Annotated in this window: 44 protein-coding genes and 1 pseudogene; 27 read left to right on the forward strand and 18 right to left on the reverse strand. The window is 73.6% G+C overall.

Annotation, left to right across the window (positions count from 1 at the left end; all coding sequences use genetic code 11):
- Positions 1-94: acyl-CoA dehydrogenase family protein (locus ACIO5E_RS38545; protein ID WP_132919430.1), on the forward strand; the 94-nt coding region annotated here is incomplete at its 5' end.
- 97 nt (positions 95-191) lie between these two features.
- Here the strand turns inward: ACIO5E_RS38545 and ACIO5E_RS38550 are convergent.
- Positions 192-2,858, reverse strand: a complete 2,667-nt coding sequence (locus tag ACIO5E_RS38550) for a PKD domain-containing protein (RefSeq protein ID WP_400677074.1) — start codon at positions 2,856-2,858, stop codon at positions 192-194.
- A gap of 247 nt (positions 2,859-3,105) precedes the next feature.
- The gene (locus ACIO5E_RS38555; RefSeq protein ID WP_400677077.1) at positions 3,106-5,811 is read right to left on the reverse strand and encodes a PKD domain-containing protein; all 2,706 of its coding nucleotides are present in this window, start codon (positions 5,809-5,811) and stop codon (positions 3,106-3,108) included.
- 351 nt (positions 5,812-6,162) lie between these two features.
- Between ACIO5E_RS38555 and ACIO5E_RS38560 the strand changes: the two genes are divergently transcribed.
- Together ACIO5E_RS38560 and ACIO5E_RS38565 are read left to right on the forward strand one after the other, a co-directional pair.
- Positions 6,163-7,029, forward strand: coding sequence for an oxidoreductase (locus ACIO5E_RS38560; RefSeq protein WP_400677079.1), 867 nt, complete (start codon positions 6,163-6,165; stop codon positions 7,027-7,029).
- Between the two features lie 158 nt (positions 7,030-7,187).
- Positions 7,188-7,655 (forward strand): GNAT family N-acetyltransferase, encoded by a 468-nt coding sequence (locus ACIO5E_RS38565; RefSeq protein WP_400677082.1) that lies wholly within the window; start codon positions 7,188-7,190, stop codon positions 7,653-7,655.
- Here ACIO5E_RS38565 and ACIO5E_RS38570 read toward each other — a convergent pair.
- Positions 7,652-8,269, reverse strand: a complete 618-nt coding sequence (locus ACIO5E_RS38570) for an NAD(P)H-dependent oxidoreductase (RefSeq protein WP_400677085.1) — start codon at positions 8,267-8,269, stop codon at positions 7,652-7,654. The genes ACIO5E_RS38565 and ACIO5E_RS38570 overlap by 4 nt on opposite strands.
- Before the next feature lie 71 nt (positions 8,270-8,340).
- Here ACIO5E_RS38570 and ACIO5E_RS38575 point away from each other — a divergent pair, with 71 nt between their 5' ends.
- From ACIO5E_RS38575 to ACIO5E_RS38585, 3 genes are all read left to right on the forward strand, one after another.
- Entirely contained in the window at positions 8,341-9,000 is a 660-nt protein-coding gene (locus ACIO5E_RS38575; protein ID WP_400677088.1) for a class I SAM-dependent DNA methyltransferase, read from the forward strand.
- A 114-nt stretch (positions 9,001-9,114) separates the two neighbouring features.
- A complete protein-coding gene (locus ACIO5E_RS38580; protein ID WP_400677091.1) occupies positions 9,115-10,689 on the forward strand; it encodes an alpha/beta hydrolase in 1,575 nt (524 codons plus the stop codon).
- A 95-nt stretch (positions 10,690-10,784) separates the two neighbouring features.
- Entirely contained in the window at positions 10,785-11,255 is a 471-nt protein-coding gene (locus ACIO5E_RS38585) for a MarR family winged helix-turn-helix transcriptional regulator (RefSeq protein ID WP_400677094.1), read from the forward strand.
- A 21-nt stretch (positions 11,256-11,276) separates the two neighbouring features.
- Here ACIO5E_RS38585 and ACIO5E_RS38590 read toward each other — a convergent pair whose 3' ends face one another.
- Positions 11,277-11,678, reverse strand: coding sequence for a MerR family transcriptional regulator (locus ACIO5E_RS38590; RefSeq protein ID WP_400677097.1), 402 nt, complete (start codon positions 11,676-11,678; stop codon positions 11,277-11,279).
- Between the two features lie 200 nt (positions 11,679-11,878).
- Here ACIO5E_RS38590 and ACIO5E_RS38595 point away from each other — a divergent pair, with 200 nt between their 5' ends.
- Entirely contained in the window at positions 11,879-12,373 is a 495-nt protein-coding gene (locus ACIO5E_RS38595; RefSeq protein ID WP_400677100.1) for a peptidylprolyl isomerase, read from the forward strand.
- Between the two features lie 99 nt (positions 12,374-12,472).
- Here the strand turns inward: ACIO5E_RS38595 and ACIO5E_RS38600 are convergent, their stop codons facing one another.
- Entirely contained in the window at positions 12,473-12,832 is a 360-nt protein-coding gene (locus ACIO5E_RS38600) for a 5-carboxymethyl-2-hydroxymuconate Delta-isomerase (RefSeq protein WP_400677103.1), read from the reverse strand.
- A 136-nt stretch (positions 12,833-12,968) separates the two neighbouring features.
- Positions 12,969-13,736 carry a hypothetical protein gene (locus ACIO5E_RS38605; protein ID WP_400677106.1) on the reverse strand — a complete coding sequence of 256 codons (768 nt, stop codon included), beginning with the start codon at positions 13,734-13,736 and terminating at the stop codon, positions 12,969-12,971.
- A 305-nt stretch (positions 13,737-14,041) separates the two neighbouring features.
- Here ACIO5E_RS38605 and ACIO5E_RS38610 point away from each other — a divergent pair, with 305 nt between their 5' ends.
- Positions 14,042-14,854 carry an arylamine N-acetyltransferase gene (locus ACIO5E_RS38610; protein ID WP_400677109.1) on the forward strand — a complete coding sequence of 271 codons (813 nt, stop codon included), beginning with the start codon at positions 14,042-14,044 and terminating at the stop codon, positions 14,852-14,854.
- Positions 14,855-14,970: 116 nt separating this feature from the next.
- Positions 14,971-15,525 carry a hypothetical protein gene (locus tag ACIO5E_RS38615; protein ID WP_400677112.1) on the forward strand — a complete coding sequence of 185 codons (555 nt, stop codon included), beginning with the start codon at positions 14,971-14,973 and terminating at the stop codon, positions 15,523-15,525.
- A 507-nt stretch (positions 15,526-16,032) separates the two neighbouring features.
- On the opposite strand, the gene ACIO5E_RS38620 is transcribed toward ACIO5E_RS38615, so the two are convergent.
- Complete coding sequence (locus tag ACIO5E_RS38620; protein WP_400677114.1) at positions 16,033-17,370, reverse strand: LCP family protein; 1,338 nt, start codon at positions 17,368-17,370, stop codon at positions 16,033-16,035.
- Positions 17,371-17,845: 475 nt separating this feature from the next.
- Here ACIO5E_RS38620 and ssuE point away from each other — a divergent pair, with 475 nt between their 5' ends.
- From ssuE to ACIO5E_RS38645, 5 genes are all read left to right on the forward strand, one after another.
- A complete protein-coding gene (ssuE, locus tag ACIO5E_RS38625) occupies positions 17,846-18,400 on the forward strand; it encodes an NADPH-dependent FMN reductase (protein ID WP_400677117.1) in 555 nt (184 codons plus the stop codon).
- 366 nt (positions 18,401-18,766) lie between these two features.
- Complete coding sequence (locus tag ACIO5E_RS38630; RefSeq protein ID WP_400677118.1) at positions 18,767-19,555, forward strand: ABC transporter ATP-binding protein; 789 nt, start codon at positions 18,767-18,769, stop codon at positions 19,553-19,555.
- A gap of 19 nt (positions 19,556-19,574) precedes the next feature.
- Positions 19,575-22,142 carry an ABC transporter permease gene (locus ACIO5E_RS38635; protein WP_400677121.1) on the forward strand — a complete coding sequence of 856 codons (2,568 nt, stop codon included), beginning with the start codon at positions 19,575-19,577 and terminating at the stop codon, positions 22,140-22,142.
- 411 nt (positions 22,143-22,553) lie between these two features.
- Positions 22,554-23,594: a glycosyltransferase family 2 protein gene (locus tag ACIO5E_RS38640; protein ID WP_400677124.1), complete on the forward strand. Its 1,041-nt coding sequence runs from the start codon at positions 22,554-22,556 to the stop codon at positions 23,592-23,594.
- Positions 23,595-23,642: 48 nt separating this feature from the next.
- A complete protein-coding gene (locus ACIO5E_RS38645) occupies positions 23,643-24,257 on the forward strand; it encodes an acyltransferase (protein ID WP_400677127.1) in 615 nt (204 codons plus the stop codon).
- 41 nt (positions 24,258-24,298) lie between these two features.
- Here ACIO5E_RS38645 and ACIO5E_RS38650 read toward each other — a convergent pair whose 3' ends face one another.
- The 3 genes from ACIO5E_RS38650 to ACIO5E_RS38660 all read right to left on the reverse strand — a co-directional run bounded on the left by ACIO5E_RS38650 (position 24,299) and on the right by ACIO5E_RS38660 (position 28,286).
- Entirely contained in the window at positions 24,299-25,966 is a 1,668-nt protein-coding gene (locus ACIO5E_RS38650; protein ID WP_400677129.1) for an LCP family protein, read from the reverse strand.
- Between the two features lie 193 nt (positions 25,967-26,159).
- The gene (locus ACIO5E_RS38655) at positions 26,160-27,353 is read right to left on the reverse strand and encodes an LCP family protein (RefSeq protein WP_400677132.1); all 1,194 of its coding nucleotides are present in this window, start codon (positions 27,351-27,353) and stop codon (positions 26,160-26,162) included.
- A 141-nt stretch (positions 27,354-27,494) separates the two neighbouring features.
- On the reverse strand, positions 27,495-28,286 hold the full coding sequence (locus ACIO5E_RS38660) for a TIGR03089 family protein (protein WP_400677135.1): 792 nt from the start codon (positions 28,284-28,286) through the stop codon (positions 27,495-27,497).
- Positions 28,287-28,390: 104 nt separating this feature from the next.
- On the opposite strand from ACIO5E_RS38660, the gene ACIO5E_RS38665 reads away from it, so the two are divergent.
- Positions 28,391-28,546 carry a hypothetical protein gene (locus ACIO5E_RS38665; protein ID WP_400677138.1) on the forward strand — a complete coding sequence of 52 codons (156 nt, stop codon included), beginning with the start codon at positions 28,391-28,393 and terminating at the stop codon, positions 28,544-28,546.
- On the opposite strand, the gene ACIO5E_RS38670 is transcribed toward ACIO5E_RS38665, so the two are convergent.
- Positions 28,543-29,034 (reverse strand): SgcJ/EcaC family oxidoreductase, encoded by a 492-nt coding sequence (locus tag ACIO5E_RS38670; protein WP_400677141.1) that lies wholly within the window; start codon positions 29,032-29,034, stop codon positions 28,543-28,545. The genes ACIO5E_RS38665 and ACIO5E_RS38670 overlap by 4 nt on opposite strands.
- Before the next feature lie 6 nt (positions 29,035-29,040).
- On the opposite strand from ACIO5E_RS38670, the gene ACIO5E_RS38675 reads away from it, so the two are divergent.
- A complete protein-coding gene (locus ACIO5E_RS38675; protein ID WP_400677144.1) occupies positions 29,041-30,006 on the forward strand; it encodes a DNA-3-methyladenine glycosylase family protein in 966 nt (321 codons plus the stop codon).
- 204 nt (positions 30,007-30,210) lie between these two features.
- Here ACIO5E_RS38675 and ACIO5E_RS38680 read toward each other — a convergent pair.
- The 3 genes and pseudogenes from ACIO5E_RS38680 to ACIO5E_RS38690 all read right to left on the reverse strand — a co-directional run.
- Positions 30,211-31,509 (reverse strand): annotated as a pseudogene (locus ACIO5E_RS38680) (coenzyme F420-0:L-glutamate ligase); the annotation flags it as partial.
- A 144-nt stretch (positions 31,510-31,653) separates the two neighbouring features.
- Positions 31,654-32,613, reverse strand: a complete 960-nt coding sequence (cofD, locus tag ACIO5E_RS38685; protein ID WP_400677147.1) for a 2-phospho-L-lactate transferase — start codon at positions 32,611-32,613, stop codon at positions 31,654-31,656.
- A 68-nt stretch (positions 32,614-32,681) separates the two neighbouring features.
- Positions 32,682-33,311 (reverse strand): cysteine dioxygenase, encoded by a 630-nt coding sequence (locus ACIO5E_RS38690; protein WP_400677150.1) that lies wholly within the window; start codon positions 33,309-33,311, stop codon positions 32,682-32,684.
- A gap of 622 nt (positions 33,312-33,933) precedes the next feature.
- Here ACIO5E_RS38690 and ACIO5E_RS38695 point away from each other — a divergent pair.
- From ACIO5E_RS38695 to ACIO5E_RS38705, 3 genes are all read left to right on the forward strand, one after another.
- Complete coding sequence (locus tag ACIO5E_RS38695; RefSeq protein WP_063349134.1) at positions 33,934-34,206, forward strand: WhiB family transcriptional regulator; 273 nt, start codon at positions 33,934-33,936, stop codon at positions 34,204-34,206.
- 217 nt (positions 34,207-34,423) lie between these two features.
- Positions 34,424-38,308, forward strand: coding sequence for a glycosyltransferase family 2 protein (locus tag ACIO5E_RS38700; protein ID WP_400677154.1), 3,885 nt, complete (start codon positions 34,424-34,426; stop codon positions 38,306-38,308).
- Between the two features lie 6 nt (positions 38,309-38,314).
- A complete protein-coding gene (locus tag ACIO5E_RS38705) occupies positions 38,315-40,006 on the forward strand; it encodes a DUF5719 family protein (RefSeq protein WP_400677157.1) in 1,692 nt (563 codons plus the stop codon).
- A 54-nt stretch (positions 40,007-40,060) separates the two neighbouring features.
- Here the strand turns inward: ACIO5E_RS38705 and ACIO5E_RS38710 are convergent, their stop codons facing one another.
- Entirely contained in the window at positions 40,061-40,513 is a 453-nt protein-coding gene (locus ACIO5E_RS38710) for a metallopeptidase family protein (protein WP_400677160.1), read from the reverse strand.
- A gap of 163 nt (positions 40,514-40,676) precedes the next feature.
- Between ACIO5E_RS38710 and ACIO5E_RS38715 the strand changes: the two genes are divergently transcribed.
- The 6 genes from ACIO5E_RS38715 to ahcY all read left to right on the forward strand — a co-directional run bounded on the left by ACIO5E_RS38715 (position 40,677) and on the right by ahcY (position 47,093).
- The gene (locus ACIO5E_RS38715) at positions 40,677-41,042 is read left to right on the forward strand and encodes a DUF3499 domain-containing protein (protein ID WP_280686050.1); all 366 of its coding nucleotides are present in this window, start codon (positions 40,677-40,679) and stop codon (positions 41,040-41,042) included.
- Positions 41,043-41,219: 177 nt separating this feature from the next.
- Positions 41,220-42,605 (forward strand): phosphomannomutase/phosphoglucomutase, encoded by a 1,386-nt coding sequence (locus tag ACIO5E_RS38720; protein WP_400677163.1) that lies wholly within the window; start codon positions 41,220-41,222, stop codon positions 42,603-42,605.
- Positions 42,606-42,710: 105 nt separating this feature from the next.
- On the forward strand, positions 42,711-42,893 hold the full coding sequence (locus ACIO5E_RS38725; RefSeq protein WP_400677166.1) for a Trm112 family protein: 183 nt from the start codon (positions 42,711-42,713) through the stop codon (positions 42,891-42,893).
- A 70-nt stretch (positions 42,894-42,963) separates the two neighbouring features.
- Positions 42,964-44,214, forward strand: a complete 1,251-nt coding sequence (locus ACIO5E_RS38730) for an SIS domain-containing protein (protein ID WP_400677169.1) — start codon at positions 42,964-42,966, stop codon at positions 44,212-44,214.
- A 118-nt stretch (positions 44,215-44,332) separates the two neighbouring features.
- Complete coding sequence (locus ACIO5E_RS38735; RefSeq protein WP_400677172.1) at positions 44,333-45,310, forward strand: cation diffusion facilitator family transporter; 978 nt, start codon at positions 44,333-44,335, stop codon at positions 45,308-45,310.
- Positions 45,311-45,644: 334 nt separating this feature from the next.
- On the forward strand, positions 45,645-47,093 hold the full coding sequence (gene ahcY, locus ACIO5E_RS38740) for an adenosylhomocysteinase (protein WP_280686055.1): 1,449 nt from the start codon (positions 45,645-45,647) through the stop codon (positions 47,091-47,093).
- 70 nt (positions 47,094-47,163) lie between these two features.
- Here ahcY and ACIO5E_RS38745 read toward each other — a convergent pair whose 3' ends face one another.
- Both ACIO5E_RS38745 and ACIO5E_RS38750 read right to left on the reverse strand, forming a co-directional pair.
- On the reverse strand, positions 47,164-48,195 hold the full coding sequence (locus tag ACIO5E_RS38745) for a hypothetical protein (RefSeq protein ID WP_400677176.1): 1,032 nt from the start codon (positions 48,193-48,195) through the stop codon (positions 47,164-47,166).
- Positions 48,192-48,704, reverse strand: a complete 513-nt coding sequence (locus tag ACIO5E_RS38750) for a SigE family RNA polymerase sigma factor (RefSeq protein WP_400677179.1) — start codon at positions 48,702-48,704, stop codon at positions 48,192-48,194. The genes ACIO5E_RS38745 and ACIO5E_RS38750 overlap by 4 nt, the downstream gene beginning before the upstream one ends.
- A 119-nt stretch (positions 48,705-48,823) precedes the next feature.
- Between ACIO5E_RS38750 and ACIO5E_RS38755 the strand changes: the two genes are divergently transcribed.
- A complete protein-coding gene (locus ACIO5E_RS38755; RefSeq protein ID WP_400677182.1) occupies positions 48,824-49,459 on the forward strand; it encodes a hypothetical protein in 636 nt (211 codons plus the stop codon).
- Positions 49,460-49,525: 66 nt separating this feature from the next.
- Here ACIO5E_RS38755 and ACIO5E_RS38760 read toward each other — a convergent pair whose 3' ends face one another.
- Positions 49,526-50,482, reverse strand: coding sequence for an RDD family protein (locus ACIO5E_RS38760; RefSeq protein ID WP_400677184.1), 957 nt, complete (start codon positions 50,480-50,482; stop codon positions 49,526-49,528).
- Positions 50,483-50,764: 282 nt separating this feature from the next.
- Between ACIO5E_RS38760 and ACIO5E_RS38765 the strand changes: the two genes are divergently transcribed.
- Positions 50,765-51,769: a stage II sporulation protein M gene (locus tag ACIO5E_RS38765; protein ID WP_400677187.1), complete on the forward strand. Its 1,005-nt coding sequence runs from the start codon at positions 50,765-50,767 to the stop codon at positions 51,767-51,769.
- Positions 51,770-52,170: the final 401 nt, after the last annotated feature.

A 52,170-nucleotide genomic window follows, 5' to 3' on the forward strand; every position in this document is an offset into this window, starting at 1 on the left:
GGTGGAGCGGATGATGCGGGACGCGAAGATCACCCAGATCTACGAGGGGACCAACCAGGTCCAGCGCATCGTCATGGCCCGCAACCTGCCGTAACCCGACCTGCCGTAACCCGACCCGCCGTCACCGCAGCGGGTCTCGACACGAGGGAGCCCCCGACCGATCGGTCGGGGGCTCCCTCGTGCGAGGGGCCTCAGGCGCCGCCGACGGCGACCTCCCGGAGGCCGGGCGGGCCGGCGACGGAGGCCCAGGGGGCCCAGGCGCCGCGGTCGTAGTCGCCGGTGGCGTTGTAGAGGGAGCCGCCGGCGAGGGCGTAGACCTGGAGCTTGTTGCCGGTGCCGGCGGCGGCGATCCGGTCGATGTTGCCGATCTGGGTGCCGGCCGGGGCGGTGATGTCGTTCCAGCCGGTCCAGCGGCCGGCGGCGTAGTCGCCGATGGCCTGGCGTACGGTGCCGTAGTCCAGGACGACGACGTGCAACTTGTCGCCGGTCGAGGCGGCGGCGATCTGGTTCGCCGGGCGGCCGGAGGGGGTGCCGAGGATGGCGGTGAGCTCGCCGGAGCTCCAGGTGCCCCGGTCGTAGTTGCCGTCGGCGATGTAGGCCCGGCCGAACGAGTCGAGCGTGGCGATGTGCAGTGAGTTGCCGGTGGCGGCGGCCGAGATCTTCGTGGTGGTGCCGAGGCCGGTGGCGGCGGAGACGTTGGCCCAGCCGGTCCAGCGGCCGGCCGCGTAGTCGGCGGTGGTCTGGTAGACCGTGCCGTTGACCAGGGCCAGGACGTGCAACGTGTTGCCGATGGTGGCACTGGCGATCTGGTCGGGGATGCCGGGCAGCGGACCGGCGGCGCCGGGCGCGGTCACCTCGGCCCACGGCGTCCATGTGCCGTTCGGCTGGACCAGCCGGTCGGTGATGTGGATCTTGCCGTAGTTGTCGACGACCAGGTTGTGCGCCTTCTGGTCGCTCGTGGTCGCGACGGCCCGGCCGATCACGGAGCCGGTCGGGAAGTCGGCGCCCTCGGCGGGAACGGGCGTGAACGGGGCCCACGCGCCGTTGCCGTAGTGGGCGCCGCCGTTGAGCAGGGTCCTGCCGTCCTGCGCCAGGACCTGGACCCGCTCACCGGGCTGGAGCACCTGGACGGCGGGGTCGTAGGCAACCTTGATCTTCGTGGTGCCCGTGCCGCTGCGGCCGGCCTCGTCCAGCACGGTGGCGGTGACGGTGTACTCGCCCGGCGCGCTGTAGTCGTGCGAGAAGTACCCGTAGTAGTGGTCCCGGGTGGCGGAGGTGCCGTCGCCGAAGTCGACCGTGATGGGGGACTTCAGCGCGTAGGGGGAGCCGCCGTTGACCTCGATGTCGGTCTTGAGCGGCCAGCCGGTCTGCCGTGCCTTGACCGTGGCGGTGACCGGACCGGGCTCGCCCGCCTTCACGCCGTAGCCGGTCCCGGTGATCCGCGCGCCGTTGGCGTCCACCATCGTGACGGACGTGCTGAAGTAGCCGACGCGAGTGTAGGTGTGCGTCACCGACGGGGTGGTGGAGGTGACTTGGGGGCTACCGTCGCCGAACTCGAAGATGTACGAGCTGATCGGCGCGCCCCAGTCGTTGGTCGCCGAGCCGGTGAGCTTGGCGGTGAAGGGGGCCGGGCCCTGCGGGGTCGGGACATCGGTACCGGTGGTGGTCAGCTGGGCGTCCTTCAGCCCGTTGAGCTCGTAGGCGCCACGGTCCCGGGCACTGTTGCCGGGGCCGTTGCCCGCGATCTTCGGGTGCTTGAGCGCGGGCTGGCCGAACAGGTCGGTGCCGACGCCGGGTGCGTCCGGGTCGGCCGAGTCGATGGCTGCGGCGGCCGCCTCGGTGAGCTGGTTGAACCGCCGGCGCTGAGGCAGGTCGATGTCCAGCACGAGGTCGTGCGTGCCCTGACCGGTGGCGGTGGCCAGCTCGGTGGGCGTCGCGTAACCGGTGCCGGCCCAGGAGTAGGCCGGGATCCCGGACCAGGGGTGGACGGTGTTGTAGTCCACGGCCGCGGTGCCGGCCGACTGGGCCGAGAGGCTGATCAGCGGGGCGTACTTCGCGTTCAGGCAGAGATTCAGGTCGCTGGCGGCGGACGCGTTGGTGGCCGTGATGATGTTGTTCTTGATCAGGGCCCGCGGGGAGTTGCCCTCCACCGAGACACCCGACCAGCAGGAGAAGGCGATGGTGTTGTTGGTGACGGCGAGGTCCGGCGCGTCGGTGGCCTTGACCGCGTCCTGCCCGGCCCGGTTGAAGTCGTTCGAGGTGATCAGCGTGTGGGCGGCACCGTCCTGGACGACAACGCCGTGGGCCTTCGGAAAGTGGCTGCGGCTCACCGTGACGTGGTCGCTCTTGCCGGCGATGAGCACGGAGTCGGAGCCGTAGTAGGTGTCGCCGAACTCGATCTGGTCGATGACGACCCGCGAGGAATCCGCGACCGAGATCCCGTTGCTGGAGTTGGCGGTTTCGAAGCCGCGCACGACGACGTCGTTGACGCCGCTCAGGGTGAACGGCCGATTGGTCGTGTAGACCGTGGGGCGGGTGCCGTAGCCCGCGGTGGTGAGCGGCGTGCCGAGGAAGGTGATCGGCCGCTCGGCGGTGCCCGAGCGGGTGATCTTCACGTTCTCGAAGTAGGTCGTGCCCGGCGCGACCTGCACGGTCTGTCCGGGCTCGACGACGTCGGCGGCGGCCTGGATGGTGCAGAACGGCCGTGCGGCCGTCCCGGTGCCGGTGTCCGCGCAGTTGGCCCCGGGGTTGTTGTTGACGTAGAGGACGCCGGCGGGTTCTGCCGTGGCGATGCCGGGGGTACCGAAGGCGGCGACGGCCGCGACGACGGTCAGCCCGAAGGCTCGGCGGGTACGCACGTTGGAGTGTCTCCTGTTAGGCGGAAGTGTCGGAGTTTCGTCCGCGCCCATCGCTTCCGATGGAGGTTCAGCGGGGCGCCGGTGAAGATCGGCCGTCAGTCTGTCGGAGAAATCGCTCTACTGTCGAACGTGTTCCCAACTGTTCGCCAAGTCGTGATGCGTCTTCGAACGAACCGGTCCCCGGAGGCGCGGCGCACGGGCCGGGAGCGATCCGGGGACCGGTGGTGGCGGTCGATCAGGCGGGGTGTCAGGCGCCGGTGACGGCGATCTCGGTGAGCGTCCGGTCCTTCTGGCCCGTGGAGACGGGGGCCCAGGGGGCCCAGCGGCCGCGGTCGTAGTCGCCGGTGGCGTTGTAGAGGGAGCCGCCGGCGAGGGCGTAGACCTGGAGCTTGTTGCCGGTGCCGGCGGCGGCGATCCGGTCGATGTTGCCGATCTGGGTGCCGGCCGGGGCGGTGATGTCGTTCCAGCCGGTCCAGCGGCCGGCGGCGTAGTCGCCGATGGCCTGGCGTACGGTGCCGTAGTCCAGGACGACGACGTGCAACTTGTCGCCGGTCGAGGCGGCGGCGATCTGGTTCGCCGGGCGGCCGGAGGGGGTGCCGAGGATGGCGGTGAGCTCGCCGGAGCTCCAGGTGCCCCGGTCGTAGTTGCCGTCGGCGATGTAGGCCCGGCCGAACGAGTCGAGCGTGGCGATGTGCAGTGAGTTGCCGGTGGCGGCGGCCGAGATCTTCGTGGTGGTGCCGAGGCCGGTGGCGGCGGAGACGTTGGCCCAGCCGGTCCAGCGGCCGGCCGCGTAGTCGGCGGTGGTCTGGTAGACCGTGCCGTTGACCAGGGCCAGGACGTGCAACGTGTTGCCGATGGTGGCACTGGCGATCTGGTCGGGGGCGCCCGGCAGCGGACCGGCGGCGCCGGGCGCGGTCACCTCGGCCCAGTCGTTCCACTTGCCGTCCGGTACCCACCAGCCGACCTTCTCCCAGTGGCCGGGCTGGATCAGCCGGTCGGCGATGTAGAGCCTGCCGTTCGCCGTGGCGAGGTTGTGCGCGACCTGGTCGCTGGTGGCGGCGATCGTCGTCGAGGTCACCGTGCCGTCCTGGAACGGGGCGTTCCCGGCGCCGACCGGGGTGAACGGGGCCCAGAGGCCGTAGCCGTAGTGCGCACCGCCGTTGAACAGGCCGTTGCTGTGCTGCGCCAGCACCTGGACCCGCTCGCCGGGTTGCAGCACGGCCACGCTCGGGTCGTACGCGACGGTGACCTGCTTGGTGGCCGTCACGTTGCGGCCGCCCTCGTCACCGACCGTCGCGGTGACGGTGTAGGTGCCGGGCTGCTGGTAGGCGTGCTGGATGCTGGTGGTGATGCCGGGCAGGTCCGTCACGGTGCCGTCGCCGAAGTCCACCGTGCGGCGGGCGATCGCCCACGGGGAGTGGTCGGAGACGTCGACCTGGTAGGTCAGCGGCCAGCCGACGTTCTTCGCGCCGAAGTCGGCGGACAGCTCGGCGGGCGGGTTCGCCCAGACCGTCCGGTCGAGCGTGTGGGCCCGCCCGCCGGCGGCGTCCACGACGACCGCCGACACGCGGTACGCGCCGGTCCTGGTGTAGGTGTGGTTCACCGTGTCGCTCGCGGAGACCACCGGGTCGCTGCCGTCCCCGAAGTCGAACTCGTAGGACTTCGACGGCGTGCCCCAGTCGTTGCTCGCCGAGGCCGAGGCCTGCACGGTGAGCGGGATCGGGCCCTGGGCCGTCGGGGTCTCGGCGCCCTTGATCCCGAGGGTGCCCCAGAGCATGCCGCTGAGCTCGTACGCGCCGCGGTCCTTGACGCTGCCGTTCGGGCCGGTGTTGGGGACCTTGGGGTCGTCGACGGCCGGCTGGCCGCTCATGTCGGTGCCGATGCCCGGGGCGGTGGGGTCGGCGGAGTCGATCGCGCCGACCGCGGCGTCGTTCAGCCGGTTGAAGGGCTCCCACGACTTCCGGCTGGAGTAGTCCAGCGTGAGGTCGACGTCGTGCACGCCCTGGCCGGTGGCCGCGGCGAAGGCCTGCGGGGTGGCGTAGCTGCTGTCGCCCCAGCGGTAGCCGCTGGTGCCGGGCCGCGGGTGGACGGTGTTGTAGTCCACGGTGGCAGTGGCGGCGGAGGCGGCGGACACCGAGATCGACGGCGCCGTGGCGGACGGTGTGCAGCGCGGGCCGTCCGACTCGGTGCCGATCGGCGCCACCGTCGTCGTGACGTTGTTCTTCACGATCGCGCGCGGCGAGGTGCCGTCGACGGCCACGGCGGAGACGCAGGGCAGCACGATGGTGTTGTTGGTGACGGCGAGGTCCGGCGTGTCGGTCGCGCTGACGGCGGAGCCGGTGGCCAGGTTGAAGTCGTTGGCGGTGACCAGGGTGTTGGTGACGCCGGCGGCCACGACCAGGCCTTCCGAGCGGTCGAACAGGTTCCGGCTCACCGTCACGTGGTCGCTTGTCCCCCCGACCTGGACGGACCTGAGGTGGAACCAGTTCTGGTCGACGCCGACCCGGGTCGAGTCGGTGACCTGGAATCCGGTGCCGCCGTCGTCCAGGAAGCCGTGGACGACCACGTCGTGCACGCCCTCCAACGTCACGGACGGCTTGCCGGAGGTCGGCCTGATCGCGGGCTGCAGGCTGTTGAAGACGGTGAGCGGCGCCCCCGTGAAGACGATCGGCTGCTCCGGCGTGCCGGACCGGGTGATCCGGACCTCCTCGCCGTACTGGCCGGGCATGACCCGCACGGTCTGGCCGGGCTGGACGACCGCGGCCGCGGCGCCGATCGTGCAGAACGGCCGGTCGGCCGTCCCGCCGCCCGAGTCGGAACAGCCCGCCCCGGGCGCATTGTTGACGAGCAGCGTGCCCGCGGAGGCCGCAGGTGCGGCCGAGGCCGGTATCGGCAGCCCGAGCACGGCACTGGCCGCCGCGACGGTCAGCCCGAAGGCATGACGCATACGCATGATGGATTTTCCTCCCCTGTGATAGCCACGATTGCTCCACCTCGGCGGAGACGACGGGTGCATGCCGTGGTGGGGCGGTGAAGCCGGGTCGAGTATGGCAGCGGGTGGTGCTGTGTCTGCGATCGGGCGCGCCCTCGGTCGGCTGGTTCCCGTACCACCGTGGCGGAGCCGTGCACGAGCGGGGTCGTCCGCCCCGCCCGGCCGTCGCGCGGCGCGTCGGTCCCGGGCGGTGGCGGTAGAGAGGCGCTATCGGGCGAGCGAGGCCCCGCCGTGGACGAACCCGCGGCCCGAGTGGCATAAATGATCGTCAACTTCAGTGCGATACACGACGATTGCGGGAGCGTACGGATCATGAGCAACACCCCCGAGCAGGCCGTCACCGGCAGGGTCTGGCTGGTCACCGGCGCCAACTCCGGCTTCGGACAGGCCATCGCGGAGGCCGCGCTGGCGGCCGGCGACACCGTGGTCGCGGCCGCCCGCCGCCCCGAGACCTTGGAGGCGCCGGCCGCCGCCCACCCGGGCCGGCTGGTCCCGGTCCGACTGGACGTCACCGACCCGGCCCGGATCTCCGCCGTGGTCGCGGACACCCTGGGCCGGTACGGGCGGATCGACGTCCTGGTGAACAACGCCGGGCGCGGCCTGATCGGCGCCGTCGAGGAGTACACCGACCGCGAGCTGCGGGACCTGATGGAGCTGCACTTCTTCGGCCCGGCCGCGCTCACCCGCGCCGTGCTGCCGCACATGCGGGCCCAGGGCTCGGGCGCCGTCGTCCAGATGAGCAGCATGGGCGGCCGGTTCTCCTTCCCCGGCGTGGGTGCCTACTCGGCCACCAAGTTCGCGCTGGAGGGGTTGTCCGAGGCGCTGGCGCAGGAGGTCGCCGGGTTCGGGATCAAGGTGCTGATCGTCGAGCCGGGCGCGTTCCGGACGGGCTTCGCGGGCGGCGGGGCGCTCGCCCAGGCCGCCCCGATCGCCGCGTACGAGCCGGTGGTCGGGCCGGTCCGCAGCGGTCTGCCGGACTCGGACGGCAAGCAGGCCGGCGACCCGGCGAAGGCCGCGGCGGCGATCCTGGCCGCCCTGGACGCCGAGCGGACGCCGCTGCGGCTGGCGCTCGGCAGCGACGCCGTCGACGCGATCCTCGGCAATCTGGACGGCGCGCGCCGGGAGACCGAGGCCTGGGAGGCGGTCGGGCGCGGCACCGACTTCCCGGCCGGGGAGTGAGCGCCGGCCCGGCGGCCTGACCGCGGGCCCGGGCGGGCCGGCCGCAGCCCGTCGGGGCCCGTCCTGGCCCGTCGGGGCCCGTCTGGGCTGGTCCTGGCCCGTCCTGGCCCCGAAAAACCGGGCGACGGCGGGCGGCCTCGCTCCGTAGGCTGCCCGCCATGTCCTCCACCCTCGGCCTGGCCCGGATCACCCCCGAGAACATCGACGCCGCCCTCGCCCTCACGGTGCGCCCCGAGCAGGCGGGCCTGGTCGCGCCGGTGGTGAAGTCGCTGGCCGAGGCGTACGCGTACGGCGACACCGCCTGGCCCCGGCTGATCACGGACGGGGAGCGGCCGGTCGGCTTCGTGATGGCCTTCTTCGACATCCGGTTCAACCCCGAGCAGCCGGACGACCGGCCCCGCTCCGGTCTCTGGCGCCTGCTCGTCGACGCCGGGCACCAGCGCGGCGGCTACGGCCGCTTCGCCGTCGAGCAGGTCTGCGCCGAGATCCGCCGCCGCGGCGGTACCCGCGCCACCGTCACCTACGTCCCCGGCCCCGACGGCCCCGCCGACTTCTACGCCGGCCTCGGCTTCCGCCCGACCGGCGAGACGAGCGGCGACCAGACCGTGGCGGAGCTGGAGCTTTAGGGCGTGTCCGGCGATTCGCGTCGGACCAGCGCGGCCGCCTGTGCGCGGGCCCGCCGGAGCCAGTCGGCGCGGGTGTCGGCGGGGGAGTCGGTCACGGTGCGGAACACCGTCCGGCGGACGTCGGTGACGCCGACGTACGGCAGCACACAGGCCGCCCAGATCCGCTCCAGCGGATCACCGAACTCGCCGTCCTCGCGCTCCTGCGGGGTGTCGGAGGTGTTGAGCACCAGGGCCCGCCCGGCCCGCAGCAGCCCGGCCGGCTCGCCGTCGGCCGTGCCCAGCTTGTAGGCGACGCCGGGGACCAGCACCCGCTGCACCCAGCCGGTGAGCACGGCGGGCGGCATGCCCCACCAGTTGGGGTGGATCAGGACGAGCGCGTCCAGGGTGGCGACCTCGGCCCGGTGGAGGGCGAGCTGCGGGTCGGCGGGTGCGTCGGCGGCGTCGACGGTGCCGGTCTCCCCGGCGGTGAGCAGCGGGGCGAAGCCCTCCGCGTAGAGGTCGTGGGCCCGTACCTCGCAGCCGCGTCCGCGCAGCTCGTCCACCACGGCCTCGTACAGCGCGTGGTTGAAGCTGCCCGGTCGCGGGTGTGCCAGGTAGACGCCGATCCGGCTCATGTTCCGTTCCCCCTCGGCTCGTTGTACGGGCGATGCTACGGACCGGCGGGGGACGAGTAGGGTGCCGGACCATGACCGAGCCGGACTTCCTCACCACGACCCGGGCGTTCTACGACGCCATCGCCGCCGACTACGCCGACCGCTACCGCGACGAACTGGCCGGCAACCCGCTGTCCCGGGCGCTGCTCGCCGCCTTCGCCGAACTGGTGCTCGCCGAGCGTGCCGACGGTCCGGTCGCCGAACTCGGCTGCGGCCCGGGCCGGGTGACGAGCCACCTGCACGGCCTGGGCCTCGACATCCGCGGCATCGACCTCTCGCCGCGGATGGTCGAGCTGGCCCGCCGGACGTACCCCGGGCTGGACTTCACCGAGGGATCGCTCTTCGATCTCCCGTTGAGTGACGGCGAGTTGACCGGCGCGGTGGCCTGGTACTCGATCATCCACACCCCGGCCGAGCGGCTGCCGGAGGTGTTCGCCGAGTTCGCGCGGGTGCTCGCCCCGGGCGGCCACCTGCTGCTCGCCTTCCAGGTCGGCGACGAGCCGCTCCGGATCGACCAGCCCTTCGGGCACCCGGTGGCGCTGGACTTCCGCCGCCAGCAGCCGCACCGGATCGAGGAGCTGGCCCGCGCGGCCGGACTGCGGATCACCACCCGGATGTCCCGCGAGCCGGAGGAGGGTGTGGAGACCCCGCAGGCGTACGTGCTGGCCCGCAAGCCGGCCCAAGGCTCCTGAGCGCTCCCGGGGTGGCGCCGACAGCAGCCTGACGGCGGGTGTGGGCGGGATGACAGCGGCCGCCACGAGGCTCGGTGGCAGCACGTCAGCCCATCGAACCGGGAGATCCTGCCCATGCCCCGACCCCGCCTCACCTCCGCGTTCCGGCTCGGCGCCGCCGCGGCCGCCGCGCTGCTGCTGGCCGGCCTCGCCCCGGCCGCCTCAGCGGCGGCCGCCCCCGCGGCGCCGGTACCCCGGCTGGACTGGCGGTCCTGCGTACCGGACTTCGACTGCGCCCGCGCCACGGTGCCGATGGACTACCGCGACCCGGCCGGGCGCACCGTCGAGCTGGCCGTCATCCGGCACCCCGCGACCGACCGGGCGCACCGGATCGGCTCGCTGTTCTTCAACCCCGGCGGCCCGGGCGTGCCCGGCACCCAGGCGCTGCCCGCCGTGTACGGGATGTTCCCGGAGCAGGTGCGCGAGCGCTTCGACATCGTCAGCTTCGACCCGCGCGGCATCGGCGCATCGACGACCCTCGACTGCTTCCCGGACGCGGCGGCCGAGCAGCAGCTGCTGGCCGGACTGCCCGCCGGCTACCCGGTCGGCGCCGCCCAGGAGTCGGCCTGGTCCGCGACGTACGCGCGCTTCGGCCGCCAGTGTGCCGACACCGACCGGACGGGGCTGCTCGCCCACCTGTCCACCGCCGACACGGCCCGCGACCTGGACCTGCTGCGCGCGGCCGTCGGCGACCGCCGGCTGAGCTACCTCGGCACCTCGTACGGCAGCTACCTGGGCACCACCTACGCCAACCTCTTCCCGGACCGGGTCCGCGCGCTGGTGCTGGACAGCGCCCCCGACCCGGTCGCCTGGTCCACCGGGCGTGGCCCGGGGCAGCGCGCCCTGCCGCCGTTCCTGCGCACCGGCGGCGACCTCGCCGCGACCCGGACCCTCGACGCCTTCCTCGACCAGTGCGGTGACGCCGGCCCCGCCGCGTGCGCCTTCGCGGCGGACGGCGGCCCGGCGGCGACCCGCGCCAAGTTCGACGAGCTGATCGACCGGCTCGGCCGGACGCCGGTGACGCTCGGCACCGCGCCGCAGACGGTCACCTTCGACCAGGCCTCCGCCGTCAGCAGCACCGTGCTGCCGATGCTCTACACGGCCGCGCCCCTCCCCGGTGTCCCCGGCTTCGGCTGGCCGGCGCTGGGCGGGCTGCTGCAGCAGCTGTGGACCGCCGCCCCGGACGCCTCGGCGCCGCTGCCGACCGGCGGCGCCCTCCGGCAGGCGCAGACCCTCGGGACGCTCTGCGCCGACACCGCCAACCCGCCCGCCTCCTCCTACCCGGCGGCGGCCGCGCTGGCCCGCGACCGCGCGGGTGCCACCGGCCCGTACTGGGTCTGGCAGACCCAGCGCTGCACGGGCTGGCCGGCCGAGGCCGCCCGGGACCGCTACACCGGCCCGTGGGACCGCCCGACCTCCGCACCGATCCTGGTCGTGGGCCTCACCGGTGACCCGGCCTGGCCGTACGAGGGCTCCCGCGCGCTGGCGGACACCCTCGCCCGCGGCCGCCTGCTGACCGTCGACGGGTACGGCCACACCGCGCTGGGCAACCCGAGCGCCTGCGCCTGGCAGTACGAGGAGCGGTACCTGGTCAGCGGCGCGCTGCCGCCGGCCGGCACGGTGTGCGAGCCGGACCACCGGCCGTTCTAGGGCGTGTTTGCAAAGTCCCGCCGGCCCCGCGCGGCCGGGGTCGTGCGTGTGCGCGGAATACGTGTACGCGCACGCACCTCGGTACGATGAACGTCATGAACCGTGCCGATCTCACCCTGGGCCCGCTGTCCGAGCAGGACCACGCCTTCTACGGCCTGGTCTGGGCCGGCACCACTCTCGCCGCCCAGGTGGACCGCGAGCTCACCCGGGTGCACGGGCTGCCGCTGTCCTGGTTCGAGGTGATGCTCTGGCTCAACGGGCAGCCGGAGCCCGTCGCCGCCTCCGACCTGGGCGCGAAGACCATGCTCAGCCGCAGCCAGGTCTCCCGCGTGGTGGACGCCCTGGCCACGCGTGGCCTGGTCGCCCGCTCGCCCTCCGCCTCCGACGCCCGGTCGGTGCGGATCGAGCTGACCGAGCCGGGCCGCGCCGCCTTCGCCGAGGCCGACGCCACCCGGCGGGCCGTCCTCGCGCCGGTCTTCACCGACCGGATCGACGAGGACGACATCGCGGCCCTGGAAGCGGTCTGGCGCAAGCTCAAGCAGCCCCGCGGTCAGGGCAAGCCCTAACGGGCCTCGGCCGGACAGGGCCTAACGGGCCTCGCGTTCGACCGGGGCGAGTTGGGCGAGCTGGGCTCGGCCGGAGGCGGTCACGATGACCTCGTCGAGGACCTCGCGCGAGCGGACCAGGTCGGTGATCATCCGGTCGATCCGGTCGCGTTCGGTGACGAGCTCCGCGACCAGGCGCGGGGTGGCGATCTCGTTCGGCCCGCCGTCGGCGTCGCGCATGCAGGGGAGGATCTCGTAGATCTTGCGGCTGTGCAGCCCGGCCGCGAACAGCTCCTGGATGAGGATGACCCGGTCCACGGCGCCGTCCGGGTAGTCCCGGTGGCCGCCCAGGGTCCGATCGGGGGTCAGCAGGCCCTGCTGCTCGTAGTAGCGCAGCGAGCGCTCGCTCACGCCCGTCCGGCTCGCCAGTTCACCGATCCGCATGCCGCCCACACCCCGTCGCCGTGATCGAACGCCTGAACCTGACACCGATGTTAGCTTCCACGGCCCTCGCACGACGGCGAACCGCAGCGCGCCGGTGCCGGCCGGATGGCGCCGGATATCGCCGAATAACACAGCGGCGCCCGGCGGTGCCCGGCCGGGGGTGGCGCGCGTCCACCGGTCGGTCGTGCCATGATCCCTGCATGGCTTCCAACGTTTTCTTCGACATCGAGATCGACGGCGTTCCGTCCGGCCGCATCGTCTTCAAGCTGTACGACGATGTCGTGCCGAAGACCGCCCGCAACTTCCGTGAGCTCGCCACCGGCCAGAACGGCTTCGGCTACGAGGGCTCCGGCTTCCACCGCGTGATCCCGCAGTTCATGCTCCAGGGTGGCGACTTCACCAACCACAACGGCACCGGTGGCAAGAGCATCTACGGCGAGAAGTTCGCCGACGAGAACTTCCAGCTCAAGCACAGCAAGCCGGGCCTGCTCTCGATGGCCAACGCCGGCCGCAACACCAACGGCTCGCAGTTCTTCATCACCACCATCGTGACCGACTGGCTGGACGGCAAGCACGTCGTCTTCGGCGAGGTCGTCGAGGGCATGGACGTCGTGACGGCGATCGAGAAGCTCGGCTCGCAGAGCGGCCGCACCTCGAAGGCGATCAAGATCGCCAAGTCCGGCATCGTCGAGTAGTCGCCTCCTCCACGTACCGCCCCGGAGCGGAAAGTCGGTCGGTCCGACTTCCCGATCCGGGGCGGTGGTTTTTCCGGGGACGGGTGGCCCGGGGACGCCCTACGGCTGCGCGGGGCGCAGGCGGTAGGAGGCGGCGAGGTCCCGGACCTCCACCGAGGAGACCGCGTCGTGGGGGAGGTGCTTGCCCAGCAGGGCGAGGACGTCCTCGGCGAGCCGGGCCTTCAGGTCGTCGGAGCGGCCCGGCAGCAGGGCCACCGTGATGTGGACGAAGCCGGTCCGGCCGGCCCGGTCGGTGTCGGGATCGCCGACGCAGGTCTCGGCGGCCGGGCGGCAGAGGGTCTTGCACACGCCCGCGGAGCCGGCCTCCTCCAGCACCATCGGGTGCAGCTCCCGCAGGAGCGCCTGCCGGTCGAAGGCGTCGGCCAGCCGGGGGGAGTAGTCGATGGTGATGTGAGGCATGGCGCGGACCCCTCGCCCTGGAAGCTTGTGTTTTACATCCACCTATCTTCGTCCTGCGTACCGCGGCGGGACACGGCGGGGCCGGAGCCCGGACTGCTCGCCGGGCTCCGGCCGGGTGGGCGCGGGGGAGAAGCGGTTACTCGTGCGGCTCGAACCGCCAGGCCTGGCGCTGGTTGCCGGGCTCGTAGGGCCGCAGCGCGGTGCGGGGCGGGTAGATCGCCAGCAGGCTGAGGTCGAGGGCGAGCTCGACGCCGTCGACCGGGCCGCCGGGGGCCACGATGTGGAAGGCGAAGGGCTCGGCGCTCTGACGCAGCACCCACTCGGTGGGCGTGGGCCTGCCGAAGATCGGCTTGTTGGGCGCCGGGGCGCCGTCGAAGCCGGCGTAGGCGTTCTCCCGGAGGTTGCGGAGGGTGACGTTGCCGTTCGGGAGCGTCTGCGCCTGCCACTCCTGCGCGCCCGGAGTGCCGATGGGCGGCAGGACGACCACCGGGTCGCGGGGGCCTTGGAGGGTGAGGGCCTGCTCGCGCGGCTTGCTGATGCGGTAGACGCCGGGCGGAACGGGCGCGCGGCCGGTGCGGGTGGCGCGGTGGACGCGGTCGGGGTCGTCGAGGGGAGCCGCCGGTTCTTCGGCCGGATCGTCGGCGGCGGCTGCCGGGTCCTCGGCGGGGTCGTCCGCGTGGGCTGCCGGGTCCTCGGCGGGGTCGTCCGCGTGGGCTGCCGGGTCCTCGGCGGGTTCTTCGGCGGGTTCTTCGGCGGGCTCCTCGACGGGCTCCTCGGCCGGGTCCGGCGGCGCGGTGCGGGTGACGGCCGTGGCGGCCTTGGCCGTTCCGGTGGTGAGGAGGGCGGCGAAGCCGGCCGCGGCGGCGGCGCCGAGCACGTGGCGTCGGCTCAGAGGTTCGGTCATGGGCCGATTGTGTGCGCACACCCGCCCGAGATGGGTGCACCTGACCAGGTATGTCCCCCGGTTGGGCGATCAGCTGCCCGGGCGCGTCAACGTCCGGTCCCGACAGCGGGATTGACGGCCACGCAGGAGATCCGCGAAAGCAGGCCTCGCCGTCCCCGGGTGAGGGCCGCTGCTGTGCTGGCCGCAGCGCCCGGGTGGTGGGCCGCGCAGGAAGTCGGCCTGTCCGACGTCCTGCGCGGGGATGATCGGCGACGTAGGTCCAAGGACCGATGGTCGACGGGCCCGGCGCAGGGTGGAATGGGCGGATGGATCACGAGAAGCCGCACGAAGGGCTGACCTCCGACGGGCGGGCCGCCTACCTGGCGCGGATCGGGGTGGCGGCGGCCGGCGCGCCGTCCCCGGAGGCGCTCGCACGGCTCCAGCTCGCCCACCTCCGGGCCGTGCCGTTCGAGAATCTGAGCATCCACCTCGGCGAGCCCGTCGTCCTCGACCCCGGCGCGCTGGTGGAGAAGCTGGTAGCCCGCCGCCGGGGCGGCTTCTGCTACGAACTCAACGGCGCCTTCGCCGAGTTGCTGCGCTCGCTCGGCTACCGGGTGAGCCTGCTCGCCGCCCGCGTCTTCGACGGCGAGCAGCCCGGACCGCCGTTCGACCACCTGGCGCTGCGGGTCGACCTCGACGAACCCTGGCTGGTCGACGTCGGCTTCGGCCGGTTCAGCCGCCACCCGCTGCGCCTCGACGAGCGCGCCCCGCAGGCCGACCCGCACGGCGCGTTCACCCTCAGCCCGTACGGGGACCACGGCGAGCTCGACGTCCTGATGGACGGCAAGCCGCAGTACCGGCTGGAGCACCGCCCCTACCCGCTCGCGGACTTCCGCCAGACCTGCTGGTGGCAGACCACCTCGCCCGAGTCGCCCTTCGCCCGCGGGGCGACGTGCTCCCTCCTCGCCGAGGACGGCGGCCGGATCACCCTCAACGGCACGAAGCTCATCCGCACGGCTCCGGACGGCACCCGCACCGAGGAGCAGCTCGCCGCCCCCGAGGCGCTGGCCGCCTACCGCGACCACTTCGGCATCACCCTCGACCGCCTGCCCGGTGACGGCGGCAGGGTAACCGGGTAGCGGACCGGTCCGGGCCGGAACCGCGCAATCGGTCCGGCCCGCCCACGGTCGCCCTAGGCTCTTCGTGCGCGGTCGGAGCCGCGGCCAACTCGACTCTCCGGCAAGGTGGTTCACCGATGGAACAGGACGCCGACGACGGCGCGGTGACGTACGAGCAGGTGACGGTGGTCTCGCTAGCCTCGTGCGAGCCGGTCAACCCCGCGCGGATCGCGGTGCGGGTGGCCTGCGAGACCATGACGGTCAAGCGGGTGGCGGGCTACTGGGTGCGCTGGGACGAGCGGTGGGGGCCGGAGGAGATCCGCCACCACGCGCGCTGGGTCCCGGACGAGGAGTACGTGCGGCCGGGCGCCGGGAGCCTGGACGGATCGCTCACCGTGACGGTCGTCGCGTACTGGACGTACGAGGGCGGCGGTGCGCGCCGGCCGACCACCGAGACGGCGGTGGCCTTCCGGTCCGACGAGGCCGAGCGGGAACTGGTGCTGGAGCGGCCGGACCCGCACCGCCCGGCGGCCCTGACGGTCCACCTGACCGACGCCCGCTGGCTGGAGGGCGGCCGGGGACGGTTGATCCACTACGGCTACTCGGGCGCCACCGAGGCCGACGGCGGCGAGGGGGAGTGGCTGGTCCGCTTCCCGGAGTGCGGCACCGGCCTTCTCCCGCAAGCGGGTTAGCGAAGCCCCGGGTCAGGCCACCGCCGCCCACGCCCCCTCCCGCACGCCGACCTTGCGCGCGGGCGCCGGCCCAGATCTCGCCGGGCCCGGTGGAGCGGGTGAGGACGGCGTTGGCACCGACGACGGTGCCCGCACCGACGGTCAGCACGCCCTCCTTGCACACCACCTTGGCGCCCGCGCACAGCACCGCGCCGTCCTCGACCACCACCCGCCGCATGGCGCTGCGCTCCTGCGGCACCCACGGGTCGGCCCGGCCGATGGCCACCCCGTTGTAGAGCGTCACCCCGGCGCCGAGCGTGGTGTACGGGTGCAGCACGGTGCCGAAGCCGCGGTGGAACACGACGAGCCCGGGCCCGATCTCGCAGGCGGCGGGCACCTCCATGCCGTAGAGCGCGAGCGCCTCCTGGGCCAGGCGGCCCAGGAGGCGATGGCGGCGGCGGTAGACGAGCGCGGTGACGAGTGACATCCACCCATTGTGTCGCCGTGACTACATCGAGTCACGGGCGGTCACTTGACGTCCGGGACCGCGCTGTCGTTCTTGAAGGCGTCGAAGACCTGCTTGGCCTTGTTGGTGTCCCACTGGACCGCCGACTCGCCGGTCTTGGTGTGGTAGTCGGCGTTGGCGATCGGCACGGTCAGGGTCTTGCCGCTGCCGCCGTTGACGTCCTTCATGGCGAGGAAGAGCGAGCCGAGGTCGGTGAGGCCCGCGTCGTCGTCGACGATGAGGGTGCCGAGGGCGGAGTCGACCAGCGGGTAGAAGGTGAACGGGTTCAGCACGGTGCCGGGGGAGGCCGCCTGGTGGGCGAGGGCGCCGAGGAACTTCTGCTGGTTGCGCATGCGGCCGAGGTCCTGGTCGGCCATCTGGTGACGCTGGCGGACGAAGGCGAGGGCCTGCTTGCCGTTGAGGGTCTGGTCGCCGGCCTTGAGGTCGAGGCCGGAGTCCTTGTCCTGGACGTTCTGGTCGATGTGCATCTCGACGCCGCCGATCGAGTCGACGATGCCGACGAAGCCGGCGAAGCCGATCTCGGCGTAGTGGTCGATCCGGATGCCGGTGTTGAGCTCGACGGTCTGGACGAGCAGCCGGCCGCCGCCGTTGCCGAAGGCCGAGTTGATCTTCGCGGTGGTGCCCTTGACGGTCTTGCCGTTGCTGCCGGGGTGTTCCGGGATCGGCACCCAGGAGTCGCGCGGGATGCTCATCAGGGTGTTCCCGTTGTCCCCGACGTGCAGGATCATCATCGAGTCGCTGCGCTTGCCCTCGGTGTCGTGACCGGTGTGCAGGTCGTCCTGTTCCGAGTCGGTGAGGCCCTGGCGGCTGTCGGAGCCGACGATCAGCCAGTTGGTCCCCTTGCCGGCCGCCGGTCGTCCGGGGTAGTCGGCCAGCACGTTCTCGTGGTTGAGCTTGGAGTCGGCCCAGAACCAGGTGGAGACCGCGGTCACCATGACGGCGATCAGGACGCCGAAGACCGACCACTTGACGATCCGGCGCCGCGGCCAGCGCTTCGCGGGTATCGCACCCGGCCGCGCACCGCCGGGGCCACTCGGACCGCCGGGGCCACCGGGGCCACCCGGACCCCCCGGCCGACCGGGGCCGCCCGGTCCTCCGGGCCCGACGGGCTGCCTGCCCGGCCCCTGTGGCGGGACGCCGCCGACGCGGGACGGCTCCGGCTGCCGCGGCGCGGGCGCCCCCGGCCCGCGCGGGTTCAGCGACCCGGGCAGCGGCGGTTCGGCCGCCGTGCCGCCTCCGCCGCGCCCGTACGCGCCGCCGTTGCCGCCGCCCCGATACGGGTTCCCGTCGTTGTACGGGTTCCCGCCGCCTCCCGGGCGGCCCTCCTGCCACGTGTTCATGTCGTCGAGGATGCCCGACCCCGGTCGTGCTGACTCCCCCCGGGGGCTCCGCCGGGCTGCTTGTAGCAGTTTTGATGCACGTGTCGGATCGTTCCGCCGCAACTTCCGCGCGGCCGCACGACGGTGGGGCGCCCGGGCGCGGGGCGGCGTTCAACGTGAGCTGTGTCACCCGCCGTTCACCGCAGTTCAGCTGGCGAAACGATTCTTGACCCGCTCGAACACAGCGTGTTTGCATTTCGGGTATGGATCAGCGTTGGGCACTCACGCGTCGGCGGCACGTCGACCTGCGGCGTGGTGTGGCCTGTTCGCTCTGTCGCGGCTGAAGCGCGCCCGCACCCCGCGTCGACGTACCCCCGACCCGCGTCGCAGCACGTCCCGCGTCGCAGCACGTCGAAACACCCTTCCCCGGCCCCGCCCCGCAGCGGTCCTCCTGCGCCGCGTCGCGCCGCCCCCGCTTCCAGCCAGAGGTGAACCCATGGCCACCGTCCTGTCCGTTTCCGGCTCCCCGTCCGCCACCTCCCGCACCACCCGCCTGCTGCGCCACGTCGACGCGCGCCTGGAGGCCCGGGGCCACCACGTCCTCCCGTTCGAGGCGCGCAGCCTGCCCGCGCACGCGCTGCTGTCGGGCGACTTCGACCACCCGGAGATCGTCGCCGTCACCGAGCTGTTCGCCCGCGCGGACGGCGTCGTGATCGGCACCCCCGTCTACAAGGCCGCCTACTCGGGCCTGTTGAAGGCGCTGCTGGACGTGCTCCCGCAGTACGCGCTGGCCGGCAAGGCCGTTCTGCCGCTGGCCACCGGCGGCTCGCCCGCGCACGTGCTGGCGGTGGACTACGCGCTGCGCCCGGTGCTCAGCTCGATGGGTGCCGGCCACATCACCCAGGGCTGGTTCGTGCTCGACCGCCACATCACCGCCCGGGAGGACGGGACGACCCTGGTCGAGCGCGAGACCGGCACCCTGCTGGCCCCGGTCGTGGAGGGCTTCGCGCAGGCCCTGGAGCGGCTGGCCGCACCGGTGCTGGCCGGCTGAGGAGCAGGCGAGGGGACGGGCCCGGGGGAGCCGGCGCCCGAACCCCGTACGGGGCGTCCCCGAGACGGGCCGCGGCACCCCTTAGGGGGAGGGGCGCCGCGCCCCGCAGAACCCTGGTTGGGCGGCTTCATTCCGGCGGATGACGAGTCGGCCCGCCACCACTCCTAACGTTGTGGCTGTCCCCGCTCGTTCCGACGAGGGCGAGGTTCTCCCCGGAGCCGGCGCCCGCCGGCCCTGGTGGGTGGGGTCACTCCCCGGTCGACGACCCCTTCCTCCGGCGTGCCCGCGCGCGGCTGCGGCCCGCCGTGCGCGAAGGGGGCCGTCCGGCCGGGGTCGACGGGTGGGCCCACTTCCTAGGAGACTCCAGTGACGACGGCAGCAGCAGCCGTGTACGACCCCCAGCTTCCCGGCGGAGCGTCCGCCGTCGCCGCGTCGGCCCGCCGGGTGACCAAGGCGTACGGCGCGGGCGAGACCAGGGTCACCGCGCTCGACGCGGTGGACGTCGACATCCAGCGCGGCCGCTTCACCGCGATCATGGGCCCGTCCGGCTCCGGGAAGTCGACCCTGATGCACTGCCTGGCCGGCCTGGACACGGTCAGCGGCGGCCGGATCTGGATCGGCGACACCGAGATCACCGGCCTCAAGGACAAGCAGCTGACCAGACTGCGCCGGGACAAGATCGGCTTCATCTTCCAGGCGTTCAACCTGCTCCCGACGCTGACCGCGCTGGAGAACATCACGCTGCCGATGGACATCGCCGGGCGCCGCCCGGACCAGGCCTGGCTGGACCAGGTGGTGGAGACCGTGGGTCTGGCGGGCCGGCTCAAGCACCGTCCGGCGCAGCTCTCCGGCGGCCAGCAGCAGCGCGTCGCGGTGGCCCGGGCGCTGGCCGCCCGGCCGGAGATCATCTTCGGCGACGAGCCCACCGGCAACCTGGACTCCCGGGCCGGCGCCGAGGTGCTCACCTTCCTGCGCCGCTCGGTCGACGAACTGGGCCAGACCATCGTGATGGTCACCCACGACCCGGTCGCCGCGGGCTACGCGGACCGCGTGCTCTTCCTCGCCGACGGCGTGATCGTCGACGAGATGCACGCGCCCACCGCCGACTCCGTCCTCGAACGCATGCGCCGTTTCGACGGCAAGCGCACCAGCTGAGCGGGCGGGACGAGACCTCATGCTGCTCAGAACCGCTCTGCGGAGCTTCTTCGCCCACAAGGGCCGGATGGCCCTCTCCCTGATCGCCGTGGTGCTGTCGGTCGCGTTCGTCTCCGGCACCCTGGTGTTCTCCGACACCGCGACCAGCACCTTCGACAAGCTCTTCGCCGCGACCGCCTCCGACGTCTCGGTCCAGCCGCCCAAGCCGGCCGAGGACGAGGAGCCGTCGGCCTCCGAGAAGCCGCGGACCGTCCCGGTCGACGCCGCCCGGCAGCTCGCCGCGGTGCCCGGGGTGAGGACGGCGGTCGGCCAGGTCATGGTCGAGAACGCCACCCTGGTCAACCCGGCCACCAACAAGCTGGTCGGCCCGACCAGCGGCGCCCCGACCCTGGTCGGCAACTGGACCGAGACCCCGCGCAGCGCGGTGCGCCTCACCCAGGGCCACGCCCCGCAGGGCGCGGGCGAGCTGGTGCTGGACGCGGACACCGCGAAGAAGGCCGGTCTCGGCCTCGGCGGCCGGCTCCGGGTCGACAACGCCGGCGGCCGGCACGAGTTCACCATCGCGGGCATCGCCTCCTTCACCACCACCAACCCCGGTGCGGCGCTGGCCTTCCTGGACACCCCGACCGCCCAGCAGGTCCTGCTCGGCGAGCAGGCGTACACCTCGGTCGAGGCGTTCGGCGACGGCAGCCGCGGCAACGACCGGCTCAAGGCCGACGCGCTGGCCACGCTGGGCGCCGGTTACCAGGTCAAGACCGCGGCCGAGCAGAAGGACGAGAACACCAAGAACATCGGCAGCGGCCTGGGCTTCATGAAGAACGCGATGCTCGGATTCGCGTTCATCTCGGCGTTCGTCGGCTGCTTCCTGATCATCAACACCTTCTCGATGCTGGTCGCCCAGCGGACCCGGGAGATCGGCCTGCTGCGCGCCATCGGCGGCAGCCGCCGGCAGGTGAACCGCTCGGTGCTGGCCGAGGCGCTGATCCTCGGCGTGTTGGGCTCGACCCTCGGGATCGGGGCCGGGCTGGGGATCGCGGTCGGCCTGATCAAGCTGATGAACGCGATCGGCATGGAGCTCAAGGCGAGCGACCTGCAGATCGGGCCGAGCGTGTTCCTCGCCGGGTACGCCCTGGGCATCGTGGTCACGCTGGTGGCGGCCTGGTTCCCGGCCCGCCGGGCGAGCAGGATCGCGCCGATGGCCGCCCTGCGCGACCACGGCACGCCGGCCGAGGGCTGCGCCAACCTGGTCCGTACGGTGGTCGGCCTCGCCTTGACGGCGGGTGGCGGCGGTCTGCTGGTGCTCGCCGCGAAGGCGGAGAAGGCGGCCACCGGCGGCCGGTACCTGGGCCTGGGCGTGCTGCTCACCCTGATCGGCTTCGTGGTGCTCGGCCCGCTGCTGGCCACCGTCGTGGTCCGGGTGCTGGGCGCGCTGCTGCCGGCCGTGTTCGGCCCGTCCGGCCGGCTGGCCCAGCGCAACGCGATGCGCAACCCGCGCCGCACCGGCGCCACCGCCGCCGCGCTGATGGTCGGACTGGCGCTGGTGATCGGCTCCTCGGTGTTCAGCGCCTCGATGGTCACCTCGGCCAACGCGCAGATCGACCGGTCGGTGGGCGCGGACTACATCGTCCAGGGCGGCCGCACCTCGATCACCCCCGAGATGCTGGACGCGGTCCGCCGGACCCGGGGCATCGACCACGTCACCACCCAGAAGTTCTTCGACCCCAGGCTCCAGCTGCCGGACGGCCGGAGCGCGAGGACGAACCTCACCGCCGCGCCGCCCGCCTTCTTCACCACCGACTTCCACCTCCCGGTCACCGCCGGTTCGCTGGACGCGATCGGGCGGGGCGAGCTGGGGATCGGCGAGGCCTTCGCGAAGGACCACGGCCTGAAGGTCGGCGACCGGGTGACCGTCGCCTACGACAAGGACCACACCCAGGTGCTGCCGGTGGGGGCGGTGTTCGCGAAGGGCTCGCTGTTCGGCGACGGCTCCTTCGTCGACTTCGACACCATGGCCAAGGCCGTACCGGCCGCCGACCAGCCGCCGGTCTGGACGTTCTTCGCCAAGGCCTCGTCCGGGGCCGACGTCGCGAAGACGCTGACCGCCCTGGAGGACGCGCTCGAGGAGTACCCGCAGCTGACCATCAAGGACCAGGCCGGCTACAAGAAGGTCGTGCAGTCCCAGGTCGACACCCTGCTCTACCTGGTCTACGGCCTGGTCGGCCTCTCCATCACGGTCGCCGTGCTCGGCGTGGTCAACACCCTGGCCCTGTCGGTGGTCGAGCGGACCCGGGAGATCGGCCTGCTGCGGGCGATCGGGCTCTCCCGCCGCCAGCTGCGCCGGATGATCCGGCTGGAGTCCGTGGTGATCGCGGTGTTCGGCGCGGTCCTCGGCACCGGGCTCGGCCTGGCCTGGGGCGTCACCGCCCAGCGGGTGCTGCGTGACCAGGGCCTGGACACGCTCTCCGTGCCGATCACCACGCTCGCGGTGACGCTGGTCGCCTCGGTGGTGATCGGACTGGTCGCCGCCCTCGTCCCGGCCTTCCGGGCCGGGCGGATGAACGTCCTCACGGCCATCGCGACGGACTGACCCCGGCGGCGGGGGCCGCTCGACCCGGCGGCGGGGGGCCGCCGAGGGGGGAACGGGGGGCAGGGGCCGGGTGCGCACAGCACCCGGCCCCTGCGGCACGGCCCCCCTGGTGGGCTGCGAGGACCGCGCGATGCGCGGTTTTCACCATCGTCCACCACGTGCGCCGAACCTGCGCCGAACCTGCACCGAACCCGCTCCGGCCGCCTCCGGTCCCCGCCGAGGGCCCGCCGAACGCCCGTCCGGGCCCGGCCGCGCCCCCGGAATCCGCCCCTCCGGACCCCGTTGCGGGCCCGTGGAGGGCGCGGAGTACGGTGGGCGTGATCAAGGGACCGGCCCGGCGTCGCGAGGTGCGCGCAGCGGCCCAGACCGGGACAAGACGGAGACGCGTCCGCACCGGTACGGTTGGCCCCGATGAACACCAAGGCTGCTGAGGAGCTGCCGGCTGTCTCCGTGATCATGCCGGTGCTCAACGAGGAACGACACCTGCGTACGGCGGTCCGGCGCATCCTGGACCAGGAGTACCCCGGGCCGATGGAGGTGGTGATCGCCCTCGGTCCGTCCACCGACCGGACCGCGGAGATCGCGGCCGAGCTGGTGGCGGAGGACCCGCGGGTGCGGACCGTGGCGAACCCCACCGGTCGTACCCCCGCGGGCCTGAACGCCGCGATCCGCGGCTCGCGCCATCCGATAGTGGTGCGCGTGGACGGCCACGGCCTGCTCACCCCCGGTTACATCACCACCGCGGTCCGGCTGCTCAGCGAGATGGAGGCGGCCAACGTCGGCGGCATCATGCACGCCGAGGGCGAGACCGAGTGGGAGAACGCGGTCGCCGCCGCGATGACCTCCAAGATCGGTGTCGGCAACGCGGCCTTCCACACCGGCGGCCTGGCCGGTCCGGCGGACACCGTCTACCTCGGGGTGTTCCGGCGCGAGGTGCTGGAGAAGCTCGGCGGCTACAACGAGGAGTTCATCCGCGCCCAGGACTGGGAGCTGAACTACCGGATCCGCCAGGACGGCGGGCTGGTCTGGTTCACCCCGCAGCTCAAGGTGACCTACCGGCCCCGGCCGTCGGTGCGGGCGCTGGCCAAGCAGTACAAGGACTACGGCCGTTGGCGCCGGGTGGTCACCCGCTACCACCGCGGCTCGGTCAACCTCCGCTACCTGGCCCCGCCGACCGCCTTCCTGGCCGTCACGCTCGGGCTGGTGCTGGGCGCCGCCGTCCACCCGGCCTTCCTCGCCGTGCCCGGCGCCTACCTGCTGGGCATCGTCGGCGGCGGGCTGGTCGAGGGCCGCGGCCTGTCGTTCAAGGCCAAGGCGCTGCTGCCGGTGGCGCTCGCCACCATGCACCTCAGCTGGGGCTTCGGCTTCCTCACCTCGCCCCGCTCGCTGGCCCGCAGGGTGATAGGCAGTGTCGGCCCGGCCTCCACGGACGTGCTGTCCAAGGCGAGTTGACGCCACCCTGCCCCAAGGGCCCGTCCCGCGCCGCTATCGTCGGTGCGCATGGGGACAGCTGAGGGCGGGCCCGGCGCGGCCCGGATCGAGCCGAGTGCGGACGTCGACGGACGGGCCGCCATCGGTGCGGGGACGACGGTGTGGCACCTCGCCCAGGTCCGCGAGGACGCGGTGATCGGCGCCGAGTGCGTGATCGGTCGCGGCGCCTACGTCGGCCCCGGCGTCCGGATCGGGGACCGGGTCAAACTGCAGAACCACGCGCTGGTGTACGAGCCCGCGCTGGTCGAGGACGGGGTGTTCATCGGCCCGGCCGCCGTCCTCACCAACGATCGCCACCCCCGCGCGGTGACCCCCGACGGCCGCCCCAAGCGGCAACAGGACTGGCGCGCCGAAGGGGTGACGCTTCGTCGGGGTTGCTCGATCGGCGGCCGGGCGGTCCTGGTCGCCGGGGTGACGGTCGGCCGCTGGGCGCTGGTCGCGGCCGGCGCCGTGGTCCACCGGGACGTCCCGGACTTCGCCCTGGTCGCCGGCGTCCCGTCCCGCCGGATCGGCTGGGTCGGCCGCGCCGGCGAGCCGCTGGAGCCCGCCGGCGACGGCCGCTGGCACTGCCCCCGCACCGGCGAGCACTACCGGGAGACCGACGGAACCCTCGCGCCCGGCTAGGGCCCGCTCCAGGGCCTGTCCGGCCCGGCTGGCTGCTCGGGTCACTTGGCGCAGACGTCGGTGTCGTCCGCCTGTACCCGCTGGAGGTCCTTCGGCGCCTCGGTCGGAGGCGCGGCCGGGGTGGTCGGCGCGGTGAGGGCGTCCTTGCCGAGCACCACCACCAGCGAGCCCTTCGGGTCGGCCTTCGGGTCCGGCCGGACGGCGTCGCCGGGCAGTCCGAGGGCGGTGGCCAGGGCGGTGGCCGCGGCCTCCTGCCCGGTCGGGTAGGACACCGAGCTGCTCGCGGTGACGGGCGCGTCGGAGGCCGTCGCGGCCTTGGCGAAGCCCTTCGTGCGGAGCTTGTCCACGGTCGGCCCCGACTGCCCGCGCGTCCCGCTGCCGTTGCGCACCGTCACCCGGACGTCCTTGGGGTCCACCGCCGGGGTGGTGGCGGTCGGAGCCGGCTGCGCGGGCGCCGGCGCGGCCTCGGTGGTCTCGGGTGCGGCCGGGGTGGCGGTCTCGGTCAGCGAGCGGTCGCCCGCGATCATCGCGAACAGCTGCCCGGCGTCCGGCTGCTTGAGCACCAGCCGGTCCTTGTTCGCGGGGTCGTCCAGGACCGGCACGGTGGCGAAGGTGATGTTCTTGGTGTCCACCTTGCTGAGGTCCAGCGCGAGGTTCTTCAGCTTGTCGACGCTGCCTATCCCGGAGTCCACGGTGAGCGCCTTGGTGGCGGCGTCCGCGAGCTTGTAGAGCTTGCTCGGGCTGGTCAGGGTGTCGTCGCTCTTGATCTTGCGGATCATCGAGCTGATGAACTGCTGCTGGAGCGGGATCCGGGTCAGGTCGCCGCCGAAGCCGACCGCGTGCCGGGTACGGACGAAGGCCAGCGCCTCCTCGCCCTGGACCACGTGCCGGCCCTTGCTCATCTTCAGGTGCGAGTCCGAGTCGTTGATGTCCTTGGCCGCGCAGACCTCGACCCCGCCGACGGCGCTGGAGAGCGTCTTCACCGCCTCGAAGTTGACCTGCACGAAGTGGTCGACCCGGATCCCGGTGATCTTCTCCACCGTCTTCCAGGTGCAGCCCGGGTCACGTCCGTCCTGACCGAGGCTGGTGTTGAACATGTCCCGCGCGGTGCCGGGGATCTTCTTGCCGTCGGCGCTCTGGCACTCCGGGATCGGCACCATCAGGTCGCGCGGGATGCTGATCGCGGTCGCGTTGGAGCGGTCCTTGGAGATGTGGAACAGCAGCGTGGTGTCGGCGTGCCCGGCGCTGCCCTCGTCGCCGTACTCGCGGCCGAGGCCCTGCCGGCTGTCGGTGCCCAGCACCAGGATGTTCAGCGCGTCCCCGGCGGCCTTGGGGCGCTCCTCCTCGTTGCCGAGCTGGACCTTGACGGAGGTCAGGTTGCTGTTGAAGTGCTGGTACAGGTAGTACGCCCCGCCGCAGCCCGCGACCATCACCAGGGCGCCGGCCCCGGCGGTCCACTTGAGCGCCCGGCGGCGCCGGGTCCGCTTGGCGGCGGCTGCCGCCCGGCGTCGGGAGTCCCGGCGGCCCGGCCCGGCGGCTTCCCCGGCCTCGACCGCGGGTGCGGCCGGGGCCGCCGCGGCGGCGCTCCGGCCGGACGGGCGGCGGCGCTGCCCGGGGATGCCGGCGGACGGGTCGAGCCGGTACTGGCCGGTTTCCGGGTCACGCGTCCACTGGTCGGCGGGATCGACCTCCGGTTTGTCCTGCTGCACGGGGGTTCCCTACCTCCGACCGGTGACGGCTTCGGCTCGCCCATTCGGCGGGCCGATCCGGACACACTAGACGAGCCGAACGGGGGAATCGTTCCGGGTGTGATCCGTGCCATGGTCAGGTAATAGCCCGGTCAAGCTCCCGGAAGCCGGGAACTTTCCGGAAAACCCGCGCCGACCTGCGGCGCAGCCCCGGTCAGCGCGGTGCGCAGGAGTCCACGTCGGCCGTACGTCCCTCGAAGGTGGGCGAGGCGCCCGCCGAAGGTGACGCCCCCGCCGTCGCGCCGGCCGCTTCGTTCGACCCCGCACCGGGTGCCGGACTCGCGCCCGCCCCCAGGCCCGCCCCCACGCCTGCTCCGGGACTCGTACCCACGCCCGCCCCGGCACTCGGCGACGGCGTCGTATCGGGCGGTCGGACGGCGACCTGCCGGTCGTCCCGCAGCGCGGTGAACAGCTGGGTGGTCTGCGGCTGCACGAACTCGTCCCGGTCCGAGTCGTACCGGTACGGCCGGCGCGGTGCCGTCAGGAACACCACGTCCGTCGAGGGGACGCCCCGCAGATCCTGGGTGAGGTCGTACAGCGCGCCGAGCGAGGACAGCCCGCTGTCCGCCTTGACCGAGGAGGTCGCCGCGTCCAGCACCGGCCACAGCCGCGCCGGGTTCAGCAGCACGCCCTGCGACTGCACCTTGCGGATCAGCGCGGCCAGGAACTGCTGCTGACGGCCCATCCGCTGGGTGTCGCTGCCGTCACCCAGGCTCTCCCGGGCCCGGACGTAGCCGAGCGCCTGCTCGCCGTGCAGGCTCTGCCGCCCGGCGGCCAGGTCGAGCTTGGCCTCCTTGTCGTGGATGGCCTGCGGGACGCACACCTCGACCCCGCCGATCGCGTCCACCATCGTCTTGAAGCCGCTGAAGTCGAGGATCACGTAGTGGTCGATCCGGATGCCGCTCAGCTGCTCGACGGTGCGGATCGAGCAGGCCGGCCCGCCCAGTTCGAACGCCCAGTTGAACTGCATCAGCCCGGCCTTGCCGCGGGTGCCGTCCGGTTTCTCGCAGGCGGGGACGATGACCATGACGTCGCGCGGGATGGAGACCGCCGTCGCGTGCCTCCGATCGGCGGCCAGGTGCAGCAGGATCGTGGTGTCCGAGCGCTGGGCGCCGGGCTCGCCGCCGTACGAGGCGTTGGCGCCGGAGCGGTCGTCGCTGCCGATCAGCAGGATGTTCTCGGCGCCCTTGGCCCCGGCCGTCCGGCTCGGCCGCTCGGCCTCCAGCCGGGCGAGCAGCTCGTCGGTGGCCGAGTCGGTGCGGATGTTGCCGTCCAGCGTGCGGTAGGCGATCCAGAGCAGCGCCCCGGTGGCGACCAGCAGGAACGCGACGACGCCGGCGGTGATCAACAGCCACCGCCGGCGCCGGTGCGGGCGTCCGGGTCCCGGTCCGGAAGGGGGAGCGTCCGTCGGGGAAGTGTCGGTCGGGGGGTGCGCGGTGTCGTCCTCGGCCATGGCAGGGATCCCTACCCGCCCAGCCGGAACCGGGGATTACCCGAGACGCAGTGTCACCCGTTCGGATTCGGTCCGCTTCTCCCACTGCTCGGGCGTGAGGTCCTGCGCGTTGCGGCACAGCACCACCGAGGCGCCGGCCGCCAGCGGGGCCAGCAGACCGGCCTCCAGACCCGCCCAGTCCTCGTAGGACAGGGTGGAGAGGACCCGGTCGCCGGGCTTCAGCCCGAGCCGGACGGCCCCCTCGCGGGCCAGCGCGACGGTCTGCTCGCCGGTCAGCTTCAGCGGCAGCCCGTCCACGGCGGTCTCCAGCGCCTGGCCGTCCGGGGCCACGGGCGAGTACGGCGCGAAGCGGTCGCCCTGGCCGGGCACCTCGGCGGCGTAGTCGAGGAAGCCGTCCGGGCGCTGTGGGAAGCGCCCGCCGAGCGGGCGCAGGGCCAGGGCCACCCGCTCGCCCTCGCAGGCCTGGGCGGCCGCCAGGCCGTCCGGGCCGCTGACCACCAGGTCGGCGGCGGCCGGGTCTCCGGCGGGCACCGCCGTCACCCCGACCGACCAGCAGGCCAGCAGCCAGACGGCGCTCTGCCAGTGGGCGGGCAGCAGCAGCGCGGCCCGGTCGCCCGGGCCGGCGTTCAACTCGTCCTGGAGGAGGTTGGCGGTCTTGGCCACCCAGTTGTCGAAGGTCCGGGCGGACAGCTCCACCCGTTCGCCGGTGGCGTCGTCGTAGAAGGTGACCAGCGGGGCCGCGGGATCGACCGTGGGCGTGCCGCCTCGCAGGTATGCGTGCAGCAGCTCGACGGGGGTGCGGGCATCGGCAGCGAAATGCGCAGTCATGGTGCGCCCCAGCCTACGGCCTTCGGGTGGGGCGTCGGGAGGGGTGGCGGGAGGGGCACGGGGCGGCATGGCGAGCGGTCCGATTTGCCGCCACCATCCGGTCTATGCGCCTTTCCCTCCCGGCCGGTCTGCTCGCCGGCTGCACCGTGGCCCTGCTCCTCCAGCCCGCCGCCACCGCCGATCCGGCCGGCCCGGACGGCGTCCGGCTCCCCGCCCTCCGCGCGGCCGCGGCCCACCTCCGGCCCCCTGACAAGTCCTAGACAGGCCCCGGCCCCCGCCCGACCAGCCCCCGCAGCTCCGCCGTCAAGGCCGCCGCCAGGTCCGGCCGGAGGTCGTACCGCGCCGGGGTGTTCTGCAGCAGCTCGATCCGCCACCCCGTCCCGGCGTTCACCGCGATCACCGTCTGCACCGCGTTGAGCGCCGGGTCCAGGTCCTCCGCGTCGTCCGGCACCAGCCCCGCGACGGCGTTCAGCTGCGCCACCCCGGCCCCCAGCGCGCGCACCCGCCGCACCCTGGCCACGTACTCCGGCGTCGCGTGGTCCGCGAAGATCCGCCCCAGCTCGGCGGCGATCACCGACCGCCCGCAGTGCCTGGTCCCGTCGAACCCGACCACCTCCCCGTGCTCGGCGAACGGCCCGGCGAAGGCCGAGCCGTCCCGCTGGTTCCACCCCTCCAGCGCCCGGTGGTACAGCGCCCGCACCGCGCTCTCGTCCCCGGAGGACAGCTCCGGCAGCCGCGTATCGTTCATATCCCCATGGTCGACGAAGGCGGTGGAGCCGGACAGCGGAGGAGGCGTACGGCGGTGACGGGCGAGTCGGTACGGCGCTGGCGGCCGGGCTTCCCGCTGGACGCGGCCAGGACGCTGCTGCCGCTGCGCCGGGGCCCCGCCGACCCGGCGTACCGCACCACCGGCGACGGCGCGATCTGGCGGGCGTCCCGGACCCCGGCGGGGATCGGCACGCTGCGGGTGCTGGCGCGGCCGGGGGCCGGCGAGGTGGAGGCCACCGCCTGGGGTCCGGGCGCGCAGTGGCTGCTGGAACGGCTGCCGGCGCTGCTGGGCGCGCAGGACGATCCGGAGGCCCTGGTGCTGCCGCCCGGCCCGCTGCGGGACGCCCAGCGCCGCACCGCCGGGGTCCGCCTCACCCGCACCGGTCTGGTCCTGGAATCCCTCGTCCCGGCGATCCTGGAGCAGAAGGTGACCACCGACGAGGCGTACCGCGCCTGGCGCACCCTGCTGAGGGACTTCGGCACCGCGGCGCCGGGCCCGGCCGAGGGCCTGCGGGTGGCGCCGTCGGCCCGGGAGTGGGCCCTGGTGCCGAGCTGGGAGTGGCACCGCGCGGGGGTGGATCCGAAGCGCTCGGCGACGATCATGCGCGCCGTCCGGCTGGCCCCCCGGATGGAGCAGGCCTCCGCGATGGACCACGCCGAGGCCTTCGCCCGCCTCACCGCCGTCCCGGGGATCGGGACCTGGACGGCCGCCGAGACCCTGCAGCGCAGCAACGGCGACCCGGACGCCGTCTCGGTCGGCGACTTCCACCTGCCCAACCTGGTCGGCTGGGCCCTGGCCGGCCGCCCCCGCAGCGACGACGCCCAGATGCTCGCCCTGCTGGAGCCCTACCGCCCGCACCGCCACCGCGTCTGCCGCCTCCTGATGGCCACCGCCGTCCACGCCCCCCGCTACGGCCCCCGCCTCACCCCCAACGACCACCGGGGCAGATGACCGGCCCGGCGCCGCTACGCCGAGGTCGTGACGTCCCCCTGGGCGCACGTCAATTCGCTGTGCGCCTGGCCGAGTTGCTCCGTCGGGCCGAGGCGCGGACGCGCGCCGCCCGCGACGAGGCCGCCGACGCGCTCGCCGCCCGTGAGGCGGTGCAGCACCCGGGCGACCCGACGATCGGGACGGCCGAATTGCTCGCCGAGGTCGCTACCGCACCTCGATGAAGGCGTCGGCGCTGCGCTCGGGGCGCCCCCGCGGGGCTTCGGCGGGGCGGCCGACGGCGATGGCGCCCATCGGGTCCCAGCCGGCCGGGAGGTCGAGGGCGGCGCGGACGGTGTCGCGGCAGAACATGGTGGACGACACCCAGGCGGAGCCGTAGCCCTCGCCGGTGAGGGCGACGAGCAGGTTCTGCACGGCGGCGCCGGCGGCGACGGTGAACATCTCCCGTTCGGCGGTGGCGCGCCGCTGGTCGGGGTAGTGGTGCGAGCCGTCCATGACGAGGCAGGGCACCACCAGGTAGGGCGCGTCGCGCAGGACGTCGCCGCGGGCGGTGCGGCGGGCGATCCGGGCGTCGTCCCAGCCGTCGAGTTCGCGCAGGTCGCGCTGCCAGGCGGCGAGCATCGCGTCGAGCAGCCGGGTGCGGACCTCCGCCGTCTCCAGCAGGACGAACCGCCACGGCGTGGTGTGGTGCGGGGCGGGCGCGGTGACGGCGGCGGCGACGGCGCGGCGAACGGCGGCGGGGTCGACGGGCTCGGCGGTGAAGGAGCGGACGGTGCGCCGCAGGGTGACGGCCTGGCGCAGCGCCTCGGAGGTGCCGAGCCGGAACATGTCGTCGACGGCGGGGCGGACCAGCGGCCGGGTGCCTTCGCCGTCCTCGGCGGTGACGAGGTGGCCGAGCCCGCGGACGACGGCGACCGGCACCCCGGTGGCCTTGCCCTTCACCAGGTCGGCGGCGGCGGCGAGTTCGTCGGCGGTGGCGGTGACGGTGAGCGCCAGCTCGTTGCCGTGGCTGTCGGTGCGCCCCCGGTGATCCTCCAGGACGGTGAGCCCGGCGGCGCCGATGGCGACGTCGGTGAGCCCGTTGCGCCAGGGGCGGCCGAAGGTGTCGGTGACGACGACGGCGAGCCGGCGGCCGGTGAGCCGCTGGAGCCCGGCGCGCAGCGCGCGGGCGGAGGCGTCCGGGTCCTCGGGCAGCAGCAGGACGGTGCCGGGGGCGGTGTTGGAGGCGTCGACGCCGGCGGCGGCCATGACGAAGCCGTTGCGGTTCTCGACGATCCGGACGGGGCCGCGTCGGGCGACCACCCGGACGGTCTCGGCGTCGATCGCGGCCTCGCGGTCGGCGGCGTGCAGCAGCCGGCCCTCGGCCTTGCTGACGATCTTCGAGGTGACCAGCAGGATGTCGCCGTCCCGGTAGTCGCCGGCCTTGGCGAGCAGCGCGGCGAGGTCGGCCCCGGCGTCGACCTCCGGCAGCCCCTCGACCGGCAGGACCTCCAGGCTCATGCGCCCACCTCGCTGCGCTCGGCGGTCGCTTCGCGAAACGCGCCCCTTTTGACGGTTCGCAAGCTCCGCTCGCTCATGCGCCCACCTCGCTGCGCTCGGCGGTCGCTTCGCGAAACGCGCCCCTTTTGACGGTTCGCAAGCTCCGCTCGCTCACGTGCGCACCTGCTCGGCGAGGGCGAGCGCGGCTCGGGCCATCTCGGCGGTGGCCTCGACGTCGGTCATCAGCAGCGGGACGGCCCGGCAGGCGATCCCGGCGGCCTCGACGGCGGCGACCGAGTCCCGGTCGGCGGTGTCGACGAGCCAGCCGTCGATCAGCGCGGAGCCGTAGTCGAGGGCGACGGCCTCGGCGGTGGCCTCGACGCCGACGGCGGCGAGCACCTTGTCGGCCATGCCGCGCACCGGGGCGCCGCCGATGATCGGGGAGAGCCCGACGACGGGTGCCGGGGCGGCGGCGACGGCCTCCCGGATGCCGGGGACGGAGAGGATGGTGCCGATCGAGACGACCGGGTTGGACGGCGGGAGGAGGATCACGTCGGCGTCGGCGATGGCCTCCAGGACGCCGGGCGCGGGCTTGGCGGTGTCGGCGCCGACCGGGATGATCGCCTCGGCGTCGACGGCGGCGTGCAGCTTGACCCAGTACTCCTGGAAGTGGATCGCCCGGGTGCCCTGCTCGTCGGTGATCCGCACGTGGGTCTCGACCCGGTCGTCGCTCATCGGCAGCAGCCGTACGCCGGGCTTCCAGCGCACGCACAGCGCCTCGGTGACCTGGCTGAGGCTGTAACCGGCGGTGAGCATCTGGCTGCGGACGAGGTGGGTGGCGAAGTCGCGGTCGCCGAGCCCGAACCACTCGGGGCCGACGCCGTACTCCTTCATCTCGGCCTTGATCGACCAGGTCTCGTCGGTGCGGCCCCAGCCCTGCTCCTCGTGGATGCCGCCGCCGAGGGTGTACATCACGGTGTCGAGGTCGGGACAGACCTTGAGGCCGTAGAGGTGGATGTCGTCGCCGGTGTTGCCGATGACGGTGATCTCGTCCTGCGGTCCGACCGCCGCGAGGAGTCCGCGCAGGAAGCGCGCTCCGCCGATTCCGCCTGCCAGTGCCACGATGCGCATGGGGCCATCCTGCCACGGCCGGACTGCCCGTCAGCCCGGCCGTCGACGGGCGCGACGGCCGGACGGTCTCAGTGCGTCCCGGCCTGGGTCTGCGGGTGCTGTTCGGGGACGGAGGCGCCGCCGTACTGGTTCATCTCGGTGAGGCCCGGGGTGTAGAGGTGGATGGAGACGGCGGGTTCGAGCGTGCCGTTGACGACCTCGTGCAGGTAGCCGGAGGAGAAGACCCGCTGCCCGCCGGGGCGCAGGGTGCGCGCCGCTTCTCCCTCGTGGGTCAGCGAGCGCTCGATCAGCTCGCCCCGGACGACGGTCATCACGCCGGAGGACTCGCCGTGGTCGTGGAAGCCGCTGCTCTGGCCGGGCAGCCAGCTGAGCAGCCAGACCTCGTAGCCGGGGCCGGTCTCCAGCCGGGCGTACCAGCGGGTGAGCGCGTCGTAGCGCACCAGCGGCTCCCAGCGGGCGCGGTCGGCGGTGATCTCGCGGACCAGCCGGGCGTGGTCGGCGACGGTGGTGGGGTGGGCGGGCAGGTCGGTGCGGGCCAGGTGCGGGAAGGCGAGCGGGTCGCCGGCGATGGAGACGTCGCTGAGGCCGTCGGTCCAGCCCCGGGCGGACCGGGCGGGTCGGGCGGCGGCGGGTGCGAGTCCACGGCGGGCGAGTTTGTTGCGGTCGCGGTTCCGCTTGCGGATGCGGGTCATGCGCACGGGAGTCGTCCTCGGAGTGGCGGCTGGTTCGTCAGGGATCAGCCGGATCCGGGATGTCCTGGGGCGGAATCGCGGGCGGCCTCTGTGCTTCCTGGGGGCGGCGCGCGGTGGGACGCGGGCGCCTAGATACAGCAGGAACAGAGGCGACAACAAGAGTTCACGGCACGGCGGAGCGTGGAACCGCTCCGGGGGCTGGCGAACTCTGACATAGGGGAAAGGAGACCGTATCCACGGTCCCGGTGTCAAACGCAGGGATGGGGCATTCGAGGGGGTTAGGTCCGGAAGTTGCCCGGATGGGGTGATAAATCACCGTCTATGTTTCGATGGGAAGATCGCCGGGAAGGCAGGGCGATGACCGGCCTGTGGTGGTGACCGAGCGTCACCCGGCGAATAGGTGCGGACGGTTCGGGGTCGTCCGGGGCTTTCGGGCTGAAGGTCCAATGTGTCCGAATATGTACACTATTCGTAACGGCTTGGTGCCGGGGAGTGAATCCTGGCCTCAATACCAGAGCTCGGCTTGACTGGGCCAGAGTGACGCAACTGTAATTTCACTCGTGTCGTCGGCCGCACGAGGCAACGGCAACCACGGGGACGCCAAGTAGGGGCAGAGGAGGCGCGCCACATGAGCGAGCTCTTTGAGCTGTTGATCGGTGACGGCATCGCGGAGGAAGAGGAGGAACTCGGTTGGCAGGAGCGCGCGTTGTGCGCCCAGACCGACCCCGAGTCCTTCTTCCCCGAGAAGGGCGGCTCCACTCGCGAGGCGAAGAAGGTCTGCCTCGCCTGCGAGGTCCGGTCGGAATGCCTGGAGTACGCCCTCGCCAATGACGAGCGGTTCGGCATCTGGGGCGGCCTCTCCGAGCGCGAGCGTCGTCGGCTCAAGAAGAGCGCGGTCTGACCGGGGTGGGCCCTGACCCCCGCTGACCCTTCGACAACCACACAGCAGTACGGGCGCCTCACCGCGGTGGTGGGGCGCTTTCGTGTTCCCGGCCCGCTCTTCACCGGCTCCGTACCGGCACCGCGGACGAAGCCGTCATCCGGAGCCGTTAGTGTGGTGCGCCATCCGGTTGCCGTTCACCGGCTGTGTCCACCGAGAACTGGGGCCCGCGCACTCGATGACCGTCTACAGCCACCAGAGCGGCTTCACCGCTGCCAGGCCGCCCGCCTATCCGCGCCACCTGGTCACCGCGGTGATCGTCTCGCACGACGGCGCCCGCTGGCTGCCGCAGGCCCTCGCCGGCCTGCTCGGCCAGGACCGCCAGGTCCAGCGGGTGCTCGCGGTCGACACCGGCTCCACCGACAACTCCCCGCAGCTGCTCGCCGACGCGCTCGCCGACTTCGGCCTCGCCGACGGGATGCCCGAGAGCGGCCCGCTGATCCTCGGCCGCCGGGCCGGCTTCGGCACCGCCGTCGCCGAGGCCGTCTTCAACAGCCCGCCGCTGCGCCCGGAGGACCTCCCGTACCGGCTCGACCCCTCCGGCTACGACCCGGTCACCGGCGGCTGGGACGACTTCGGCGACCCGCTCGCCCAGGAGGACGACCTCGGCCGCGGCGGCCCGCGCGAGACCCAGCCCGTCGAGTGGCTCTGGCTGCTGCACGACGACTGCGAGCCGCAGACCGACGCGCTGCGCCGACTGCTCCAGGTCGCCGACTCCACCCCCAGTGCCGCCGTGGTCGGCCCCAAGCTGCGCAGCTGGTACGACCGCCGCCAGCTGCTGGAGGTCGGCGTCAGCATCGCCCGCTCCGGTCGCCGGTGGACCGGCCTGGACCGGCGCGAGCAGGACCAGGGCCAGCACGACCAGGTCCGCCCGGTGCTCGCCGTCTCCAGCGCCGGCATGCTGGTGCGCCGCGACGTCTTCGAGGAGCTCGGCGGCTTCGACAAGGCGCTGCCGCTGATGCGCGACGACACCGACTTCTGCTGGCGGGTCAACGCGGCCGGCCACCGCGTGGTGGTCGCCCCCGACGCCGTGCTGCGGCACGCCGAGGCGGCCAGCCGCGAGCGCCGCGCCATCGACTGCGGCCCCGCCCACCCGCACCGGGGGGACAAGTCCGGCGCCGTCTACACCCTGCTCGCCAACTGCAAGGGCGCGCTCTTCCCCTACGTCCTGCTGCGGCTGGTGCTCGGCACGCTGCTGCGGGCCGTCACCAACCTGCTCGGCAAGGACCCGCGGCAGGCCTTCGACGAACTCGCCGGCCTGGGCCACGAACTCGTCCGCTTCCCCCGGCTGCTGGCCGCGCGCAAGCGCCGCGCCCGCACCCGGGCCGCCGACGCCCTGGACGACCGCACGCTCTTCCCGGCGCCCGGTGCCACCGCCCGCCTGGCCGTCGAAGGCGTCATCGGCTCGCTCGGCATAGGGGGCGGGGACGACTCCGGCGGCCGGCACGGCTCGGTCGAGGCCGGGCCGGGCGACGAGGACGCCGAGGACCTGGTCGTCGAGCAGTTCACGCTGATCAAGAAGCTGGCCCGGCGCCCGGCGCCGGTGCTGTTCGCGGCCCTGCTGGTGTTCGCCCTGATCGCCTGCCGCAGCCTGCTCGGCGGCGGCGAGCTGTTCGGCGGCGCCCTGCTGCCGGCCACCGACGGCGCCGGCGGCCTCTGGTCGATGTACGCGGACGCCTGGCACCCGGTCGGCACCGGCTCCACCGCAGCCGCGCCGCCGTACCTCGGCGTGCTCGCGGTGCTGTCCTGGGTGCTGTTCGACCACGCCGACCTCGCACTGACCCTGCTGATCGTGCTCACCGTGCCGCTGTCCGCGGTCAGCGCCTACCTGGTGTCCCGGCCGCTGCTGGACTCCAAGCTGGTCCGCGCCTGGGCCAGCGCCGCCTACGCGCTGCTGCCCGCCGCCACCGGCGCGCTCGCCCAGGGCCGGATCGGCACCGCCGTCCTCGCCGTGCTGCTGCCGCCGCTGGCCCGCGCCGCCGCGATCGCGGCCGGCCTCGGCATCCGCGACGAGAGCGCCGCCAAGGGCGCCCGCCCGGGGTGGCGGCCGGTCTGGATGACCGTCCTGCTGCTCACCCTGGCCACCTCCTTCGTACCGTTGACCTGGGCGCTCGCGCTGCCGCTCTGCCTGGCGATGCTGGTCGTCGCGGTCGTGCGCGGCGGTGCCTTCGGCTCCGGCGGCGCCGCGCTGCGGCTGCTCGGCCTGCGCGTCCTGGTGATCCTCGCGGTGCCGGTCCTGGTGCTGGCGCCGTGGTCGCTGACGGTGCTGTCGCACCCGCAGTGGCTGCTGCTGGAGGCCGGCCTGCCCGGCCTGCACGGCACCGGTGCGAGCGCGGTCGGCCTGCTGCTGGTCAACCCGGGCGGCGCCGGGGTGCCGCCGGTGTGGCTGTCGGCCGGCGTGGTGCTCGCCGCGCTCGCCGCGCTGCTGCGCGCCGACCGCCGCCGCGCGGTGCTGGCGGCCTGGGGGGCGGCCGGCGCCGGCCTGGTCTTCGCGGTCGCGGTGGCGGGCATCTCCGTCACCCCGGCCTCCGGCGGTCCGACGGTGCCCGCCTGGGCCGGCCCGGCCTCCCTGATCGCCGGGATCGCCCTGCTGGCGGCCGCCGCGATCGGCGCCGACGGCGCCAACGCCCGGGTGGCCGGGATCGCCTTCGGCTGGCGCCAGCCGGTGGCCGCGCTGGTGGTGGCCTCCGCGGTACTGGCCCCGCTGGGCACCGGCCTGTGGTGGGCGCTGACCGGCGCCGGCGGGCCGCTGCACCGGGCCCCGGCCGGCCAGGTGCCCGCGTTCATCGCCGAGGAGGCCGGCACCACCGACCGGTCCCGCACCCTGGTCGTCACCGGTGACCCGGGCGGCGGCGCGGTCCGCTACACCGTGGTCCGCGGCGCGGGTCTGACGCTCGGCCAGGCCGAGTCCACCGTCGACCCGGCGACCGGCACCCAGGACCGCCTGAACAAGATGGTCGGCAGCCTGCTGGCCGGCTCCGGCGCCGACCAGGCCGGCGCGCTGTCCGGCTTCGGCATCGCCTACGTGCTGGTCGAGCAGCCGGTGATCGGCACCTACAAGGACGTCCTGGACACCACCCCCGGCCTGGTCAAGGCCAACCAGGACGGCGACTCCGCGCTCTGGCAGGTCAACGGCACCCCCGCGGTCCGCGCGGTGATCACCACCCCGGGCGCCGCCCCGGTGGTCGTCCCGTCCGGGGTCCGCGACCTCGCCGCCACCGTCCCGGCCGGCCCGGACGGCCGGGTGCTGCGGCTCGCCGAGTCCGCGGCCCCCGAGTGGAAGGCCACCCTGGACGGCACCGCGCTGGAGGCCGTCACGGTCGACGGCTGGGCGCAGGGCTTCAAGCTCCCGGCCGGCGGCGGCAAGCTGGCCGTCACCCGGGAGGACGGCTTCGCGCACACCGGCTGGATCTGGGCCCAGGTGGTGCTCGGCCTGACCATCCTGGTGCTGGCCCTGCCCGGCCGCCGCAGCCACAAGGACGACGACCTGCCCGAGGAGGTGGTGGCCGCCGCCGCGCTGGCCGCCGCGGCCCAGGCGCAGGCGCCCGCCCCCGGCAGCCGCCGGGCCCGCCGGATGGCCGAGCGCGGCGAGGGCGGTGCCGAGGACGGCGGGGTGTACGACGGCCCGCCGGGAGCGATCCCGCAGCAGCCGGCCGGCGAGCCGGTGGCCGAGGCGGTCCAGGCGGCCGCCGCCGTCCAGGAGGCCGAGCCGTACGCCGACCCGTACCAGACGTACCAGCAGGCCGACCCGTACAGCTACGACCAGTACGCGGCCCAGCAGCCGGCGGCCGCGTCGTACGGCGGCCAGGGCGAGTGGGGCCACCCCGGGCCGGAGGCCGGGGGCGGTTACCAGCAGCAGGCGTACCCGCAGCAGGGCTACGAGCAGCCGTACCCGCCGGAGCAGCAGTACGGCTACGAGCCCTACCCGCAGGCGGGGCACCAGCAGCCGTGGGTGCCGGGGCAGCCGCAGGCCGAGCCCTACTACGACCCGAACGACCCCAACGACCCGAACGACCCCCATGGCACGGGCCGGTACCCGCACCAGCACGGATCGGGGAGCTGACCCGCGATGAAGAAGCCCGCTTTCAGGAAGAAGTCCGCGGCCGAGGCCGTCGAGCCCGCCGAGACCGAGCAGTCCGGGCACGCCCCGGCGGAGGCGCCGGAGCCCGCGGCGCCCGGCCGCCCGGCCGGGAGGTCCGGGGGCGCCAGGACCACGCCGTCCCTGCTGGCCGCGGCCGTCGTGCTCGCGGCGGTGTTCGGGATCGCCGAGGCGCGCCCGCCGGCCGCCCCGGCCAAGGCGGACGCCGGAGCCCCGACCACCGCGCAGGTCGAGCGGACGGCGGCGGTCTGCCCGCAGCCGCTCCAGGGCCTGACCGGCTCGACCACGTTCACCGCCTACACCCCGCCCGGGACGGGCGGTGCCACCGGTGGGGCCGGCTGGCTCTCCGACGCCGCCGCGCCCGCGACCCCGCCGACCGCGGCCCCCTCGGCCCCGGCCACCCCGGCCCCGTCCGGTTCGGGCGCCCCGGCCGCCCCGGACAAGGGCGGCGCGCCCGCCGACGCCCGGCTGACCCTGGCCAAGCCCGGCAGCCCGGTCACCGGCCCGGCCGCCAACGGCGACACCGCCCCCGGCACCGGGGCCGTGGCCACCGGCGCCCTCGCGCCCGGCTTCACCGTCACCCAGACCACCGTGGTCACCGAGCAGCGCGGACTCGGCCTGTCCGGCCTCACCTGCACCCCCGCCGGGACCAGCTTCTGGTTCGCCGGGGCCAGCACGGCCGGTGACCGGGTCGACTACGTCAGCCTGGTGAACACCGAGTCCTCCGCCGCCGTCGTCGACATCAAGCTGTACGGCGACAAGGGCCTGATCGAGAACGACGCCGCCAACGGCATCACCGTCGCCCCCGGCAGCTCCCAGTCCGTGCTGCTGCCGACCATCAGCAAGGGCGCGGTCACCGACCTCGCCGTGCACGTGGTGGCCCGCAGCGGGCGGGTCGGCGCCGCCCTGCACGCCGCCGACGGGAGCAAGGGCGCCGACTGGATCCCGGCCTCGGCCGACCCGGCGCCCACCCAGGTGCTGCCCGGCCTGCCGGCCGACACCTCGGCCGCCCACCTGGTGGTCTGGGCGCCGCCGGAGGACGACGCCGACCTGAAGATCCAGCTCTCCGGCAAGAACGGCTGGTTCACCCCGGCCGGCAACGAGTCGATCCACATCAAGGCGGGCATGGTGGCCGCCGTGGACCTCGGCAAGGTCACCCGCGACGAGGTCGCCGGGCTGCGGCTGTCGCCCACCGACGACAAGCACCCCACCCCGGTCGTGGCCGGCCTGCGGGTCGACCGGGCCGGGGGCGGCGGCAAGAGCGACGCGGCCTGGCTCACCGGCAGCGCCCCGGTCGGCGCCCGCGCCACCGTCGCCGACAACCGGGCCGGCGCGTCCACGCTGTTCCTGACCTCCACCGGCGACGCCGCCACCGTGCGGGTCACCGCCTCGGCCGGCACCGGCGGCGGCACCCCGGTGAGCAAGGACGTCGAGCTGCCGGCCGGCGGCACGGTCGCCCTCCCGGCGCCCGAGCCGGGCGGGTTGAACGGGAGCTTCGCGCTCACCGTCGAGACCGTATCCGGCGGCCCGGTGGTGGCCGCCCGGATGCTCTCGCTGCCCACCAAGGACGTGCCGATGTTCACCGTCCAGGCGCTGCACGACGACCACAGCACCGTCAAGGTCCCGCGGGCCGGCCAGGATCCGGGCGTCGTCCTGCGCTGACCGGCCGCCAGGGGCGGTACCCGGGCCCGCCGGGTACCGCCCCTGTGCGCGTGCTCAGTCCTCGTCGTAGCGCGGGTCGATGGCGTCCGGAGACAGCCCCAGCAGCTCCGCGACCTGCTCGATCAGGATCTCGTGCACCAGCGCCGCGCGGTCCTCCCGGGTCTTCGCCCGGATCTCCACCGGACGCCGGTACACCACGATCTGGCTCTTGCGCCCCTGCTTGCCCGGCGACACCCGCCCCAGCGGCACACCGTCCTCGGTGTCGGCCGCGTCCGGCTCGTGCAGCGGCACCTCCTGGACGGCGAACTCCACCTCGATCAACTGCGGCCAGCGCCGTTCAAGACGCTCCACCGACTCGCGCACGTAGTCGTCGAACAGTTCGGAGCGGGTGAGCGAGATCGGCACCTGGGGCGGCGCCAGCGGGCCGCGCAGCCCCCTGCCGTGCCGGTCGCGGTGCCGGGGACGGCGCGAGGGTCCCGTCGATGACTGCGGTGCAGAGCTGTCCATATCACTGCCGAGGGTAGTCCTTGGACGGTCGGAAGTGGACTACTCCGACGGGGAAACGCCCGGGGTGGCGGGTGCGCGGACCGGCGCGCCGACCGCGACACGGCACACCCGCCGGACAGGCGGTCTTCGCTCCCCGGCGAGGAGTGCGGTACCGTCCACCCTCGTGAGCTCTGTACGTCGTTGTTCGCGGACCGCGTGCGGCCGGCCGGCCGTCGCGACGCTGACGTACGTCTACGCGGACTCCACCGCCGTCCTGGGGCCGCTCGCCACCTACGCCGAGCCGCACTGCTACGACCTGTGCGCCGAGCACGCCGAGCGCCTCACCGCCCCGCGCGGCTGGGAGGTCGTCCGGCTCGCCGCCGAGGCCGGGCCGTTGCGCCGCAGCAGCGACGACCTGGAGGCCCTCGCCAACGCCGTCCGCGAGGCCGCCCGCCCGCAGACCCCCCGTCAGGGCCGCGCGCCCGAGGGCGAGTCCACCGAGGGCGGCCGCCGCGGCCACCTCCGCGTCCTCCGCTCGCCGGACAACTGACGCCGCACCCCGCACCCGGCCCGCTCCGGGCGTTCGTTCGACCCGGGTACGCTGCCCGTCTACCGTCACCGCGGACCGTCGACCGAACGGGCGGTGACCCCGACGTATCGTGACCGTGGGCGGCCAGCCGCCGATCACACGCACACCGATCAGTACAGAGACCAGGGTGGAGCCGCAGTGCGCGACCTCAAGCAGCTCGTGAAGGCGTACGACGTCCGAGGAGTCGTCCCGGACCAGTGGGACGAGCACCTGTCCCGGGCCTTCGGCGCCGCGTTCGTGCAGGTCACCGGCGCGTCCGCGATCGTCGTCGGCCACGACATGCGTCCCTCCTCCCCGTCGCTCAGCCGGGCCTTCGCCGAGGGCGCCGCCGCCTACGGCGCCGACGTGGTCCAGATCGGCCTCTGCTCGACCGACCAGCTCTACTACGCCAGCGGCAAGCTCGACCTGCCCGGCGCGATGTTCACCGCCAGCCACAACCCGGCGCAGTACAACGGCATCAAGCTGTGCCGGGCCGGCGCCGCCCCGGTCGGCCAGGACACCGGCCTCTCCGAGATCCGCGAGCTGGTCGAGTCCTGGACGGCCGAGGACGACACCGTCACCGTCCCGGCCAAGGACGTCAAGCCCGGCGCGCTGTCCGAGCAGGACACCCTGCGCGGCTACGCCGACCACCTGCTGGGCCTGGTCGACCTCACCGCGATCCGCCCGCTCAAGGTCGCCGTGGACGCGGGCAACGGCATGGGCGGCCACACCGTGCCGACCGTCTTCGACGGCCTGCCGATCGAGCTCGTCCCGATGTACTTCGAGCTGGACGGCACCTTCCCCAACCACGAGGCCAACCCGCTCGACCCGAAGAACATCGTCGATCTGCAGGCCAAGGTCCGCGAGGTCGGCGCCGACATCGGCCTGGCCTTCGACGGCGACGCCGACCGCTGCTTCGTCGTCGACGAGCGCGGCGAGCCGGTCTCCCCGTCCGCCATCACCGCCCTGGTCGCCGCCCGCGAGATCGCCCGCGCCAAGGCCGCCGGCGAGGCCGAGCCGACCGTCATCCACAACCTGATCACCTCCTGGACCGTCCCCGAGGTGGTCCGCGAGCTCGGCGCCACCCCGGTGCGCACCCGGGTCGGCCACTCCTTCATCAAGCAGGAGATGGCCGTCACCGACGCCGTCTTCGGCGGCGAGCACTCCGCGCACTACTACTTCCGCGACTTCTGGCGCGCCGACACCGGCATGCTCGCCGCGCTGCACGTGCTGGCCGCGCTCGGCGGCCAGTCCGGCACCCTGTCCGGGCTCACCGCGGAGTACGACCGCTACGCCGCCTCCGGGGAGATCAACAGCACCGTCGCCGACCAGGCCGCCAGCACCGCCGCCGTCCGGGCCGCCTACGCCGGTCTGGAGGGCACCACCGTCGACGAGCTGGACGGCCTCACCGTGGCCGGTCCGGACTGGTGGTTCAACCTGCGCGCCTCCAACACCGAGCCGCTGCTGCGCCTGAACGTCGAGGCCAAGGACCCGGCGAAGATGGCCGAGCTGCGCGACGGCGTGCTCGCCGTCGTCCGCGCCTGACCGAGGCCTCCAGTGCCCCGGCCGGTAGGGTTGCCTATCGGCCGGGGCACCGCCATGCCGATCCCGACCAGCCTTCCCACCCCCAAGACCGGGAGCCCGACACCCATGAAGCTCGAATCCTTCCTGCTGGAGATCCTGGTCTGCCCGCAGTGCCGGGCCGCGCTCACCGAGGGCGGGACCGAGGAGCAGCCCGAGCTGGTCTGCACCGGTTCGGACTGCGGCCTCGCGTACCCGGTCCGGGACGGCATTCCGGTCCTGCTGGTGGACGAGGCCCGCCGCCCGGCCTGATCCTTGGGGCGGACGAACCCGTCCCCCCGCCAGCCCAGCGCGCACAGGACAGCAGCCGGAGGCCCGCCGCATGCTCGACGACACCCTGCTCGACGACCCGGCCGCCCTCCAGCGCGCCGACCGCGACCGCGCCCTGCTGGCCCTGGCCGGCTCCGGCGCGCGGGTCCGCACCGCGCTGCGGCTGGCCGACACGGCCGGCCTGGACCGGCTGCGCCCGGACGGCCGCCCGCGCGCCGTCCTGGTCGCCGGCCACGGCAGCGCCCTGACGGCGGGCGAGATCCTGGCCGCGCTGGCCGGCAACGCCGCACTGATCACCCCGCTGCCGCCGACCGAGGCGGTTGCCCCGCGCGCCGACCGGGCGGGTGCGCCGCCCGCCTTCACCACCGGGCTCGGCTGGCAGCTGCCCGGCTGGGCCGGCCCGCTCGACCTGCTGGTGGTCAGCTCCGCCGACGGGGGCGAACCGGGCCTGGTCAGCCTCGCCGAGCAGGCCTACGCGCGCGGCTGTGCGATCGTGGTCACCGCCCCGGCGGGCAGCCCGCTGGCCGAGGCCGCCCTGCAGGTGCGCGCGCTGCCGCTGCCGTACGTGACCTCCGTGCTGCCCGAGGACGAGGCACCCGCCGGCCCGTCCGCCGAGCCGGACCTGCCCGCCGAGGACCCGGCCGCGTTGTGGTCCCACCTCACCCCGCTGCTCGCGCTCGCCCAGAAGATCGGCATCACCCAGCTGCCGTACGACGCGCTGCCGGCCGTCGCCGACCTGCTGGACGCGACCGCCGTCCGCTGCCGCCCCGACGCCGCCGCGTACACCAACCCGGCGAAGGGCCTGGCCGCGCGGCTGGCCGGGACGGTCCCGCTGCTGTGGGCGGAGGGCCCGATCGCCGGGGCGGTCGCCGACCGCTTCGCCGCCCAGCTCGCCGAACGGGCCGGCCGCCCGGCGCTGGCGGGGCCGCTGCCGCAGGTGCTCACCGCCCACCGCGGCATGTTCACCGGCCAGTTGGGCGCGGGCGCGGACCCGGACGACTTCTTCCGCGACCGGGTCGACGAGCCGGATCCGCTGCACCTGCAGGTCCTGCTGCTGCGGCACGTCCCGGGTGCGCCCGGCGGCGCGCCCGACGAGACGGACGGCCCGGCCGAGGTGCCGGAGGACGACGCGGGCCCGCGCAGCTTCGGCGTCACCCGCGCGCACCGGCTGGCCGCCGCCCACGAGGTCCGGCTGACGGAGTACGCGAGCACCCGGCCGGACCCGCTGCACGCGCTCGCCGACCTGCTCGCGCTGACCGACTTCGCCGCCGTCTACCTCGGGCTCGCCGCCGCGCAGTCCTGAGCAGGGGCGGGCACGGCCCCGGCCGCTCGCGCCGATACCTCGGCCACCTCGACGGCCGGTACGGTAAGCGCTCGACGAGAGCAGCGCGACCGGCCACTGCGGCGGAGGGACCCCGAGCATGAGTACTGAAGGCGGCACCAGGGCACTGGTTGCGGCACTGTCCGCGAACCTGGCGATCGCGGCGGCCAAGTTCACCGCCTTCGGCTTCACCGGCTCCTCGTCGATGCTGGCCGAGGGCGTGCACTCGGTCGCCGACTCGGGCAACCAGGTGCTGCTGCTGATCGGTGGCAAGCGGGCGCGCCGGGCGGCGGACGAGGAGCACCCCTTCGGGTACGGCCGCGAGCGCTACATCTACGGCTTTCTGGTGGCGATCGTCCTCTTCAGCGTCGGCGGCCTGTTCGCGATCTACGAGGGCTGGCACAAGGTCAGCCACCCGGAGAAGCTGGACGCCTGGGGTTGGGCGGTCGGCGTGCTGGTCTTCGCGATCGTGATGGAGGGCTGGTCCTTCCTGACCGCGATGCGCGAGTCGGCGAAGGCCAAGGGCGGCCAGGGCTGGGTCCAGTTCATCCGCACCGCCAAGGCTCCGGAGCTGCCGGTGGTGCTGCTGGAGGACACCGGCGCGCTGATCGGTCTGGTGCTCGCGCTGCTCGGTGTCTCGCTCACCGTGATCACCGGCGACGGCGTCTGGGACGGCGTCGGCACCCTGTGCATCGGCGTCCTGCTGGTGCTCATCGCGGTGGTGCTCGCCCTGGAGACCAAGTCGCTGCTGCTCGGCGAGTCCGCGGACCGGGAGTCGGTGCGGCGGATCCGCGCGGCGCTGGTGGACGGCGAGTCGGTCACCGGCGTGATCCACATGCGCACCCTGCACCTGGGCCCGGAGGAACTGCTGGTCGCCGCCAAGATCGCGGTCAACGCGGAGGACAGCGCCGCCCGCGTGGCGGAGGCGATCGACGCGGCCGAGGCGCGGGTGCGGGCGGTCGTCCCGATCGCGCGGGCGATCTACCTGGAGCCCGACGTCTACAGCGCCGAGAAGGCCGCCGCCGGCGAGGACCCGGCGGCCACCCCGGGCGGGCCCGGGCCCGGCACCGCGCACTGACGGGCCGATGGCGGGCTGGGCTTCGCTTGAGGACCGATCGGATCCGAGGCCGAAAACACTCATCGGCGGACGGCCGGCGGGGCCGCCGGTGTAGATTCGTCACCAGAGCCAGAACGTCGCTGCTGATGGCGGTCGATCGGAGGTCCGCGCCCGTAGGGTGTGCCCCGGTCGAGGGAGAGAGGTCCTCCGACGGTTTGTGCTGCGCAGCAGGGAACCGGTCCGTCACCACGGATCCGGCCGCCCCGGCGTAGCCGTGCACCCGTACGGCCCCGTCGCGCTGCGACTGCACACCAGGACCTTGGCCACGCCCACCCCATCAGCGAGGAGCAGACGTATGTCGACCGACACCACCGGTGACTTCAAGGTCGCCGACCTTTCCCTGGCGCCGTTCGGCCGCAAGGAGATCCAGCTGGCCGAGCACGAGATGCCCGGCCTGATGTCGATCCGCGCCGAGTACGCCGAGTCGCAGCCGCTGGCCGGCGCCCGCATCACCGGCTCGCTGCACATGACCGTGCAGACCGCCGTCCTGATCGAGACCCTGACCGCCCTGGGCGCCGAGGTCCGCTGGTGCTCCTGCAACATCTTCTCCACCCAGGACCACGCGGCCGCCGCCATCGCCGTCGGCCCGGAGGGCACCCCGGAGAACCCGCAGGGCGTGCCGGTCTTCGCCTGGAAGGGCGAGACCCTGGACGAGTACTGGTGGTGCACCGAGCAGGCGCTGACCTGGCCGAACGGCCAGACCCCGAACATGATCCTGGACGACGGCGGCGACGCCACCCTGCTGATCCACAAGGGCGTCGAGTTCGAGAAGGCCGGTGCCGCGCCGGACCCGTCCACCGCGGACAACGACGAGTTCCGGATCATCCTGGAGCTGCTCAACCGCACCCTCAAGGACACCCCGAACAAGTGGACCGAGGTCGCCGCCACCATCAAGGGCGTGACCGAGGAGACCACCACCGGTGTCCACCGCCTGTACGAGATGCACCGTGACGGCAACCTGCTGTTCCCGGCGATCAACGTCAACGACGCCGTCACCAAGTCGAAGTTCGACAACAAGTACGGCTGCCGTCACTCGCTGATCGACGGCATCAACCGCGCCACCGACGTGCTGATCGGCGGCAAGGTCGCCGTCGTCTGCGGCTACGGCGACGTGGGCAAGGGCTGCGCCGAGTCGCTGCGCGGCCAGGGCGCCCGCGTGATCATCACCGAGATCGACCCGATCTGCGCGCTGCAGGCGGCGATGGACGGCTACCAGGTCACCACCCTGGAGGACGTCGTCTCGATCGCGGACATCTTCATCACCACCACGGGCAACAAGGACATCATCCTTGCCTCGCACATGGAGAAGATGAAGCACCAGGCGATCGTCGGCAACATCGGCCACTTCGACAACGAGATCGACATCGCGGGCCTGGCGAAGCTGCCCGGCATCGTGAAGACCGAGGTCAAGCCGCAGGTCCACGAGTGGCGCTTCGCCGACGGCCACACCATCATCATGCTGTCCGAGGGCCGCCTGCTGAACCTGGGCAACGCGACCGGCCACCCGTCGTTCGTGATGTCCAACTCCTTCGCGAACCAGACGATCGCCCAGATCGAGCTGTTCACGAAGACCGAGCAGTACCCGATCGGCGTCTACGTGCTGCCCAAGCACCTGGACGAGAAGGTCGCCCGCCTGCACCTCGCCGCGCTCGGCGTGAAGCTGACCACCCTGACCCAGGAGCAGGCCGACTACATCGGCGTTCCGGTCGAGGGCCCGTACAAGGCGGAGCAGTACCGCTACTGATGCGGTGACGCCCCGACGCCGGTGGCCGGCACCCCCTGGTGGGGTGCCGGCCACCGGCGTACGGGCGCGGTCAGCGGAGGACGTCGGTGGTCCAGCTGCTCTCGTCGGCGCCGGTGACGTGCACGAGGTTCAGCAGGCCCTGCAGGCCGCCGAGTTGAGCGAGCGCGGGCGGTTTTCCTTCCGCCCCTCCCACGCAGACCTTGATCCCCTGGTCAACCCGGCACAACGCCTGGAACGGCTCCTGCGCCGGTTCCCCGGGAGGGATCGCCCGGTCCGGGGCGACCGAGATCCGGACCTTCCTGTCCTCGGCCGAGAACGTGACCTGGGCGCCCCAGGGCAGCGAGCCCTGGGGGCGGGTCAACGAGGCGCCCGTCAGCCGGACCGAGCTGGGAGGCCCGGCCAGCCAGAACGGCAACGGGACGTCCCAGTTGCCGACCTGGACGCCGGCGGCGACCCGAAGCAGCGCGTCGTCGGGGACGTCCTGGGAGCGGCCGCGCCACCCGGTGAGCTGCGCCCACCGACCGGAGGGGGTCAGCCAGCGCAGGAGCCGGGATGAGTTGTCGAAGGTGGGAGCGGCCGGATGGACCAGCCAGTACGCGGTCCGGCCGTTCACGTCGGGGGCCGGCACCTTCTCCTGCTTCTGCTTCGGATCGACGTCGATGGCCGGCTCGGGCCCGGCGGGGAAGAGCGAGAGCATGAGGCTCCGTCCGCCCATCCCCCCCTCACCGGCACTGGTAACGCTCCCCAAGTAGCTGATGCCGCGCTCGCCGTCCACCCAGTCGGGCAGCCAGCCGAACTTGACTTCGGTGGCCAGGACGCCGGTACCGGCCTTGGCCGGGGGAGTGGAGGGGGCCGGGGCGACCGAGGCCGGGGCCGCGGGTGCGGCGGGCGCTCCGGCGGGGCTGGGCTCCAGCACCAGCGTGGCGCCGATCACGAGGGCCGTCGCGGCGGCCACCGCGCCGACCGTGAACCGCTGCCGGCGGCGCAGGCGGGCCCGTCCCCGGGTGATGGACGTGGCGACGTCGAAGGCGGCCGGCGGCGCCGGTTCGTCGGCCAGGGCCGCCAGGCGGGCGGCCAGGTCGCTGTGCTCGGTGGTGGTCATGACGTCCTCTCTGCGACGGCGGGGCGGGAGGCGAGAGTGCCGCGCAGGGCAACCAGCGCGCGTGAGCTCTGGCTCTTCACGTTGCCCGACGAACAGCCCAGCGCCTCGGCAGCCTGATCGATCGACAGATCGCAGTAGTAGCGGAGCACCACGGTGGCCCGCTGGCGGGGCGGCAGCGCGGCAAGGGCGCGGCGCAGGTCGATCGAGACGTCCAGATCGACGCTCGCGGCGGCGATGTCCGGCTCGGTGTCGGTACGGGTCGTGCGGCGCCACCAGGGGGAGCGCTGCTCGCTCAGGAACGTGTTGATCAACACCCTGCGGGCGTAACCGTCCACGTTCTCCACCCGTTTGGCCTTCGACCAGTGCACGTAGAGCTTGGTGATGGTCTCCTGGGCCAGGTCGTCGGCCCGATGCCAGTCCCCGCACAGCAGATAGGCGACCTTCCGGAGCCAGCCGCCCCTGGAAGCCACGTACTCGGTGAATTCCGCGTCGTGTGCCTGCTTCGCCATCTGCACCCCCCGTTCCTCGTAGCGATGGCGCTCAGCCGCGCCGTCCACCCCCCTAATGCGGGCACCCGCCCCGAACGTTGCACGCCGGGTCCGGAGATCGTCCACGTAGGCTTTCGGGCATGCCCAACGGCCGGTACTCGCTCCACGACACCCATGACCACGTGCTGCTCGGCGAGGAGCGCTTCAGCTGCGCCCCCGGGGCGGCCGGCTGGCGGTACGTCTCCAAGACCTACGCGCCGGACGGGCAGGTGATCGGCGGCGTCGACCTCACCCTGGACTCGCGCGCCCGCCCGCTGCGGATGGAACTGCGGGCCGGCGGCTGGCTGGTGCGCGGCGGCGCGGTGGACGGTGTGGCCTGGGTCCGGACCGACGCGGCGGACCCGGGCGGCGAGCACGCCGTGGAGGGCCATGACCGGGCTCACGGGTTCACCGGCGGTTCGCCGGCCTTCCTGGTCGCCACCGCCCGGCTGCTGCGGCTGCGGGAGGGGGCGAGCGCGCGGGTGCGGCTGGTCGCGTTCACCGAACCGGTGCTGGCGCCGCGCACCTTCGACCAGGGGTGGCTGCTGGAGGGCGTCGACACGCACGAGACCGACTCGGGCCCGCTGCTGGTCGAGCGGTACCAGGTGGCGGACCTGGAGACCGGCGAGCAGCAGGTCGTGCACCTGGCGGGCGACGTGGTGCTGGCGGCCGCCGGGATCGAGCTGGAGGAGCTGGCGTCGCCGCCGAACGCCTGGCCGGTGGAGTTCGGAAGTTAGACCGACCGGCACATGGTGGGTGTCGCGACGCCGCGCACCATGTGCCGGTCGGTCTTAGGACACGTCTCAGGCGGGCGGGGCGAAGCCGGTGCCCGGGGCGGGGGCGGGCTTCTCGAAGGACGGGGCGGCGGGTGCCGGGGCCGTGGGGGTGGTCGCGGCCGGGACGCCGAGGGCCCGATGCGGCCGGCCGTCCGCGGTGGGCGGCTGCGGTGCGGGGGCCTGCCGGGCGGGGGATGGGGCTGCGGGGGCGGTCATCTGCTGCTGCGCCTGGGCCCGCATCCACTCCCGGCGCTGGCGCTCGGTGAGCACGGCGCCCAGGTACGCCGCCGGGTGCAGCCCCGGTGCCACCGGGTGGCCGGTACGGGCGGCCAGGTCGTCGGCCAGCCGGGCGGACATTCGGAGCGCCACTGCCGGATCCAACTGGCCTATGCGGCCGAGCAGTTGGCGGACCGCCAACCAGAGCGACTCCGGCACCGCGGACAGGTCCATCGCGACCAGCTCCCGGCCCATCGCCTGCAGCAGGTGCGGGTGCACGGGCGGCAGCGGGGACGCCGTGCCGCCGCCCGGGGTGCGCTCGCGGACGACCACCGTCCCGGCGAAGATGTCGCCCAGCCGCCTGCCGTCCACGTTCACCGCCGAGGTGATCACCGCCGGCACGCCGGTCATGGCGACCAGCTCCATGAAGCCGACCAGCCCGCGCACCAGCGAGTGCCGGAACCGCACGGGGCCGCCGTCGGTGCGCACCACCCGCAGGCCGAGCGCGGCCTTGCCGAGCGAGCGCCCGTGGCTGAGGGTCTCGACCATCACCGGCACGGCCACCAGGAAGAACACCAGTAGCCCGAGCAGGGTGGCGGCCAGCGCGGCACCGTCCAGACCGATCAGGGCGACGCTCAGGAGGAGCGAGACCAGCAGCAGGGCGGCGAACTCCACGAGCAGGTCCAGCGCGATCGCCAGCGCCCGGCTCGGAAGCTTCGCCGTCTGCAGGTCGAGGACGACCGCCTCACCCGTCACCAGGTCGCTCAAGACACCTGTCCGTTCACGCTCGTGGAACCCGTACGGCTCCAGTGGAGGCCGCCGAGGGCGGCACGGTCGAGGGGAGGGGCACCACCCGGACCGGCCCCCACGACCCGCTCTCCGCAGTCCGATCCGCAGCCGCAAACATACGGCGCCCGGCGGCCGCACGGGAAGTGAGATCCCGGCGGCCGGGGCGCTCGCCGCTCCTGGCATGCTGGGCCGCGCGTGTCCGTACGTACCGCCGCCCGCGCCCGGGCCCCTCGCGCCCACCGCCGACCATGGAGCCGCCGAATGGACCTGGACGTCTTCGTCGCCACCCACCAGGGGGAGTGGGCACGGCTGGACGCCCTCGCCCGACGGCGCCGGCTCAGCGGGGAGGAGGCCGACGAATTGGTCACCCTGTACCAGCGCGCCACCGGCCACCTGGCCAAGGTCCAGGCCGCCGCGCCGGACCCGGCCCTGCTGAGTCGGCTGACCGGGCTGGTCTCGCGGGCCCGCAGCGCGGTGACCGGCTCCCGCAGCAGCGGCTGGCACGACGTCGCCCGGTACTACACGGTGAGCTTCCCGGCCGCGCTGTACCGCTCGCGCCGATGGTGGCTGCCGGTCGCGGCCGTCTCGCTGCTCGCCACCGCGGTGCTCGCCTGGTGGATGGCCACGCACCCCGAGGTCCGTAACAGCCTCGTCGCCCCGGAGCACCTGCAGGAGATGACCCGCCCGGGCGGCCAGTACGAGTCGTACTACTCGGACCGTCCGGCGAGTTCGTTCGCCGCGCAGGTCTGGACGAACAACGCCTGGGTCGCCGTGCAGTGCCTGCTGTTCGGGATCGCGCTGGGCCTCCCCGTGCTCTGGGTGATGTGGACCAACGTGGTCAATCTCGGCGTCGGCATCGGGCTGATGGCCTCCGCCGGACGCCTCGACGTCTTCCTCGGCCTGCTCATCCCGCACGGCCTGCTGGAGCTGACCGCGGTGTTCGTGGCCGGCGGTCTCGGCCTGCGCCTCGGCTGGACGGTCATCGACCCCGGCCCGCGGACCCGTGGAACGGCCCTGGCCGAACAGGGGCGCTCCATCATCGGCATGGCCATCGGCCTCGCGACGGTGCTGGCCGTCTCCGGTGTGCTGGAAGCCTTCGTCACTCCGTCCGGCCTGCCAACCTGGGCGCGCATCTCGATCGGCGTGCTGGCGGAGACGGCATTCCTCCTCTACGCACTGGTGTTGGGCCGGAAGGCCGCCGAGACGGGAGAACTCGGCGATCTGGACGCGGCCGATCGGGCGGACCTGCAGCCCGTCGCGGCCTGAGGCGATGTGATCCACACGCCTCTGACCTGCTACTCTTCTCGCATCTCAGCCAAACCATTGACGTGGTCGGGGTGGGCTAGTAGGTTTGAACGGTTGGGAGCGACTGGACAACGGTCGTCCCGGGCGTTAGTGTCTACGACACCGCCGAATCGAGGTGGGCGTGTTTCACGAAATGCGCGCCCTCTGACGAAGCAAATCCCACGGACTGAGCACACCGAAAGCTTTGATAAGCTTCGAAGCGAAGTTTGCAGGAAATCCCGCCAGCGGGAATTCGGAGAAACGAAGCCGGTAAGAACGGCCGCGAGGATCTGATAAGCTGGAAACACGAAAGAACGAAGCGCCCGGAGGGCCTGCTGGAAGGCAGCCTGAAGGAAGTGTCCGTTCCTTGAGAACTCAACAGC

Source organism: Kitasatospora sp. NPDC087314 (assembly GCF_044744365.1).
Classification (GTDB): domain Bacteria; phylum Actinomycetota; class Actinomycetes; order Streptomycetales; family Streptomycetaceae; genus Kitasatospora.

Excerpts from the sequence above, each read along its gene's own strand:
- ACIO5E_RS38575 (WP_400677088.1), top strand. The coding sequence starts at position 8,341 with ATGACCGAGCCGGACTTCCTCACCACGACCCGGGCGTTCTACGACGCC.
- ACIO5E_RS38755 (WP_400677182.1), top strand. The coding sequence starts at position 48,824 with ATGCCCAACGGCCGGTACTCGCTCCACGACACCCATGACCACGTGCTG.
- ACIO5E_RS38695 (WP_063349134.1), top strand. The coding sequence starts at position 33,934 with ATGAGCGAGCTCTTTGAGCTGTTGATCGGTGACGGCATCGCGGAGGAA.
- ACIO5E_RS38670 (WP_400677141.1), bottom strand. The coding sequence starts at position 29,034 with ATGAACGATACGCGGCTGCCGGAGCTGTCCTCCGGGGACGAGAGCGCG.
- ACIO5E_RS38595 (WP_400677100.1), top strand. The coding sequence starts at position 11,879 with ATGGCTTCCAACGTTTTCTTCGACATCGAGATCGACGGCGTTCCGTCC.
- ACIO5E_RS38735 (WP_400677172.1), top strand. The coding sequence starts at position 44,333 with ATGAGTACTGAAGGCGGCACCAGGGCACTGGTTGCGGCACTGTCCGCG.
- ACIO5E_RS38705 (WP_400677157.1), top strand. The coding sequence starts at position 38,315 with ATGAAGAAGCCCGCTTTCAGGAAGAAGTCCGCGGCCGAGGCCGTCGAG.
- ACIO5E_RS38605 (WP_400677106.1), bottom strand. The coding sequence starts at position 13,736 with ATGACCGAACCTCTGAGCCGACGCCACGTGCTCGGCGCCGCCGCCGCG.
- ACIO5E_RS38580 (WP_400677091.1), top strand. The coding sequence starts at position 9,115 with ATGCCCCGACCCCGCCTCACCTCCGCGTTCCGGCTCGGCGCCGCCGCG.
- ACIO5E_RS38765 (WP_400677187.1), top strand. The coding sequence starts at position 50,765 with ATGGACCTGGACGTCTTCGTCGCCACCCACCAGGGGGAGTGGGCACGG.
- ACIO5E_RS38590 (WP_400677097.1), bottom strand. The coding sequence starts at position 11,678 with ATGCGGATCGGTGAACTGGCGAGCCGGACGGGCGTGAGCGAGCGCTCG.
- ACIO5E_RS38610 (WP_400677109.1), top strand. The coding sequence starts at position 14,042 with ATGGATCACGAGAAGCCGCACGAAGGGCTGACCTCCGACGGGCGGGCC.
- ACIO5E_RS38710 (WP_400677160.1), bottom strand. The coding sequence starts at position 40,513 with ATGGACAGCTCTGCACCGCAGTCATCGACGGGACCCTCGCGCCGTCCC.
- ACIO5E_RS38600 (WP_400677103.1), bottom strand. The coding sequence starts at position 12,832 with ATGCCTCACATCACCATCGACTACTCCCCCCGGCTGGCCGACGCCTTC.
- ACIO5E_RS38555 (WP_400677077.1), bottom strand. The coding sequence starts at position 5,811 with ATGCGTATGCGTCATGCCTTCGGGCTGACCGTCGCGGCGGCCAGTGCC.
- ACIO5E_RS38645 (WP_400677127.1), top strand. The coding sequence starts at position 23,643 with ATGGGGACAGCTGAGGGCGGGCCCGGCGCGGCCCGGATCGAGCCGAGT.
- ACIO5E_RS38675 (WP_400677144.1), top strand. The coding sequence starts at position 29,041 with ATGGTCGACGAAGGCGGTGGAGCCGGACAGCGGAGGAGGCGTACGGCG.
- ACIO5E_RS38560 (WP_400677079.1), top strand. The coding sequence starts at position 6,163 with ATGAGCAACACCCCCGAGCAGGCCGTCACCGGCAGGGTCTGGCTGGTC.
- ACIO5E_RS38745 (WP_400677176.1), bottom strand. The coding sequence starts at position 48,195 with ATGACCACCACCGAGCACAGCGACCTGGCCGCCCGCCTGGCGGCCCTG.
- ACIO5E_RS38640 (WP_400677124.1), top strand. The coding sequence starts at position 22,554 with ATGAACACCAAGGCTGCTGAGGAGCTGCCGGCTGTCTCCGTGATCATG.
- ACIO5E_RS38750 (WP_400677179.1), bottom strand. The coding sequence starts at position 48,704 with ATGGCGAAGCAGGCACACGACGCGGAATTCACCGAGTACGTGGCTTCC.
- ahcY (WP_280686055.1), top strand. The coding sequence starts at position 45,645 with ATGTCGACCGACACCACCGGTGACTTCAAGGTCGCCGACCTTTCCCTG.
- ACIO5E_RS38725 (WP_400677166.1), top strand. The coding sequence starts at position 42,711 with ATGAAGCTCGAATCCTTCCTGCTGGAGATCCTGGTCTGCCCGCAGTGC.
- ACIO5E_RS38635 (WP_400677121.1), top strand. The coding sequence starts at position 19,575 with ATGCTGCTCAGAACCGCTCTGCGGAGCTTCTTCGCCCACAAGGGCCGG.
- ACIO5E_RS38570 (WP_400677085.1), bottom strand. The coding sequence starts at position 8,269 with ATGAGCCGGATCGGCGTCTACCTGGCACACCCGCGACCGGGCAGCTTC.
- ACIO5E_RS38585 (WP_400677094.1), top strand. The coding sequence starts at position 10,785 with ATGAACCGTGCCGATCTCACCCTGGGCCCGCTGTCCGAGCAGGACCAC.
- ACIO5E_RS38700 (WP_400677154.1), top strand. The coding sequence starts at position 34,424 with ATGACCGTCTACAGCCACCAGAGCGGCTTCACCGCTGCCAGGCCGCCC.
- ACIO5E_RS38620 (WP_400677114.1), bottom strand. The coding sequence starts at position 17,370 with ATGAACACGTGGCAGGAGGGCCGCCCGGGAGGCGGCGGGAACCCGTAC.
- ACIO5E_RS38665 (WP_400677138.1), top strand. The coding sequence starts at position 28,391 with ATGCGCCTTTCCCTCCCGGCCGGTCTGCTCGCCGGCTGCACCGTGGCC.
- ACIO5E_RS38660 (WP_400677135.1), bottom strand. The coding sequence starts at position 28,286 with ATGACTGCGCATTTCGCTGCCGATGCCCGCACCCCCGTCGAGCTGCTG.
- ACIO5E_RS38565 (WP_400677082.1), top strand. The coding sequence starts at position 7,188 with ATGTCCTCCACCCTCGGCCTGGCCCGGATCACCCCCGAGAACATCGAC.
- cofD (WP_400677147.1), bottom strand. The coding sequence starts at position 32,613 with ATGCGCATCGTGGCACTGGCAGGCGGAATCGGCGGAGCGCGCTTCCTG.
- ACIO5E_RS38730 (WP_400677169.1), top strand. The coding sequence starts at position 42,964 with ATGCTCGACGACACCCTGCTCGACGACCCGGCCGCCCTCCAGCGCGCC.
- ssuE (WP_400677117.1), top strand. The coding sequence starts at position 17,846 with ATGGCCACCGTCCTGTCCGTTTCCGGCTCCCCGTCCGCCACCTCCCGC.
- ACIO5E_RS38615 (WP_400677112.1), top strand. The coding sequence starts at position 14,971 with ATGGAACAGGACGCCGACGACGGCGCGGTGACGTACGAGCAGGTGACG.